The organism is Kribbella sp. NPDC055071 (assembly GCF_053608045.1).
This window is the reverse complement of record NZ_JBSGUS010000034.1, coordinates 1-56,273: the sequence shown is the minus strand read 5'-3', so window position 1 is coordinate 56,273 and position 56,273 is coordinate 1. Positions and strand designations below refer to the sequence as shown.

Genomic DNA, 56,273 nt, shown 5'->3' with positions numbered 1-56,273 from the left:
GTACCTGTACGGCGACACGATCGCGGAGCTCGACCAGGACACGAACGGCGTCGACGTGACCTTCGCGAGCGGGACCCGGCGACGCTTCGACCTCGTGGTCGGGGCGGACGGCGTGCACTCACGGACCCGGCGGCTCGCCTTCGGTCCGGAGGAGCAGTTCGTCCAGCACCTCGGCGGTTACACGTCGTACTTCACCGTCGGTACGCCGGAGCCGTTGGACGACTGGATGAAGGTCTACACCGCGCCCGGCGGTCGTTGGGTCGGCCTGCGACCCGACCACGATGCCCGGTCGGCGAAGGCCCTGCTGAGCTTCCGTTCGCCGGTCATCGACTACGACCGGCGCGACGTCGAAGCGCAGAAGGCCTTGGTCAGCGAGCGATTCAGAGGCCTCGGCTGGCACACCGAGCACATCCTCGCCCAACTACCCGACGCGGACGACTTCTATCTCGACAGCACCAGTCGGGTCGTCGTACCCGAGTGGTCCCGTGGCCGGGTCGTGCTCGCGGGCGACGCCGGATACTGCGGCTCACCGATGGCAGGACACGGTACGGCGCTCGCCCTCGTCGGCGCGTACGTCCTGGCCGGCGAGCTGGCCGCCGCGGACGGCGATCACGTCCGGGCGTTCCCGGCGTACCAGGCCCGTCTGCAGGCGTACGTCGAACAGCGGATGGAGCTTCCACCTGGCGGCCTCAAGATGGCGATGCCGATGACGACCCTGGGCATCCGCTACCGCGACAGTGTCATCCGCCTGATGACCTCACGCCTGTTCGCCGGGCTCCTCGCCAAGATGACGCTGGCCAAACCGGACGCGATCGACCTGCCCGACTACCCGATCAAGCAGGTCAGTTCTTAACGGCGAGGACCGAGGCGATCAGGCGCTGGTAGTCGGTGAGGTCGTCGGGGGCCTCCGGGTTGCGCCACTCGGCGGAGGCGACCAGGCCGGGCTCGAGGATGGTGAAGCCGTCACCGTACAGAGCGAGGATCTGCTCGTCGGTGCGCCAGCGGCCGCGGCCGAGGGAGCTCTGCAGGACCTGCTGCAGCTCGTCGCTGCGCGGATCGTTCTCGCTGCGGAAGTGGCTGATGAAGACGTGGCTGCCGGGCACGATCCGGTCGTACCAGAACCGGACCAGCCCGGCCGGGTCCTCGTCGTCGTTCACGTGGTGCAGCGTCGCGCTGAAGATCACGCCGACCGGCTGGTCGAAGTCGATCAGCCGCTGGGTCTCGGGGTGGTCGACGATCGCCTTCGGGTCGCGCAGGTCGGCCTGGACGACGGCAGTGTTGGCGTTCTCGGCCAGCAGCGCCCGGCCGTGGGCCAGCACGATCGGGTCGTTGTCGACGTACACGACCTTCGCGTCGGGCGCGTACCGCTGGGCGACCTGGTGGACGTTGTCCGCGGTCGGCAGGCCGCTGCCGAGGTCGATGAACTGGCGGACCGGGGTGTTCGTGACCAGCTCGCGGATGGCCCGGATCAGCACCTCGCGGTTGTCGTACGGGATCTGCCGGGACCCGGGGAGGTCGTTGATGAACTTGTCCCCGAACGCGCGGTCGACCGCGAAGTTGTCCTTGCCGCCCAGCAGATAGTCGTACGTGCGCGCGATGCTCGGCTTGTTCACGTCGAACCCTGGGTACGGCGTCGTCTCCGCCTGCTTGTCTGCGTCGGCCATCGCGGCAGTCCTTCCGATCCGGTGTGCCCCAGTGACTCTATGCGACGCCGAAACTACCGCGCTCGCCACCCCGGCCAGTCGTGATCAAGCAACCGCTACTGACCGGTTCCCGGACATCAGTCCAGCGGGGAAACCCAGTCGGGATGGCGGCCGAGGAGACCCAGCAGTTGGTCGAAATCGGAGGCGTCACCTGCGACCTTCACGCTCCGCTCGAAGGCCGCACCCGGACCGCGAGAGGTCTCCGTGTCGGGGATCCGGCGGGCCAGGTCGAGGGCCATCGCAACCATGTCCGGCGGCGGGTCGTACGGGATGTCGACAGCGCGGGCCAGATCCCAGGCGTGCACCACGCAGTCGAGCTGGTGGAAGGTCAGCGCGATCCGGCGCGGGTACGAGCCGAACTCGCGGACCTCCATCAGCCGGTCCAGCGCGCCGCCGTCGGCGAACGCGTCCGCGACCCGCACGTTGGATCGCCGGTACGCCCCTGCCGGGTTGTCGCCCAGGCGACCGCCGTTCCAGGCCGGCGCCGGGGCCGAGCCGTTCAGCGCGGCGGCCGCGAAGCCCTCGTTCTCACTGACGATGTGCCGCAGCAGCCCACGGACGGTCCAGTCCGGGCAGGGGGTGGGAAACCACAGGTGCTCAGGCCTGACTTGCATCACGACTTCCCCGAGCACGGCGCCGGCCCTACGATCCAGATCCCGGATGTCCATCCGCGTCCCTCCCGTCAGCGGCCCCCAGCGAGCATAAGCCTGGGAGGCCGGTTTCGGCAGGAATACAAGGGACAACCCGCACGGGCCGGACCAGGGGTCAGGCGTTGGCGGCAGCCTTGGCGGCCTTCTTGAAGGAGCGGACCTGGCCGAGGGACTCGGCGTCGGTGACGTCCGCGATCGAACGGCGGGAGCCGCGGTCGCCGTACGCACCGGCCACCTCGCGCCACCCCTTCGGCTGGACGCCACGCTGCTTGCCGAGCAAGGCGAGGAAGATCTTGGCCTTCTGCTCGCCGAACCCCGGGAGGGCCTTCAGGCGCTTCAGGACCTCGGCGCCGTCGGGCTTGGGCTTGCCCGCGGTCCAGATGCCGGCGGTGTCGCCGTCGTACGTCTCGATGATGTGCTGCGCGAGCGCGTGCACCCGCCGCGCCATCGATCCGCCGTAGCGGTGGATGGCCGGTGGCGTGACGCTGAGCTCGACGAAGGTGTCCAGGTCGGTCGCGGCGATCTTGCGCAGGTCGAACCCGTCCATCCGGTTCGCGAGCTTCCACGGACCCGAGAACGCGTGCTCCATCGGGTACTGCTGGTCCAGCAACATCCCGACCAGCAGGGCGAACGGGTCGTCGTTCAGCAACTTGTCGGCGTCCGGATTGCCGGTGAGGTGCAGTTCGCGCAGCATGCCCATCATCTTGACACAGCAGCTTGACCCGAATCACCGCTTGGGGACTCGGGTCCGCCAGAGCAGGTAGACGAAGTACGGCGCACCGATCAGCGCGGTGAGCAGGCCGGCCGGGATCTGCGCCGGAGCCAGGACCGTGCGGCCGAGGCTGTCGGCGACGCTGACCAGGATCGCCCCGAGCAGCGCCGCGACCGGCAGGATCCGTCCGTGCCGTCCGCCGACGAGCGCGCGGGCGGCGTGCGGTGCGACCAGGCCGACGAAACCGACCACGCCGATCGCGGAGACCGCCGCGGCCGTGAGCAAGGCGGCGCAGGCGAGTGCGGCCAGGCGAGTCCGTTCCAGGCGTACGCCGAGGATCCGCGGTACGTCGTCATCGAGCGCGAGCAGATCGTGTTCACGCCGGAGGTGGACGAGCAGCGGGGTGAAGACCACCAGCGCGATCGCGACCGGGATGACCTGCGGCAGCGTTCGTCCGTACGTGCTCCCGGAGAGCCAGGTCATCGCGAGGCTGAGGTTCCACGGGTCGGTCGCGACGATCAGCAGCGTGATGATCGCCGACGCCGCGGACGACACCCCGACCCCGATCAGGACCAGTCGATCCGAACTCAGCCCACCCCGCCACGAGACCAGGTAGACGATCGCGAAGGTGGCCAGGGCGGCGATCGCGGCGACGCCGGACAGCAGCCAGATGCTTGCTGATGGCAACAGGATGAGCGTGGCGATCGCGCCGACGCCGGCGCCGCCGGTGATGCCCAGGATGCCGGGCTCGGCGAGCGGATTGCGGCACACGGCCTGCACCGTCGTACCCGCGATGGCCAGGGCGGCGCCGCAGAGTACGGCGGACACGACCCGCGGGAATCGTTGGTCGAGGACGTAGGTGATCGCGCGGCCGGAGCGTCCGTTGATCCAGTTGACGACGTCGCCCGTTCGCAGCAGGGCGTCGCCGGCGAGCATCGCGCCGACGGCGGCGACCGCTAAGCCGAGGACGAGTGCGACCGTGACGATCCACAACGTCCGGCGACTGCGCAAGCCTGAGCCGGCTCCGCCGGGGGTGCGGCTCGGGCCGGTGTCGCGGAAGCGACGTGCCAGCCAGATCAGGACGACGGCGCCGACGACCATGGTCATGATGCCGGTTGGGATTTCCACACCGGCCTGGCCGCCGAAGGCTGCCCGTAGGACGACGTCGGACGCGAGTACGACGAGAACGCCGGCCAGGCCGGAGAGCGGTAGAAGGACTCGGTGGCGCATCAGGCCTGGGACCAGCGGGGCGATCAGACGCACGAGGACGGGGGCGACCAGGCCGACGAAGCCGACCGGGCCGGCGACTGTGACGGCGGCGGCGGACAGGAGGACGGTGGTGAGGGTGATGAGTACGCGCACCCGTCGTACGCTTACTCCGAGCACCGAGGCGGTGTCGTCGCCGAGGGCGAGGATGTCCAGCTTTGATGCCAGGAGCAATGACGCGATGATGCCGAGGGCAACTACCGGCGCCATCTGAGTGACGGCGTGCAGGTCGGTCTGGACCAGCGTGCCTGCGCCCCAGGCGAACGTGCCGATCGTTTCTTCCTTGTACAGCAGGAGCAACAAGGTGGTTACGCCGGCCAGCGCCATCGCGACCGCGGACCCGGCCAGGATCAGCCGGGTCGGACCGGACGATCCGCCGGCGGACAACGCCAGTACGAGAACAGCAGCCGCCAGCCCGCCGAGGAAAGCAACTCCTCCGGCCGGGAGTACGGGCAACGACACCCCGAACGCCGCGACCACCACGACCGCCAGGTACGCCCCTGCATTGACCCCCAACGTGTCGGGCGAGGCGAGCGGGTTACGAGCCAGCGACTGCAGACCAGCACCGGCCACCCCGAGCGCCACGCCAACCAGCACGCCCGCCAACAACCGAGGCAACCGCGAAGCAACCAACACGTTGGCCGCGTTGTCAGACCCCCGCCCAACCACCAACCGCACCAGGTCTCCGGCATCAACCGAAGAAGTCCCCTGCGTCAGATGAACGGCCGAGAGCACCACAATCACGATGCTGGCAACGGCGAATACCCCAGCAACCCGAATTCTTCGTACTGGCTGTTGCTGGAGGGGGACCGCTGACGTGGCGAGCTGGGTCAAGAGGTTACTGCTTGGACTGTGGCGGTGATGAATTGTTCGGTGGACTTGGGGCCTCCGAACATCCAGATGCCGTCGGGGAGGCGGTGGACGTTGTTGTTCTTGACGAAGGGGAGGTTCTTCCAGATCGCGTTGCCGGCCAGGTCGCCGCCGAAGACGTCGCCGCCGTCGTTCTTGTTGACTATGTAGAGGAAGTTGCCGTCCTTGAGTTTGGTGAGGCCTTCGAGGTCGGTCTGCGCGAGGCCGTAGTCCTTGTCACCCGCACCGGTCCAGCCGTTCTTCAGCCCGAGCTCGGCCGTGACCGCGCCGAGCAGCGACCCGGTGGTGTACATCCGGATCGAGATCGTGCTGCCCTGCTTGTACCCGTCGGCCATCGTGAAACCCTCACCGGCCTTGCCCGCGTCCGCGATCTTCTGCTTGCCGTCGGCAACGGCCTGGTCGAAGTCGGCGTTGATCTGCTTGGCCTGGTCGGCCTTGCCGATCGCGGCCCCGATCAACTCGAGGTTCGTCTTCATCTGCGGGATCGCGTTCGCCGCATCCGCCCCGCGAATCACCAGCACCGGCGCAGCCTTCTCGATCTGCGCAACGGTGTTCGCGGCCTCGTCGGTCGTCGTGATCACCAGATCCGGATTCAGCGCCACGATCGCGTCGACGCTCGCTTCGCCGCGGGTCCCGACGTCCTTGACCGACGGATCGAGTTTCGCCGCCGAAACCCAGTTCGTATACCCCTTGGTGTCCGCGACCCCGACCGGCATGACGCCGAGCGTGACGAGGTTCTCGGCCGCACCCCACTCGAGCGCGACAACCTTGGTGGCCGGCGCCTTCAGGTCGACCTTCTTGTTGCGCGCGTCCGTCACCGAAACCGGCTGCGCGGCGGCGTCGACGGCGTCGTTGGATGCGGCGGGTTCGCTGGTACCGCAGGCCGTCAGGCCCAACAGGGCAGCAGCAACCAGAGCGATGGCGGTTCGTCTCATCAGAATGCCTTCAGATAGTCGTGACGCGGGACAGGTGCTTGCCGATCGGCCGAGTGGCGACGAAGCCGGTGACAGGGTCGGTGCCGACCTCGATGGTGATGCCGTAGGTCTCGGTCAGCGCGTCGGCCCGCAGGACCTCCTCCGGCGTCCCGGTCGCACGTACTCGCCCCTGATCGAGTAGTGCGATCCGGTCCGCCACCGCAGCGGCCTGGTTCAGGTCGTGCAGTACGACGCCGACGGCAACCCCGTGCTCGTCGGCGAGCTCACGGATCAGATCGAGGATCTCGATCTGGTACCGCAGGTCGAGGAAGGTGGTCGGCTCGTCGAGCAGCAGTACGCCGGTGTCCTGCGCGAGGCAGGTCGCGAGCCAGACCCGCTGGAGCTCACCACCGGAGAGCTCGTCGACGGCCCGCTCGGCCATCGACGTCACCCCGGTCACCGTCATCGCGTGGTCGATCGCCCGGAGTCCGTCCGGGTCGTCGTTGCGCCAACGGCTCCGATGCGGATGACGCCCGTACCCGACGACGTCACGCACACTCACGCCGTTCGGAGTGGGCCGCGACTGCGACAGGAGCGTGACCTTGCGGGCGAACTCCTTGGCGGACAGGTCGAGCGCGTTCGCACCGTCGGGAAAGGCGATCCGGCCGCCCTCCGCGTGATGCAGCCGCGCGAGCGCCCGCAGGACGGTCGACTTCCCACTACCGTTGGGACCCACCAGCGCGGTGACGCTCGCCGGCTCGATCCGCACCGAGGCGCCGTCCACCACGAGCCGGCCGTGATACCCCAGCCGCAGCTCGTCGCCCGAGAGCCCCACCATCTCCTGCATGGCAGGAGGATAGCCTTACCTAACCTGTCATGTCAGGTCGTACCTAGTGCGCGTACGTCGTATGTGCACTAGGTTGGAGGCGTGGACGAGGCGCCGTACCTGGTGATCGCGGGAGAGATCCGGCGGCGCATTTCCGTCGGCGAGCTGAAGCCGGGAGATCGAGTGCCGTCGACGCGCGCGTTGGTGCGGGACTTCGGGGTCGCGATGGCGACCGCCACGAAGGCGTTGCAGGTGCTGCAGCAGGAGCGCCTGGTGCACGCCAGTCCCGGAGTCGGGACCGTCGTCGGTCCGCCGCCTCGCGACAGCCGGTCGATCAGCACGGTGAAACGGGCGGTACGCGCGGCTCCCGCGGAGGCCGGTCTGGATCTCGACCTGGACGAGATTGTCCGGATGGGGATCGCGATCGCGGATGCCGAGGGGCTCGCGGCCCTGTCGATGCGACGGATCGCGGCCGAGCTCGGCGTCTCCACGATGGGCCTGTACCGCTATGTCGGCGGCAAGGATGCGCTGGTCCTGCAGATGGTCGGCACCGCGATGGGCGACTTCCCGTTGGGTGACCTGCCGGCCGGGTGGCGCGACGCGGTTGCCATGGTGGCCCGGACCGAGTGGGCGGCGTACCGGCAGCACCTCTGGCTGGGGAACGCGGTCACCCTCGGCCGCCCGCAGTTGGTCCCGCAACTCCTCCCGCACACCGACGCCATGTTGAGCGCGCTGCGCGGCCTCGGCCGGAACGACGCTCTGTACGCCGCGATCACCGTCTTCGGCTATGTCCGTGGGGTGGCGCAGGCGCTGGAGGCCGAGGTCCAGGCCGAGCAGGACACCGGGCTGACGAACGACGAATGGGCCGACCGGCAGGGTCCGCAACTCGCCGAGATGATCAGCTCGACGGACCTGGCCGGCTTCCACTGGTTCTTCGCGGAACGGTTCGAGTTCGATCTCGACCTGGACCAACTGTTCGAGTTCGGTCTCGAACTCCTCCTCGACGGCCTGGAAAAACGGCTCGCCCGGCTACGCTGAGTGCTGACCGTCTCGAGGAGGTGCCGTGGATCCCGTGTTCGCTCCGGACGTGCCGGTCGGCGTACGGCGGTTGTACGAGCGCCGGCCCGAGTTGTTCGTCCCCGCGAGTGCTGCCCGCCCGAAGCGATCGACCTCGTGGTCGGAGGCGCCGGGGAGTACGTTCGGCTCGCTGCTCGTGTGGCTCGCGGTCTGTGTCGGCGGATGGGTCCTCGCGCTGATCATCATGGCTGCGACGTTGCCGGCCGAAGTGGTCGCGTGGGTGGCGGTCGCGCTGGCCGGCGTCGCGGTGGTGGCGACCGGGGTGGTTGTGGTGAAGTCCATGATCGAGGATCGCGGGCACAAGGCGGTCCGGCTGCAGCACACGAAGTACCTGCTGGCGGAGGACTTCGACGACGACGCGGTCCGCTTGCTCGGCCGGGCGCAGCGCGCGGTGAAAACGGTGCTTGAGGCAACAGTCACCCGGCGTGGGTTGCTCGACGAGGTGAAGAACGACCTGGTCCTGCCGGAGCAGTTGTGGGATATCGCGCAGGTCCTGCGGGAGCAGACGGTGCTGCGCGCCCGGCAGCGCGAGGTGGCGCGGGGGATGGCGACCGCCGAGCTCGAGGCCGTGCTCGGACCGCAGCGGCGGGCGCTGACCCTGTCGGTGGACGCCATCAAGAACAAGGTCGCCCTGATCGAGCGGTACGCCGAGCGCGTCCGGTCCGCCGACGCCGCCCTCCGCGCCGAAGCCGCCCTGGACGACGGCGACCGCTACATCGAGCTGCTGGCCAAGACCGAACCCGTCGGCGACACCTCGGTCGTCCAGGATTTCACCGACGAGGCCGACGCCCTCCACAACACCCTCACGCGCACGATCAACGCAGCGCGCGACGCCGGCCGCACCCTCGCTCTCCCCGATTAGATCGAGGCCAGCAGGTCCGCTTCTTGCTCGGGGGTGAAGCCGAAGTCGAGCTCCGGAGTGCCGCGGTCCTGGTCCCACGCGAGCAGGTCGGCGACGGTCTGGCGGAAGGGCGTGACGGACATTCCCGCAGCCCGGGCCTTGGCCGGATCGCGGCGGCGCTCGCCCCACTCGGGCTCGGGCTCCATCAGCGGGAACCGCGCCGGCGCGGCATCCCTCGGCACCTGGACAAGCTCGACCGTCGTGCCGGACAGCTCGGCGGCTGTCTCGATCAGTTCGGCGATGGTGCTGAACGGCCCGACCGCGTTGTACGCACCGGACCGGTGATCCGCGATCAGTTGGACCACGAGCCGCCCGACGTCCCGGCTGTCGATGAACTGCAACGGTTGTTCCGGCTTCGTCGGCAGCACGACCCGGCCGCCGGCGGCGCCACGTCGTACCCAGTAGATGACCGTGCTCGCGCCGTCGCCAGGGCCCGTCACCCGGCCGGGACGAATGATCGTCGCGCGGTCGCCGTACCGCTCGAGGACGTCGTCCTCGCAGGCGACCTTGCACGGGCCGTAGGTCTCGTTGGTGAGTACGTCGGCCGCACGCAGCGGCTCCCGGCGCGGCGCGGTCTCGTCGGTCCCCGGCGGCAAGTTGCGCACGTAGACCGCGTGACTCGACACGAACACGTACCGCCCGACCCGGTCCCCGAGCACGTCCATCGCCTCGTCGACCTGCTTGGTCTGATACCCGCTCAGATCGACGACCGCGTCCCACTCGCCGTTCCGCAGCGCGTCGTAGTCGCCGGCATCGCGGTCGCCGACCAGTTGCGTCACCTCGGGCGGCAGATCGGTCCCGCTCTTACCCCGGCTGAACGACGCGACCTCCGCGCCCTGCGTCAGTGCGTCCGCCACGATGGCGCGCCCGACGAATCCGTTCCCACCCAGCATCAGAATCCGCACAACGACCGAACCTAGCCTGGCGCCGACCCGACCGCGACCCTATTAGGCTGACGACCATGACAACCACGGTGATTGTTGCCGGTGGCACCGGCGCGGTGGGGATGGCAGTGACCGCGGAGTTCCTGCGGTCCGGCTGGCGCGTCGTCGTACCGGGCCGGTCCGAGGAGTCCCTGGCCCGGCTCGGCACCGACCCTGCGCTCACCCCGATCATCGCCGACCCGTTCGACCCAGCCGGTACGGCGGATGTCGTTGCGCTCGCCACCTCCGACGAGACCGCGCCCCTGACCGCGCTGGTCAACCTCGTCGGTGGGTTCGCCGCCGGTGCGAGGGTCGACGAGACCCCGATCGAGGAGTTCGAGGACCAACTCCGGATCAACCTGCGTCCGACGTACCTGATGACTCAGGGCGTGCTCCCGCATCTGCTCGCCGCGGGTGGTGGCGCGATTGTCTGTACGTCGAGCGGGTCCGCGCTGCGACCGTTCTCCGGGGCGGCCGGGTACATCACCGCGAAGGCCGGCGTGCTCGCGTTCGCCGACGCGCTGCACGCCGAGTACGCGCGCGACGGCATCCGGGTGAACACGATCATCCCCGGCACCATCGACACCCCCGCCAACCGAGCGGCCCAGCCGAAGGCCGACACCAGCAAGTGGTCCCCGCCGGCCCGGATCGCCACTGTGGTCCGGACCCTGGTCGAGATCGACGGATTCGCGGGAACTCGTCTCGCTGTGTGACAACCGATGGGCCCTGTAACACGTCTGAAGAGGTAGTGGGGCGGGTACCTGACGCACACTGGTAGCTCGGGGAGACGGCGACAGGGGAGCCATGGGGAGAGGTGCGCGGGTCGCGGCCAAGCGACCACGATCGGTGCCGAAGCTGCTGGGGCTGACGCTTCTGGGCGCACTTCTGCCCGGACTCGGACTGATTCTCGGTGGTCGGCGGCGGATCGGTGCGTTCGTCCTCACTCTGTGGCTCGGGTTGGTCGCCCTCGGCGTGTACGTCGGTCTCACCCGGCGTGACCAGGTCCTCGCGGCCGCCGTCGTACCGAGCCGGTTGCTGACGACCTCGGTCGTGATCGGCGCGATGGCGTTCTTCTGGATCGTGGTGATCGTCGCCTCGCACCGGTCGTTGCGTCCGGCAACAGGTGGGGCCGGTGGCCGCGCGGTCGGCGCGGTCCTCGTCGGCGTCCTCTGCTTCTCGATCGCGGCGCCGGCGGCGATCGGCGTACAGAGCGTCCTCGCGCAGCGCACCCTCGTCCAGGACGTGTTCCAGGCCCAGGGTGAGAGCAAGAGCGCGACCCGGCCGACGACGGTCAACGTCAAGGACCCGTGGGAGGACAGGCCGCGGCTCAACCTGCTGCTGCTCGGTGGCGACGACGCGCCCAGCCGGATCGGGGTGCGGACCGACACGGTGATCGTGGCGAGCATCGACACCAAGACCGGTAACACCGCGCTGATCTCGATGCCGCGGCAGCTGACCTTCATGCCCTTCCCGAAGGACTCACCGCTGCACAAGTTCTACCCGAACGGCTTCGGCGAGGAGGGCCTCAGCCTCGAGGGCCGGCTGGAGTGGATGCTGACCGCGATGTACCAGAACATCCCGGACGCGCACCCCGGCATCCTCGGCCCGTCCGACAACGAGGGCGCCGACGTCGTCAAGCAGTCCGTCGGTGAGGCGACCGGGCTGAAGATCGACTACTACCTGCAGGTCAACCTGACCGGCTTCCCGGAGCTGGTCGACGCGCTCGGCGGGCTCACCGTCAACGTCAACGAGCGGGTCGCGATGGGCGGCATCAGCAGCGCACACATCCCGCCGAAGGAGTGGATCGAGCCGGGTCCGGACCAGCACTTGGACGGGCGGCACGCGCTCTGGTTCGCCCGCGGCCGGTACGGCGCCGACGACGACCAGCGCCAGATCCGGCAGCGCTGCGTGATCAAGAGCATGGTCGACGCGGCGGATCCGCAGACGCTGGTGACGAAGTACAAGGCGATCGCGAAGGCCGGGCAGCACCTGCTCCGCACCGACATCCCGCAGGAGCTGCTGCCGGCTTTGGTCCAGCTCGCGCTCAAGGTGAAGTCGGGGACGGTCTCCAACGTCACGCTCGATGTGTCGAAGCTACGGCTGAAGTACCTGCACCCGGACTACGAAGGTCTGGCGGAGACCGTCAAGAAGGCCCTCGAGGCCCCGGCGACTCCGGCGACTCCGAGCACTCCGGTTTCGCCGAAGCCGACCCGGCGGCCGACGACCTCGTCGACGTCCACCACGCCGCCGGCGGGTCCGACCCAGAACCTCGCCGACGCCTGCGCCTACCACCCGGCCGGCGACCAGCCCAACTGACCCGGGCGGCGGGGAAACAGTTTGTCCGAGGGTGTCGATCTGGTGCTTGCTTGCTCGACGTGAGAGTAAGTGATGGACCGAGACGACGAGGAGTCACCGCGATGCGCTTCATGATCATCAACAAGGCGGATGCCGACAGCGAGGCCGGGAAGTTTCCGCCGCCGGAGGTGGGCGAGGGGGTCGGCCAGGTCGTCGAGGACCTGTCCAAGGCCGGCGTACTGCTCTTCGCGGAGGGCGTGCACCGGAGCTCGCTCGGTGCCCGGGTGAGCGTCCAGGACGGTCGGCGTACCGTCACCGATGGTCCGTTCGCCGAGACCAAGGAGCTGGTCGGCGGCATCATCGTCGTCGAGGTCCGCAACCGCGACGAGGCCGTCGAATGGGCCGCCCGCCTGGCCGAGGCCCTCCGCGCCGAGGTCGAGGTCCGCCGAGTCGTCGAGGAAGCCGACTTCAACCCCGACTCCGACCTCTTCAAGAACTAGCCACACACAACCCAGCCGGGACAGTCCCATGGGACATCCGTCTGACCGGTCACCGTCCCCGGCGCCTCACCGCTCCCCGACGGCTGATTGTTGCCGCCTTCGGCGGGGCGCGGATGGTGGATCCGCGGCTCAGGTGATTTGCGCAGAGTCAGTGTCGTGGGGTCGGTCCTCGCGGAGGAACTGTGGTTTGGTCGTGCCTTCGGAGTCACTGTGGTTCGCGGTCTCCGCTGCGTGATCGTGCTAGTCACGGCGGCGTGCGTCAAGGGCGCCTTCGGCGTCGCTGCGCGATCTTCGACCCTTGACCCACACCGCCGTGACCAGGGAAGGACGCAGCTACGCGGATCCCGCGGGGAGCTATGAGCCAGGTGATGTGATCCCGGTTGGTCGGTGTGGGATCGGGGTGGCCTGGTTCGGTTGGTTCGGTGTGGTTGGGTGCGGCAGCCGGTGCACTGGCTGATCCAGGCATGTGTCCGCGCGACCGGGGTTGGGGTGGATATCTTCCCACGTCGGGCACACCATCCTCCCGGGACTCTTCCCTGCAGGGCGAGTCCCGCCACCTGGACAATCCCGGCCACATCTCGAGATTCACCGGCGTCGTGCGTCGAGTCGTGGATCGGGGTCGGCGACACGCGCCAATTCTCGCCGAAATCCACGACTCGCCAAACCCGGCACCAACCACACGCCACACGGGCGAAGGTGTGCGTCGGGCTTCCGGTGAGATGGTTGGGAGGGATGAGGGTGGGTTGCTGTTGAGCTGTTCGTGTTGTTCTATCGGCGGGTGACGGTTGCTGAGGCGCATGGGACGGTTGACGCGGTCTGGCGGATCGAGTCGGCGCGGATCATCGCGGGGGTCGCGCGGATCGTGCGGGACGTCGGGCTGGCCGAGGAGCTGGCGCAGGACGCGTTGGTGGCGGCGCTCGAGCAGTGGCCGGAGTCCGGCGTACCGAAGAATCCTGGTGCCTGGTTGATGGCGATCGCCAAGCGGCGCGCGATCGACCTGATCCGGCGCAAGGACACGTACCAGCGCAAGCTCGCCGAGTTGGGCCACGAGCTCGAGATCGACGGCGAGAGTGTCGAGGACGACGTGGAAGCGATCCTGGAAGACCACATCGAGGACGACCTGCTGCGGCTGGTCTTCACGGCGTGTCATCCGGTGCTCACGATGGACGCCCGGGTCACGCTGACGCTTCGGCTGCTCGGCGGCCTGAAGACCGACGAGATCGCGCGCGCGTTTCTGGCGCCGGAGGCAACGATCGCCCAGCGGATCGTGCGGGCCAAACGCAACCTCGCCAAGGCCAACGTGCAGTTCGAGGTCCCGGCAGGTGACGACCTGCTCGACCGGCTGTCGTCAGTCCTGGAAGTCGTCTACCTGATCTATAACGAGGGGTACGCCGCGACCGCCGGCGACGACTGGATGCGCCCGACCCTCTGCAACGAGGCGATGCGCCTCGGGCGCCTGCTGGCCGAGCTGCTGCCCGACGAGCCCGAGGTGCACGGCCTGCTCGCGTTGATGGAGCTCCAGTCGTCGCGCGCCAACGCCCGCGTCGGCCCCGACGGCGAGCCCGTCCTCCTGCTCGAGCAGGACCGCCGCCGGTGGGACCGCCTGCTGATCCGCCGCGGCCTCGAAGGCCTCGACCGCGCGTGGGCGCTGGAGAAACCACCCGGCCCGTACCTGCTGCAGGCCGCGATCGCCGCCTGCCACGCGCGCGCCGCGGACCCCGACGACACCGACTGGACCCGCATCGCCGGCCTGTACGCCGTCCTCGCCCAGGTCACCCCGTCACCGGTCGTCGAGCTCAACCAGGCCGTCGCGATCTCGATGGCCTTCGGTCCTGAGCGAGGCCTGGAAGCCGTCGACGAACTGGTCGACGACCCGTCGCTCAAGGACTACCACCTCCTCCCGAGCGTCCGCGGAGACCTCCTGTTCAAACTCGGCCGCCTCGACGAAGCCCGCCACGAATTCGAGAAAGCCGCAGCCCTCACCCGCAACGAACGCGAACGAACCCTCCTCCTCGAACGCGCCGCCGCCTGCTAGCAGCAGCACCCGGCTCACTCGGCGGCGATCTCGCGGTTGGTGCGGCCCTGCGCGACCGCGGTCGCGATGGCTCGTTCGCGGTCGGTCACTGTGAGCTGTGGAGGAGGCTTGCCTAGGTCGGTAGGCCGAACCAGCGCTCCAGGGCTTCGGTGAGGCCTTCGTCGTTGCCTGCAGGGGAGGCCCAGGCGACGTAACCGTCGGGACGAATGAGCATCGGGGTTTTGCCGTCGACCTGGCGGAGGCGCTTGTCGTAGCCGGGGCGTCGTACGTTGACCAGGAGGCCTCGGCCGTCCGGGAGTTTGGTTGCCGCAGGCACGAATTTGCCGACGTACGGGTCGCCGGTGCCGGCGTAGTCGATCTCGGTGCCGTTGGACATCCCCAGGAAGTACGCGAGCGCGTCGGGGAGAGCCATCACCTCGCGCATCACGTCGCGGAGAGCCTCCACCTGCGGACCCGGGCGCATCAGCGCGACCTGCGCCCGGGTGTTCCGCAGCACCCACGCCGCGATCGGATGCCGTTCGGAGTGGTACGTGTCCAGCAGTTCGTCGCCGACCAGGCCGCGGGCGACCAGGCCGAGCTTCCAGCCCAGGTTGGCCGCGTCCTGCAGGCCGAGGTTGAGGCCCTGCCCGCCGATCGGCGAGTGCACGTGCGCCGCGTCCCCGGCCAGCAACACTCGGCCGCGGCGATACGTGGTCGCCTGACGGGTGTTGTCGCTGAACCGGAGCCCGCCGTCGAAGCGGGTCACGGTCACGTCCGGGACTCCCGACGTACGGCGGATGCTCGCCTGCATCTCCGCCGCGGTCAGCGGCGCGTGCCGGTCATCCGGACCGCCGGCGAACTCGATCGTCGCGATCTCGCCCGGCAGCATCGAGACCTCCAGCAGACCACCCGGAGCGCGCGGGCTCGACCGCAACGCCGAAGGATCCGCGACCGCGACCGAGGCGACCCGGCCGGTCATGGTCGCGTCGGTGCCGGCGAACTCGATTCCCACGGCTGTCCGTACGACGCTTCGGCCGCCATCGCACCCGACGAGGTAGCGTCCCCGGACCGACGAGCCGTCCGCGAGCGTGGCAACCACGGCCGTGCCCTCGTCGACCACATCGACGACAGCGGTTCCGTCGCGTACGACGACGCCGAGCGAGGTGATCCACTCCGTCAGCACCCGGTCCATCTGGTGGGGTTGGAGCATCGCCCAACGCTGGTCGCTCGGGTCGCCGAGCAGGGGCATGAGGCCGAAGTGCCCGCGGGACCGGCCCTCCTCCAGCAACTTCATCAACGAGTCGACTCGAGCGGCAGCACCCTCGCCACCCTTGGCGGCGATCAGCTCGAACATCTCCCGCTGCGCGGCGAAGATGTCGTCGTCCAGACCGCGTAAGGCGAGTGTCTGCAGGCTCCGCACGTTCATCCCGCGCAGGTGAATGCTCCGCGCTCGCCGTTCGGACGCTGTCGTTGCCTCTAGCACCAATGGCTCGATGCCCGCAAGCTTCAACTCACCGGCCAGCAGCAGCCCTGTCGGCCCACCGCCAACCACGACCACGTCCACGACCGGCTCATCCACGAGCGCAACTTAACCTGACGACGGATCACCCGACCGAAAAGGCCCGGCAGACAGGATCCGCCGGGGGTTTCGTCGGGCTAGCTACTGACTACTCGGAGCAGCCCTTCTACTTCGAACAGGTGTAGATCGTTGCGTTGTCGAGCCACCAGTTGGCTGGGAGGAGGTCGGCGAAGTCCTTGCCGTGCTCCGTCCAGCGGAACTTGAGTTGTTTGCCGGTGAAGTCGGACAGATCGAGCCGGCTGGTTTCCCAGCCGACTTGGCCGCCTTCGCGCTGACCGAGGCGGGCGCCTTCAACGGGGTCGTCGGGCGGATCGAGTGCGCGCGGCCGATCGCGTCGCGCTTCGTGACGACGCCGGCGCCGCCGGCCTTCGGGGTGTCGATGGTGCGGACCTCGGGGCCCCTCACCAGCGGGACCGGCACCGCCGGGTCCGGTGGGGCGCCGTTCGCGGACCCCGGCGCCGCCAGGGTCAGTGCGACTGCACCGGCGGCAAGGCCGGCCAGCCAGGTACGAGCATTCACAGGCTTCCTCCCAGTTCCGTCAGATGCCGGGAACGCAACGAGCCCCCAAGCTCGCTCCCGGCCGGAACGTGCGCCACGCTGCGGCAAACCCGCTGCGGAACACCTTGTGCGGGACACCTGATCCGGCAACCCTGGTGCAGCAAGCGGGGGCGGACGCTTGTGCTGGCTGCACACACTGTCATCCGACGACTGCGGCCCGCGATCTATCTCACAGCCAGGGTCGGAAAACCCCGGAACGACACGGGTTTTCCTCCTCGGCCCGCGACCCTGGTGTCGATTTCCGGAGTCGTCGCTCGACGCAGTGACGAGGCCGCTTGGCCCGCTGAACGAGGAGATCGAGATGAGCAGCACAGTGGCTTCCCAGCACGCAGTGGTTTCCAAGGACGATACGACGATCACGTACGACCGTCGCGGCGATGGACCGGCGCTGGTCCTCGTCGACGGGGCGTTGTGCAGCCGGGCGCAGGGCCCGATGCCCGACCTGGCCGAAGGGCTGGCCGATCGGTTCACGGTCTACAACTACGACCGGCGAGGTCGGGGCGATTCCGGCAACGCGGAGACGTATCAGGTCGAGCGGGAGATCGAGGACCTGGCGGCGGTGATCGAGGCCGCGGGTGGTTCGGCGTACGTCTACGGCTCGTCGTCCGGCGCGGCGCTGGCGCTGCGGGCCGCGGCGGCAGGCGTGGCGATCGAGAAGCTGGTCGCGTTCGAGCCGCCGTACGTCGTCGACGGCAGCCGCAAGCCGATCCCGCGCACGTGGGTCGCGGACCTGGCGGCGCTCGAGCCGGCCGGCGCGGTGAAGTACTTCATGACCAAGGGGATCGGGCTGCCAGGGATCGTGGTGACGATGATGAAGCTCATGCCCGGCTGGAAGGGGATGATCGCCGTCGCCCCCACCCTGTCGTACGACGCGGAGATCGTCGGCGACAACTGCTTCGGTACCCCGATGGATTCGGCGCAGTGGGCCGGTATCGCCTGTCCGGTCCTCGTCGTGAACGGCGGGAAGAGCCCGGGCTGGATGAAGACGTCGACCCGGGTGCTCGCGGACGCGGTGCCGGCCGCCGACCACACCGAGGTGCCAGGCCAGAACCACATGATCAAGACGGCCGCGATCGCTCCGGTCATTGCCGGGTTCTGCCGGTGACGGATCTCCAGGCCATCACAATCGCGCTCGCCCGGCCCCGCTGAGCGGGAACCGGGCGGGCGCGACAGATTGTGATGGTGTGGAGAACCGCTGGGATCAGGCGCCGGCGATCAGGCCGGCCCCGCCCGCGCGGGCAGCGTCGAAGCGCGCCTGGGCGTCGGCCCAGTTGACGACGTTCCACCACGCCTTCACGTAGTCGGGCTTCACGTTCTTGTACTGCAGGTAGAACGCGTGCTCCCACATGTCCAGCATGGCGATCGGGGTCTGTCCGGCCGGCAGGTTGCCCTGCTGGTCGTACAGCTGGTGGATCAGCAACTGCTCGCCGAGCCCGTCCCAGCCCAGGATGGCCCAGCCGGAGCCCTGGATCGTGGTGGCGCTGGCGGTGAAGTTGGCCTGGAAGGCGTCGAACGAACCGAAGGACTCGTCGATCGCGGCGCCGAGCTCGCCGTCCGGCTTGTCGCCGCCGTCCGGGGACAGGTTCTTCCAGAAGATCGAGTGGTTGACGTGGCCGCCCAGGTTGAAGGCGAGCGTCTTCTCCAGCCCGACGATCGAGCCGAAGTCGCCCTTCTCGCGCGCCTCGGCCAGCTTGTCGAGGGTGTCGTTCAGGGCCTTCACGTAGGTCGCGTGGTGCTTGTCGTGGTGCAGCTCCATGATCTCGCCAGCGATGCTCGGCGCAAGGGCGCTGTAGTCGTAGGGGAGGTCGGGAAGCGTGTACGTGGTCAACTCTGCTCCTTCGTCGGGGCCCCGCGGGGGCCGGTATCACCGATGTCCTGGTTCAGCCACCAGCTTGAAACTTCAACCAGGGTTGAGGTCAAGGCGCCACGCGGGACAGCCGCCCCGCCCGGCACCTCCGGCCAGTGCCCGCTTCGACCGCCGCTCACACGGCGTACCGACCGGACCCCTCCAGCTTCACATACTGTCCCGCGGAACCCACGGCGGAGTCTCACTTGACCGCAAGTACCAGCTTCCCGCGGGTCCGGCCGCTCTCCAGCCGACGGTGCGCGGCGGCCGCGTCGGCGAGCGCAAAGACCTCCTCGACCTCGACCCGGACCGCTCCGCTCTCGATCAGTGCGGCGATCTCGGCGAGCGCGTGGCCGTCGGGCTCAACCAGGTACGACGCCACCCGCACGCCGGACTCCTTGGCCTTGGCGAGCAGTTCCGGCGAGGTCCCGGACGGTACGGCGACAATCAGGCCGCCCGGCCTGGTGACGGCCACAGACTGCGCCAGCGTGGTCTCGCTGCCGATCAGCTCCACGACGACGTCAATGTCCTTGGCCACCTCGGCAATGTCCGCGGAGTGGTAGTCGATCACCTCGTCCGCGCCGAGTCCGCGCAGCCAGTCGTGCTTACCGGCACTCGCCGTACCGATGACGTATGCGCCGAGCTGCTTGGCGAACTGGACGGCCAGGTGCCCGACCCCGCCCGCGGCCGCGTGGACGAGCACTCGCTGGCCCTCCTGCACGTCGGCCAGCACGGTCAGGATCTGGTACGCCGTGAGCCCGGCCAGCGGGACGGCCGCAGCCTCGGTGTGGCTGAGGTTGGATGGCTTGCGGGCGAAGTGACGCGAAGGCGCGGTGACGTACTCCGCGTACGCCGACGCGGCGCGCGGGAACCACGGCATCCCGTAGACCTCGTCGCCGACCGCGAGCGTGTGCACGCCGTGCCCGACCTCCTCGACGACGCCGGAGACGTCCCAGCCGAGGATGAACGGCGGCCCGCCGAGGATGCCGGCCATACCGGAGCCGGCTCGCGTCTTCGCGTCGACCGGGTTGATCCCGGCCGCGTGAACTCGGACCAGGACCTCGGTCGGGAGTGGCGTGGGACGGTCGGCCTCGATCAGGTGCAGGACCTCGGGGCCGCCGTAGCTGTCTTGACTGATGGCTCTCATGGCTCGGAAGCTATCGCAGGGGAGGTAGTATCCCGCAAGGACCACTACTACCTAATGGGAAGTACGGACGATGGCGACCACCTGTTTGACCGGCATGCACGACAAGCACGACGTGTACGCCTCGCAATGCCCGTGCCGGGATGTCCTCGACCTGCTCGCGAACAAGTGGGCCGCCCTCGCGATCGGTGCGCTGGAGGACGGCCCGTTGCGGTTCGGCGAGCTGCAGCGGCGGCTGCAAGGGGTCAGCCCGAAGGTGCTGACCCAGACGTTGCGCCGGCTCGAGGACAACGGCTTCCTGCATCGGGAGATCTACCCGGCCGTGCCGTTGCACGTCGAATACTCGCTGACCGAGCTCGGCCACAGCGTCTCCCAGCCGCTCGCAGCCCTACGCACCTGGGTCGAGACCCACCTCGACGAGCTCAGCGCCTAGCGCCTTCGCGAACTCCGCCGGCTGCTCGGGCCTACTCCATAAGCGGCTCCTGGTCCGATGGACACTCGGCGAGGAAATTCATGGTTCGTTCTTGCTCGGCGGCTGTGCCGATCGGCGCGAGCATCAGGTCGGTGATGCCGGTGTCGCGCAACTGGTCGAACCGCTTGGCGATCGCGTCTTCGGCACCGACGAGCAGTACGTCGGCCGGTCCGGTCGCGCCCTCGCGATCGAGCATTGCGCGGTACTCCGGCACCTGGCCGGCCATCGCGAAGTCGGTCGCGAACCGCCCGCGTACGGCGTCCTCCTCGGCGGTCACGCACACCGCGAACCCGGCCACGATCCGCGGGGGAGTGTCCGCCGCCTTCGTGATGGCAGGGACGACGTGATCAGCCAGAGTGCGAGGGCCGGTCATCCAGGTGATAGTTCCGTCGGCGAGCTCGCCCGCCACCCGCAGCATCGCGGGCCCGAGCGCGGCGACCAGGACCGGCGGCGCCGCAGCGCCTTCGACGCTGACTGATCCAACCGCGGTCAGCGTGTCGCCGTGATGGTCGACGGACTCTCCGCGCAGCAAGGGCCGCAGCACTTCCAGGTACTCGCGGAGCCGTCGGGCCGGCCGGTCCGTGGGCAGCCCGTACATCGTGTCGACCATCCGCGCGATCCCCGCCCCGATCCCCAGAATCAAACGATTGCCAGTCGCTGCCTGGACGGTCAAGGCCTGACTGGCGAGCACCAACGGATGCCGTTGCGGGAACGGCACTACCGCCGTGCCGAGCTCGGAAGATCCCGGGCCCGCTACAGCGAGCGTGGTGAGGGCGTCGACGTTCGGTCCCTGCGAGATCCAGGCCGTGCGCTCTGTCGCCCGGAGCTGCTCGGCGATCACACCGAGGGTGCGTTGTCCGCGCACGTCGCCGTACGCGAGTCCGATCTGCATCCAAGCCTCCAGTGGTAAACGGGGTGGTCCCCCAGTTATGCCTTGCTACGATATGGGGGACCACCCCAGTTAGCAAGAGAGTTGATCATGCGAGCCGACGCGCAGCGGAACTACGACCGCTTGGTCGCGGTCGCCGCGGAGGTCGTCGGTGAGCAGGGCGCCGACGCCTCGCTGGAGGAGATCTCGCGCCGGGCCGGCGTCGGTTCGGCCACGCTGCACCGCCACTTCGGCGGCCGGGGTGCGTTGCTCGAGGCGGTGTTCCGGAACAGCATCGACACCGTCTGCCGTCAGGCCGAAGAGCTGCAGGCTCATCCAGAACCCCTGCAGGCGTTGACGATCTGGCTGCACGGCATGGTTGCCCACATCACCAGCACCCGCGGTCTGGGGCCGGCTCTGGTGATGAGTGCCGAGCGAGGCTCGGAGTGTCACGAGCGCATCCTCGCCGCCGGCGGCAGCCTCCTCGACCGGGCTCAGGTCCGCGACGACATCACGATCGACGAGCTGCTGAAACTCGTCAACGGCATCTCACTGGCCAGCGGCCAGGACACCACCCAGGCCGACCGTCTCCTCGACCTGGCAATCCAGGGGATAGCACCCGGTCCTAGCTAATAGACTTCGTGGTCTAAACCCTCCGAACGATGGCTTGAGGTTTGTTGTGCTCACCATGCAGGACGCGCTGATCGCGCTGACGAAGTACTGGACCGATCGGGGCTGCATGATCGTGCAGCCGTTCAACACCGAGGTCGGTGCCGGGACGCTGAACCCCGCGACGATCCTGCGCGTGCTCGGTCCCGAGCCGTGGCGGGTCGCGTACGTCGAGCCGAGTGTGCGGCCCGACGACAGCCGCTACGGCGAGAACCCGAACCGCCTGCAGACCCACACCCAGTTCCAGGTGGTGCTCAAGCCGGACCCGGGCAACCCGCAGGAGCTGTTCCTGTCCAGCCTCGAGGCGCTCGGCGTCGACATCCACGCCCATGACGTCCGGTTCGTCGAGGACAACTGGGCGAACCCGGCGACCGGTTCCTGGGGTCTGGGCTGGGAGGTGTGGCTGGACGGTCTGGAGATCACCCAGTTCACGTACTTCCAGCAAGCCGGCGGCATGACGGTGGACCCGGTGTCGGTCGAGATCACCTACGGCATCGAGCGGATCATGATGGCGCTGCAGGGCGTCTCGCACTTCAAGGACATCGCTTACGCGCCAGGGATCTCGTACGGCGAAGCATTCGGCCAGGCCGAGTACGAAATGAGCCGCTACTACCTGGACGATGCCGATGTCGAGTCGCAGAAGCGCCTGTTCGAGGAGTACGCGAACGAGGCCCGCCGGATGATCGACGACCGCCTCCCGGTGCCCGCGCACATCCAGGTGCTGCGCTGCTCGCACACGTTCAATGTGCTCGACGCCCGCGGTGCCGTGAGTACGACGGAACGCGCCAAGGCCTTCGGCCGGATGAGGACCCTGGCCCGCGAGGTCTCGCGGCTGTGGGCCGAACGGCGCGAAGAGCTGAAGTACCCACTCGGGATGGCAGAGCTGCCGCCGGCCGCGCCCCAGCCGACCGAGTTCCCGGCGATCAGCGGGACCCGGCAGCTGACCTTCGAGATCGGTACCGAAGAGATGCCGCCGTCCGAGGTCACCAAGACGGCCGAGGCCGTTCGCGCGGCCCTGACGGAGAAACTCGCCGCGACCAGGCTGGGCCATGGCGACATCACGACGTACGCAACACCTCGTCGCGTGGTCGCGTTCGTCGCCGGCGTCCAGGCCGGCGAGCCGGACGCGGAGCGAGTGGTGCGTGGCCCGCGCAAGGCGGCCGCGTACGACGGCGACGGCAACCTCACCAAGGCCGCCGCCGGGTTCGCGCGTGGTCAGGGTGTCGAGGGCGGTGAGCTGCACACGCTCGAGGTCGACGGCGTCGAGTACGTCGCGGTCACCAAGCCGGACCCGGGTCGTGGTGCGGCCGAGGTCCTGAGCGGCGTCCTGAGCGAGATCGTCAGCGGCCTGCGGTCGGACAAGAACATGCGCTGGAACGACGCCAAGCTGTCGTTCACCCGGCCGGTTCGCTGGCTGGTCGCACTGCTCGGCGACGAGATCGTCCCGGTCTCGGTGTCGTCGCTCGCCGCCGGCCGGACCACGCGGGTCCACCGGACGGCCGCGCCGCCGCAGGTCGAGGTCGCCTCCGCCGAGGGGTACCTGGATCTGCTCCGGATCCACGGCATCGAGGCCGATCCGGCGCGTCGCCGCGACGCCATCGTCACGACGTCGCGGCAGCTCGCGACCGATGCCGGCGGCACCATCGACTTCGAGGGCGAGGCCGCTCTGGTCGACCAGATCGTCAACCTGGTCGAGGAACCGACCGCGATCCTCGGTCACTTCTCGGCCGACTACCTCGACCTGCCGAGCGAGATCCTCACCACGGTGATGCGCAAGCACCAGCGGTACCTGCCGGTCCGCGATGCCGCGGGCAAGTTGCTTCCACACTTTGTTGCCGTCGCCAACGGTTCGGTCGAGGAAGACGTCGTCCGCAGTGGAAACGAGGCGGTCCTGCGGGCGCGCTACGAGGACGCCGCGTTCTTCTGGCGGGCCGACCTGGAGACCTCGCTCGAGGACATGAAGGGCGAGCTGGACAAGCTCGCCTTCGAGGAGAAGCTCGGGTCGATGGCGGACCGCGCGGGCCGGATCGGGCGGATCGCGCTTGCGCTGGCTCCGGTCGTCGAGCTGGGCGAGGACGACCTGACCACGCTGCGTCGGGCTGCGGAGCTGGCGAAGTTCGACCTCGGTTCGCAGATGGTGGTCGAGCTGACCAGCCTGGCGGGCACGATGGCCCGTGAGTACGCGCGTCGGGCCGGTGAGACCGAGGCCGTCGCGCAGGCCTTGTACGACATGGAGTTGCCGCGTTCGGCCGGTGATCCGGTGCCGTCGACGACGCCGGGTGCCCTGCTGGCGTTGGCGGATCGCTTCGACTTGCTGGCCGGTCTCTTCGGCATCGGCGCGAAGCCGACCGGTAGCTCGGACCCGTTCGCGCTGCGTCGCGCGGCCGCCGGTGTGGTGGCGATTCTGCGCGAACACCCGGAGCTACGGGCGATCACGCTGCCCGTCGGTCTGCAGGCCGCCGCCGCGGAGATCGGTGCCCAGGGCATCGACGTACCGGCTGAGTCTCTGGACGAGGTCGCCGAGTTCACCGTACGGCGGTACGAGCAGCAGCTGCTCGACCGTGGTGACGACCACCTGCAGGTCGCCGCAGTGTTGCCGTTGGCAACAGCCCCCGCGGTCGCCGATGAGACTCTGAAAACCTTGCAGGGCTTGGTGGGCAACCCCGACTTCGCCGAGCTGGTCGCCGTTCTCCAACGCGTCCGCCGGATCGTCCCCGAGGGCACTGATCCGTCGTACGACCCGAGCAAGCTCACTGAGCCCGCCGAGGTGGTCCTGCACGAAGCCGTCCAGAAGGTGGGCCAAGCTCCCGCCGACCTGGCCGACTTCGTCAGCGCCGCGACAGTCCTGGTCGAGCCGGTCACCACGTTCTTCGACGAGATCCTGGTGATGGCCAAGGAGCCGGAGGTCCGGGCCGCTCGCTTGGGGCTGCTGGCCACCATCAGCCAACTGGCTGCTCCGGTCCTGGACTGGCAGGCGCTCGGGTCCAGCCTGTCGGCCTGATGCTGACGCCTACGGAGGTTGCCGAGCGGTCGGAGGAGTTTGCGCCGCGGTTGCGAGCGCATCTGCCGCCGACGCCGCTCGTGCGGTACGGCGCGCTGAGCGACGAGGTCGGCGCGGCGGTGCTCGTGAAGAGCGAGCACCTCCAGCGGACCGGATCGTTCAAGGCGCGCGGGGCGATGGCGAAGGTTCTGACGCTTACGGACGAGCAGCGGCAGGCCGGGGTCGTCACGGCCTCGACCGGGAACCACGGCCTCGGCGTCGGCAACGCGCTCGCGACGCTGGGTGGGCACGGGATCGTCTACCTGCCCGAGAACGCGTCGCCGAGCAAGGTCGCCGCGTTGCGCCGGCTCGGGCTGGAGATACGGGCTGAGGGCAACGATTCCGGCGTCCTCGAACCGAAGGCGCGGGCCTATGCGGCCGAGCACGGCCTGACGTTCGTGTCGCCGTACAACGACGCGGATGTCGTTGCAGGACAGGGCACCACGGCCGTGGAGATCCTCGAGCAGCTGGGCGGTTCGCCGCTCGACGCGGTGGTGGTTGCCGTTGGCGGCGGCGAACTGATCAGCGGTGTCGCCGCCGTGCTCAAGAAGCACCTGCCCGGGATCACGGTGTACGGCGCCCAGCCCGCCGTCGACGACGCGATGGCCGCGTCGGTCCGCGCGGGGGCGATCGTCCAGATCAATGCATCGACGACACTCTCCGACGGCACGGCGGGAAGTGTCGAGCCAGGGAGTATCACCTTCGACCTGTGCAGCGAGCTGGTCGACGAGTGGGTGCTGGTCAGTGAGGACTCGATCCGGTCCGCGCTCCGGCTGGTGATCGACACCGAACACCAGTTGATCGAGGGTTCGGCCGCCCTCGCGTTCGCGGCCGCGCGTGATCGTCGTACCGAGCTGGCCGGCCGGCGGGTCGCCGTCGTGTCGTGCGGCGGCAACATCTCCTCGAGCACGCTGGTGGCGGCGCTTGCGTGAGTTAGTTGTTCTGGGCACCGGAAGTCAGGTGCCGTCCAGGGAACGCACGCAGAACGGGTACTTCCTGCGCTGGGACGACGAGGGCTTCCTCTTCGACCCGGGCGAGGGCACCCAACGGCAGATGCTGTACGCCGGGATCGCGGCCGGTGCGATCACCCGGCTGTGCGTGACCCACTTCCACGGCGACCACTGTCTCGGCGTACCGGGGATTGTGCAGCGGATGTCGCTGGACGACGTACCGCATCCTGTTCGTGCGCACTATCCGGCGTCCGGGCAGACCTACTTCACCCGCTTGCGATACGCCGCGTCCTTCTTCGAACGGGCCGAGCTCCTCGAAGAGCCGGTCGAGGACGACGGTCTGCTCTCGGTGGGCTCGTTCGGACAGCTGTGGGCTCGGCGGCTCGAACACTCGGTGGAGTCCTTCGGATACCAGTTGATCGAGCCCGACGGTCGCCGCATGCTCCCGGCCGAGCTCGCGGCGTACGGCGTCAGTGGGCCGGACGTCGGCCGGTTGCAGCACGCGGGATCGCTGGTCGTGGACGGTCGTACGGTCCGGATCGAGGACGTCAGCGAACCGCGGCCGGGTCAGCGGTTCGCGTTCATCATGGACACCCGACTCTGCGACAACGTCCTGCGTCTGGCCGCTGACGCGGACCTTCTGGTGATCGAGTCGACGTACCTGTCGTCGGAGACCGAGCTGGCCCGCCGGTTCGGGCACCTGACCGCTCGCCAGGCCGCGCGGGTCGCGGCCGAGTGTGGGGTGCGGAAGCTCGTGCTGACCCACTTCTCGCAGCGCTACCTGGAGCCTGAGCGGTTCCACGAGGAGGCCGCCGCCGAGTTCTCCGGCGAGATCGTGGTCGCCTCGGATCTGAGCCGTACACCTGTCCCGTCCCGCCGCTAGCCGGATTTCCGCAGCAGTCCGGGGAAATTCGGCCCTGGCGCCGATGTCGGCCGACCGAGGGCTGGGTGAACAGTGAATGACCAGCGGCTCATGAGTGCTCAACTACCGCGACGGCGGATTAGCATTCTCGGCGAATGGAAATTGCCGATCATCAGGAGCAACCTCTCGTGCGCACTCCCCGTCGCCTGCCGGCGGCCATCGCACTGGTTGGTGTCGGCGCGGTGGTGGCGGTAGCCGTCTGGCGGCCCTGGGAGGGTTCGGCCAGCGCGGCCGGTAGTCCGTCCGAGATCACCGTGTCGCGCAGCCAATGCGGTCAGGGCTGGACCGACGCGAAGACCGGTCGGCAGACGCTCACCCTGCACAACACCGGTGATGCGGCCTCCGAGGTCGACCTCGTCGAGGTCGGCAGCAACAAGGTGTACGGCGAGGTCGAGGGTCTGGGCCCGAACACGAGCGCACCGATGGACGTGCAACTCGGCGCCGGCCGCTACGCGATCCGTTGCCTGATCGAAGACACCGACGCGATCACGGGTCCGACAGTCACCGTGGCGGGCGACGCGAAGGGTGGTCCGGCCGCGGTTGTAGTGACCAAGAACGAGATGCTCCCGCTGGTCAAGCAGTACGAGGCCGCGGTCGCCGGCGGGGTCGCCGACCTCGCAACCAAGACGGACAAGCTGCGCGCGGACGTGGACACGGGTGACCTGAAGGCGGCGAGGACGGACTGGTTGGCCGCGCACCTGGCGTACAACTCGCTCGGCGCGGCCTACGACGCGTTCGGCGACTTCGCCGACAAGATCGACGGATCCGCCGGCTTCCACCCGCTCGAAAAGGGCCTGTGGCACAACGCTTCCGCTGCCGGCCTGAAGCCGATCGCCGACCAGTTGGCCGCCGACGTCCACGGCCTGCAGAAGGATCTGCCGAACGAGCAGGTGGATCCCAACGACCTCGGGCTGCGCGCCCACGAAATCATGGAGAACGCGCTCCAGTTCGAGCTCACCGGCGAGAACGACCAGGGCAGCGGCACATCGCTGAACACCACGCTGGCGAACCTGAACGGTACGGCGAAGGTGCTGGCCATCCTGAATCCCGTGCTCAAGCCGCGGTACCCGGAGTTGCCCCAGGTGCAGAAGTCGGAAGACCGGGTCCGCGCGCTGCTGACCGCGCACCTGAACACCCCGGTCGGCCAGCTCGACCAGGCCACCCGTGAACACCTGAACGGCGCGGTCGGCGAGTTGCTGGAGCAGCTCGCCCCTGTCGCCGCAATCTGCGAAGTTCGGAGAAGCTGATGACCGACGTAGGACGCCGGTCCTTCTTGCGGGGCGCGATCGTCGGCGCCGGCGCGGCGGCCGTGACCGGTCTCTCGGTGTCCGCCGAGGCCGATGCGTCGACCACCACGTCGGTGGAGTTCCACGGCGTACACCAGGCCGGAATCGAGAACGATCCACAGAAGCAGGCGATCTTCGCGTCGTTCGATGTGATCGCGGCCGACAAGGCCGAGCTCACCGAGCTGCTGAAGACCCTGACCGACCGGGCTCGGCTGCTGACCGCGGGGGGCGCGCTCCCGCCACTCGGGATCACGGCCCCGCCCGCGGACTCCGGCGTACTCGGTCCGGACATGCCGGGCGACGACCTCACGGTCACCGTTGGGGTGGGGGCCTCGCTGTTCGACGGGCGTTACGGCCTGAAGGACAAGAAGCCCGCCAAGCTGACGCCGATGAAGGAGTTCCCCAACGACAGCCTGGACGAGAGCCAGTGCCACGGGGATCTGAGCCTGCAGTTATGTGCGACGGAGCCGGACACCGTGCTGCACGCGCTGCGCGACATCGCCCGGCACACGCGCGGCGCCATGCAGCTGCGGTGGCGCGTCGACGGTTTCCAGAGTCCGCCGCGGCCGTCCGGCACGCAGCGCAACCTGATGGGGTTCAAGGACGGCACCGTCAAACCGGCCACCTCCGATCACGACAAGCTCGTGTGGGTGGTCAAGGGCAACGGCGAGCCGGCCTGGACCGAGGGCGGCAGCTACCAGGTGCTGCGCCAGATCCGGATGCTGGTCGAGTTCTGGGACCGGGTGTCGGTCGGTGAGCAGGAGAACATGTTCGGCCGGCGGCGGGACTCCGGTGCGCCGCTGGACGGCAACCACGAGACCGATCTGCCGGACTATCCGGCCGATCCGACCGGCAACGCGGTCCCGTTGACCAGCCACATCCGGATGGCCAACCCCCGAACGGCGCAGACGGCGTCCAGCCAGTTCCTGCGCCGCGGTTACAACTACGACAAGGGGACCGACTCGGTCGGGAACCTGGACATGGGCCTGGTGTTCTGCGCGTACCAGCAGGACATCGCCCGGCAGTTCGAAGCCGTACAGACCAGGCTGATCGACGAGCCTCTCGTCGACTACATCCGGCCGGTCGGTGGCGGTTACTTCTTCGTGCTTCCCGGTGTACGGGACGGCAACGACCACTTCGGGCGGTCGTTGCTCGCATGAGTTACTCAGGAGGGAAAGGCATGCGTGCAAGAGTCCGTGTCATGACCACCGTCACGGTGGCCGTGGCAGCGACGAGCTTGTTGCTGGCTGGCTGCAGCGGCGGCACCAACACCCATCAGGTGGCCGAGGTCGGGTATTCGTACCCGACGGTCCACCCGTCCACGCCGATCCAGCATGTGGTGGTCATCTTCGGCGAGAACATCTCGTTCGACCACTACTTCGGCACGTACCCGAACGCCACCAACGCGGACGGCACGCCGTTCAAGGCCGCCCGGCACACGCCCAAGGTGAACGGGCTGTCCAAGCAGCTGCTGACGAACAACCCGAACGCATACAACCCGAAGCGGCTGGCGCCGTCGCAGGCGCTGACCTGCGACCAGAACCACGGCTACGGTCCGGAGCAGAAGGCTGCCAACGGCGGCAAGAACGACAAGTTCGTCGAGAACACCGAGACGAACAAGTGCACCGGGCAGCCGGTCCTGTTCGGTGAGCCCGGCCTGGTGATGGACTACTACGACGGCAACACTGTCACCGCGATGTGGAACTACGCCCAGCACTACTCGTTGAACGACAACTCGTTCGACACGGTGTACGGCCCGTCCACCCCGGGCGCGCTGAACCTGATCTCCGGGCAGACCCACGGCGGCCAGGCCGTCAACCCGACGACCGGCCAGCCCACCACGGACGCGTACGCCGTTCAGTCGCCGGACAAGGACGGGATCGGCACTATCACCAACGACCCCGACCCGTACTACGACGACTGCTCGAACAACAACGGCAAGGCGACCAACAACCTGGCCGTCATGCACGGGCAGAACATCGGTGACCTGCTGAACGAGCGCCACGTCACCTGGGGCTGGTTCCAGGGTGGCTTCAAGCCGACCAGCACCGCCAACGGCAAGGCCGTCTGCGGCGCAACGCACACCAACATCGGCGGCATCGCGGCAACGGACTACAGCCCGCACCACTCGCCGTTCCAGTACTACAAGTCGACCTCGAACCCGAAGCACCTGCCGCCGAGCTCGGTGAAGGCGATCGGGTACACCGACCAGGCCAACCACCAGTACGACACCTCGGACTTCGACGCGGCCGTCGCGGCGAACAACCTGCCGTCGGTCAGCTTCCTGAAGGCCGGCGAGTACCAGGACGGTCACGCCGGTTACTCCGACCCGCTGGACGAGCAGGCCTTCATCGTCAAGGAGATCAACCAGCTGCAGAAGTCGAAGGAGTGGTCCTCGACGGCGGTCGTCCTGGCCTACGACGACTCCGACGGCTGGTACGACCACGCGAAGTCGCCGATGATCAACGGCTCCCAGGACCCGGCGCTCGACCAGGCCGCGGCCTGCGGCAAGGCTCCGGTCTCCGGTGGCTACGCGGACCGCTGTGGCTTCGGTCCGCGCCTGCCGCTGCTGGTGGTCTCGCCGTACGCGAAGACCAACCACGTCGACCACGCTCTGACCGACCAGTCCTCGGTGCTGAAGTTCATCGAGGACAACTGGCGGACCGGGCGGATCGGTGACCACTCGTTCGACGCACGCGCCGGCAGTCTGAACAGCATGTTCAACTTCTGGCAGCGGCCGAGCAAGAGCAAGCTGATCCTGGACCCGAAGACCGGGGCCGTCGTCAGCCATTCCTGACCAGTAAGAGTTAGCCGACGCCCTGGTCGACGAGAAAATCGTCGATCAGGGCGTTGACTTCTTTCGGGGACTCGAGCGCCGCGAGATGGGCCGACTGCTCGAGTACGACGAAGCGCGCGCCGGGGATCGAGTCCGCCATCTCCTCGGTTTCGGCCACCGGGAACGTCCGGTCCTCCGCGCCGGCGACCACGAGCACCGGCGTACGGATCTGTCCGAACAGCTCTCGTTGGTCGGGCCGGCGGGGGACCACGCTGGTGACCGCGTGGCGGCCGGAGCCGATGTTCACACGACCGGCCAGGTCGTTGACGATGGCAACGACATCGGGCCGCTCGCGGGTGCTGGTCGGGCCGAGGAAGGCATCGCGGACGGGATTCCGGAGCGGTCCGCGGATCCCGCCGAGTAGTTGAGCCGTCCGGGTGAGTACGCCGTACTCGAGCTTCTGGCGCAGGCCTGCCGGTGATGCGGTCGCATTCATCAGTACGGCGATGCCGGTCCGGTCGGGGTGGAGGGCGGCGAACGTGCCGCCGATCATGCCGCCCCAACTGTTGCCGATGACATGGACCTGCTCGACGCCGAGCTCGTCGATGATCGCTCGGATCACCTCGGCGCATTGCTCGAAGGTGAACGGCCCCTCGAGTGCCGAGCTGCCGCCGTGCCCGGGCGGATCCACGAGCACGACCTGGAACCGGTCGACGAAATGCGCGGCCTGTCCGGCCCACAACGTGCCGTCCATCAGCAGACTCGGCCAGAACAACATCGCCGGCCCGTCACCCCCGACACGCAGCCGGATCCGGCCCAGCACGGTCTCGACGTACCGATCCTTCACCCCGGTCAGCGGCATGACAGAACGCTACCGCTCACCCCGACGGAACCGAGTCAGCCAGGCGCGTCGCCAACTCCTGCACGTGCGCGATCAGCTCGGGCGGGGACTGGATCTCGAAGGGGCGGCCGATCAGCCCGATATAGAGGGCGAGCTGGTCGAGAGTGTTGCCGCCGGTCTCGACCAGCGTCGTCGATGCGTCGACCGGAGTCACCGTCGCGACGTTGGAGCCGAACTTGTCCGTGACCTCCTCGAGCGACGCGTGGACCAGCACCCGTGCCTGGTAGCGGTACGCGCCGGACGCGATGCCGCGCTCGGTCCGGTCCAGCTCGGGTACGTCGCGGGGAGTGAAGCGTGGCCCGGTCGGGATGCGCGGCTCCAGCCGGTCGAGACGGAACGTGCGCCAGTCGGCGCGGTCGAGATCCCAGGCGACCAGGTACCAGCGGCGGCCCATGTGGACCAGGCGATGCGGCTCCGTCGTACGGGTCGTCGCCGTACCGTCGTGGTTGCGATAGTCAAAGCGCAGGCGTTGGTGGTCGCGCGACGCCGCGGCGACTGCGAGGAGCACATCCGGTTGCACCGACGGTCCGCCGCCAGGGGTGACGGCGACGTCCTGGAGGAGCTTCACCCGGTATCGCAGCCGGGACGGCAGGATCTGTTCGAGTTTGGTCAGCGCGCGGACCGACGATTCCTCGATCCCGGCCACACTCCCGGTCGCAGCCGCGCGCAGTCCGACGGCGACGGCGATCGCCTCTTCGTCGTCGAGCAGCAAGGGCGGAAGCGCGGCTCCGGCGCCGAGGCGGTAACCGGAGACACCCGGTACGGCGTCGACCGGGTAGCCGAGGGTGCGGAGCTTCTCGACGTCGCGACGGACCGTACGCACCCCGACGCCGAGCTCGGTGGCGAGCGCGGCGCCGCTCCAGTCCCTCGGCGACTGCAGGAGCGACAGGAGTTTGAGGAGACGCGCGGAGGTTTCCAGCATGAATCTCAGTGTGGCATCCAGTTAGGACTGAAGGTGTCCTAACCGGATGACATCGTGGATTCCATGATCAAGCCTTTCAGGATCGAGATTCCGCAGAGCACCCTCGACGACCTGGCCGCCAAGCTGGCCGCGACCCGACTCCCGGCGCCGTTGCCGGGTGACGACTGGGACACCGGCGTACCGGTCTCTTGGTTTTCCTCGTTGGTCGACTACTGGCGGACGTCGTACGACTGGCGTGCGGCGGAGGCCGAACTCAACGCGTATCCGCAGTTCACGACCGAGATCGACGGACAGCGGATCCACTTCCTGCATGTCCGCTCGGCCGAGCCTGACGCGCTGCCTTTGCTGTTGACGCATGGATGGCCGGGGTCGATCGTCGAGTTCCTGGATCTGATCGGGCCGCTCACCGATCCGGTCGCGCATGGTGGTCAGGCTTCGGACGCCTTTCACGTGGTCATCCCTTCGCTGCCTGGGTTCGGGTTCTCGGGGCCGGTGTCGAAGAGCGGCTGGTCGAGGACCCGGGTGGGTGAGGTTTGGGCTTCGCTGATGGAGGAGCTCGGGTACGAGCGGTACGGCGTACAGGGTGGTGACATCGGTGGGGCTGTGTCGCCGGCGGTGGCGCGGGCGGCGTCGGACCGGGTTGTCGGCGTACACACGAACGGCGGGCCGTCGTTGCCGCCGTACCCGGTGCCGGAGGAGGAGTTGAAGACGCTGACTCCGCTCGAGCAGGACCGGATCGCGCGAATCGGTGAGTTCTTGCAGAAGGAGATCGGTTACATCGCGATCCAGTCGACCCGGCCGCAGACCGTCGCCTATGGGCTGGTCGACTCGCCGGTCGGGCAGCTGGCCTGGATCATGGACAAGTTCATGGCGTGGACGTATCCGGCCTCGAAGTTGCCCGATGCGGTCATCGATCGGGACCGGCTGCTGACCAACGTGATGATCTACTGGCTGACCGGGACCGCGGGCTCCGCGGCGTACGTCGGGTATGCTCAGCAGGAGCCGTGGGGTACGAAGCTGGAGAACTCCGGGGTCCCGACCGCGGTCCTCGCCTTCGCCCACGACGTCCCGGTCCGTCGGTACGCCGAACGCGACAACACCATCACCCGCTGGACCGACGTCGACCACGGCGGCCACTTCGCCGCCTTGGAGGAGCCGGAGCTCCTGCTGGCAGACGTCCGGGAGTTCTTCAGCGACCTGCGCTGAAGCCGTCCAGGAGCGCGTGCAGTCCTGGTTCGAAGTGATCGCCTGGGGTGGCGCCGTCGGCCGCCGCGGCGAGGAGGTTGTAGGCGGGGTCTTCGGGCGCCGGTTTACGGCTGCGGCTGGTGCCGTTGCTGTGGTCGGCGCCCAGGGCCATGGTGAGGACGGCCAGGGTGAGAGCGTGGCCGATGGTGAACTCGCGCAGGCAGCGGGTGAGCCGCAGCGCGTCGGCCGGCTCGAACCGGCTCGCCTGCAGCAGCTCGATCATCCGGTTGCCGGTGGCAATGGCAGCGGGGGAGCGGACCGGGCGGGATGCGAACAGAACAACGGCGTTCGGGTGGGCGAGCAGGGTGTCGCGAAGGCGTTCGCAGTACGCCGCTGACACCTCTCGCCAGTCATTTGCCCAGGGCAACGAGTCGCTGTCCAGCCGGTCGAACAGGAGCTCGGCGATCCCGTCGTACAAATCCTCCTGGTCGGTGTAGTGGCGGTATGCGGCCATCGGGTCGGCGCCGAGCTCGGCACCGAGTTTGCGCATCGAGAACTTCGCCAACCCGATCTCATCGATCAGCTCGAGCGCCACGGTCGCGATGTACTCGCGGTTGAGCACGGTCCGCGTCGGTGGAGTCCGCGTCGGCGGGGTGCGGTCAGCCATCGATGAACTCTTCCAGTCGGCGGGCGAACTCCTCGGGGTACCGCTGATAACCGAGATGACCGCCCGGGAACTCCAGACACGGCACGCCGAGCTCCGCGCTCAACAGCTGCGCCGGGCGACCGTAGTACCGGCCTTCGCTCTTCACGCCGACGCCGAACGCCCACCGGACGGGCGCCTCGCGCAATGCCGCGAGGTCCGGCTCGTAGCGAACGAATGCCGGCATTTCGAACCGCATCAACTGGTCCGCGTTGCCGAACAGCCGGTTCATCTCGTTCTTGGGTGCGAGGCGCTTCGACAGCCAGACACCGGCCGCACCGATCATCCGACCGACTCGTGCGTCGAAGATCCTGGTCGGCCGGTCCATCGTGCTGGTCGCGAACTTGAGCATCGCGGGTACCGATCCCTCGCGGTCGACGATCCGTCCGAGGTCGTCGAAGTACGCCGTCCACTGTGCCGCATCGGGCAGCACGCCGAGCACCGGCGCCTCGTGCACGACCGCACCACTGACTCGCTCGGGATGCGACTCGAGCAGGCTGAGCGTGATGAGTCCACCGGCGCTGTTCCCGAACACGAACGCCTGCTCGAGGCCGGCCTGATCCAGAATCGCCACCACATCGGCGGCGTGCGCCGCCGGCCCGACCTCACTCTCGCTTCGCGCTGTGGAGGGGCTGCGGGAGTTGCCGCGGCGATCGAGGGTGATCACGGTGAACCGCTGCGACAACTCCCGAACCAGATCGCGGTACATCGCGACATCGCCACCCCCACCCGGAACCAGCACCACCGCCGGCCCATCCCCACCCCGCTCGACATACAACGAACCGGTCCCTGTATCTACGCTGTAGATCATATCTACAGTGTAGACATATTCCGTCCCGCCCGGCCACCGGTCCCGGCCGTTCCACCCGGTTCACCCGGATTCGGCGTGGTCAGTCGAAGTCGGTGGAGGTGGTGAGGTGAGCCCAGGCGATGGCTTCTTGGGCTCGGGAGGTGGAGGCGCGCTCGGCGTGTTCGAGGGCGTCTTTGCCCAGGAGGAGGCGGAGGGGCGGGTTGTCGATCGCGACGATCTCGAGGATGGCTCGGGCTGCCTTGGCCGGGTCGCCGGCTTGGTTGCCGTCGGCTTCGAGGCGGTAGCGGTTCAACGCGCCGACGGTCTCCTCGTAGTCGGCCCCCACCGGAGCGATCGTCATCGACGAACCACCCCAGTCGGTCCGGAACGCGCCCGGCTCGACGATCGTCACCTTGACACCGAACGGCTTCACCTCGTTGTTCAGCACCTCGGAGAACCCTTCGACGGCGAACTTCGCGGTCTGGTACGCGCCCATGCCCGGCGTGCCACCGACTCGTCCACCGATCGACGAGAACTGCAGGAAGTGCCCACTCCGCTGCTCCCGGAACACCGGCAGTGCCGCCTTCGTCACGTTGACGACCCCGAACAGATTCGTCTCGAGCTGCGCCCGGAAGTCGTCGTCGGGCGTCTCCTCGATCGGTGCACTGTTGGCATACCCGGCGTTGTTCGCCACCACGTCGAGCCCGCCGAACGCATCCAACGCTGTCTGTACGGCGGACTTCGCGGCCTCCGCGTCCGTGACATCGAGCGGAGTCGCCCGGATCTGCTCGCCGTACTTGGCGACCAGGTCGTCGAGCTGCTCGGGCTTGCGCGCGGTGGCGACTACCCGGTCGCCGGCGGCCAGTACTGCCTCGGTGAGCGCGCGGCCGAGGCCGCGGGAGCTGCCGGTGATCAACCAGATCTTGCTCATTCTGAATCCTAACTAACCGAACGGTTGGATACATCACCAGCTAACCAACCAGTTGGTTGGAAATCAACTAATCGGTTGGTTGGTACTCTGGGTGGCATGCAGCAACGGAACGCGGATCGGACCAGGACGCGGATCCTCGCCGCCGCCACGGAGGAGTTCTCGGCGCGGGGGATCGCGGGTGCTCGGGTGAGCCGGATCGCGGACGTGGCCGACTGCAACAAGGCGATGCTCTATGCGTACTTCGGCAACAAGGACGGGCTGTTCGATGCGGTGTTCACCGCGTTCGTGGAGGCTTATCTGGATGAGGTGGGGTTCGACGTCGCGGACCTGCCGGCGTATGCGGGCCGGGTGTTCGACTACTTCGAAGCGCATCCCGATCACCTGCGGCTCTCAACCTGGTATCGGCTGGAGCGGCCGCAGGGTGAGCCGTTGGAGGCGATCCTGGCGGTGAACGCGAGCCGGCTGGAGGAGTTGCGGCGTGGTCAGCGGCGACGGGAGGTGCCGCGGGACTTCTCGGCGGTGAGTCTGCTGTCGCTGATCCAGGCGATCGCGACCAGCTGGTCGTCGATGAATCCGGAGTTCGGTCCGCAGGGCCTGCCGGAGGCGTCGCGACGGCGCGCGGTGGTGATGGCGGTGCGGAAGCTGCTGAGCTGATTTCGGGTCCGGGAGATTCTCAGCTGATTCATTGGTTGACTCGATGGAGTTCTCAGCCTTGCGAGCTCTACTCGTAGCAGAGGGAACTTGGCTGAGGAGGGCAATCACCATGAACGACGGCACTGGACGGCAGGACGCTGGACAAGAGCCTGCGCAGCACCCGGGCTACTGGCAGCAGCCGACCGGACCCCAAGAGTCCGGCCCGCACCACGCCGGCCAACAGCCGACGCAACCCATCGAAAACCAGTCACCCCCGCAGCACCCCACAGCCCAGCAGCCTGCAATGCAGCAGCCTGCCGGGCAGCAGCCTGTGGGGCAGCAGCCTGCGGGGCAGCAGCCGTCAGGGCAGCAGCCTGTGGGTCCTGGGTTTGTGGGGGAGCAGGTTGGTGCGGGGCAGCATGCGCAGCAGGTGGCTGGGGGGCAGTATGGCGGGCACTACCTGGGTGGGCAGCCGCCGTACGGTGGGTATCCGCCGTATCCGTTCGGGGTGCAGCAACAGCCGGCCCCGAAGAAGCGTGGGCGGCGGTTGTTCGGGGCGGGTGTGCTCGGGCTGGCCGCGGTTCTGGTTGCTGGATCGGTTGCTTGGGGCATCGATCAGCACAGCTCCGGCGGCACCTCACAGCTCTCGCAGCAGCAGATGGACCCGGCCGCGGTCGCCGCGAAGGTCTCGCCTGGTCTGGTCGACGTGAACACCGTGCTCGGATACGAGGGTGCACGAGCGGCGGGGACGGGAATTGTTCTCACCTCCGACGGTGAGATCCTGACGAACCACCACGTGGTCGAGGGCGCGACGTCGATCAGCGTGACGGACATCGGCAACGGCAAGACGTACACCGCGAGTGTCGTCGGGTACGACGAGACGCACGACATCGCCGTACTGAAACTGAACGACGCGTCCGGGCTGGAGACCGCGAAGACCGGTGACTCGGACAAGGTCGCGCTCGGGGACGACGTGGTCGGTGTGGGTAACGCGGGTGGCGTCGGCGGTGCGCCGAGCTACGCGGCCGGCGACGTGACCGGGCTGAACCAGTCGATCACCGCGACCGACGAGAACGGACAGGACCCGGAGAATCTGACCGGCCTGATCCAGACCGACGCGAACATCCAGGCCGGCGACTCCGGCGGCCCGCTGGTCAACTCGGCCGGTGAGGTGATCGGCATCGACACCGCTGGAGGCAGCGGCAACAACGGCGGCCAGGGACGTCCTGGTCAGACCGCTGCGACCACTGGTTCGAGTACGGCGAACGCGGTGCTGACGGCGTTCGGCGACGGATCCGGTAACGGCAACGGCTTCCCAGGATTCGGCAACGGCAACGGCTCGGGTGACGGATCTGGCAACGGGACGGGTAACGGGAGCGGTACGACGACGCAGGGATACGCGATCCCGATCAACGACGCGCTGGCGGTCGCGCAGCAGATCGAGAACGGTAAGGCGTCGGCCACCGTGCACATCGGAGCGTCGGCGATGCTCGGGATCTCGGTCGTCACGGCCCCCGGTGTCACCGGTGCCGCGGTGGGCGACGTGCTCGCCAACGGCAAGGCCGACGAGGCCGGTATCACCGCCGGCGACGTGATCACCTCGTTCGCCGGACACGCGGTCGACTCCCCGGACACCCTGTCCAGCCTGCTCAACAACCAGCACCCCGGCGACAAGGTCGACGTCGGCTGGGTGGACCAGTCAGGTCAGTCCCACAAGGCCACGATCGAGCTGATCACCGGCCCGGTCCGCTGACCAACGAAGAACTGACCAACGAAGAACTGATCACCGGCTCGCGTTGGTGATCGCCGAGCAACACAACTGAACCCGGTCCGCTGCTACCAGCGCCACCCCCCTCGCTGACAGCGGACCGAACGATCGGGCCCGACGCCTCCACCCCCTGAGGCGCTCCGGGCCCGATCGGTCTGTCCAGCCAGGAGTCCCGTTCGGAGTCAGGGGAGTAGTGCCTGTTCGAAGGGCTTGCGGTTGGTTGTGGTGAAGTCGTGTTCGCGCTGGGACCAAGCGATTCGGTCGGAGATCTGTTGTGGGGTCGCGTCGATCGAGTCGGGCCGGATCTCGGCCCAGAACCGGGCGTTGCGGGCTTGGCGTTCCAGCATCGCGTCGATGACAACGCGCCGCTGCGAGGTCGTGGTGCCGTAGGCGTCCACCAAAATCTTCAGCTGTGTCGCCTGAGCCTCAACCGGTGGTGCGTCGCCCTTCGACGACACGCACCAGAGCCAGGCCGTGTACCCGAGGTCCTCCAGTGGGCTGCCCGGGGCGGCGGTGTCGAAGTCGATGAACGCGACCGGCCGACCGGTTCGGAACACGACGTTGGTCGGGCCGGGATCGTGGTGGCAAACGACTTCGTGGTGACCTGCTAGTTCGCTGCCTCGCGTCGCGTCGTGGAAGGCCCGCAACAGCGTTCCGACTCCAGCTACTTGGTCGTCGGTCCAGCGCTGGAACTTCGCTGGGACCCAGCCGTCGATGAAGCTCAGAATGTCTCGCCCGGCGTCGTCCTGGCCTAGGTACCGTGGCGCCCCGCCGAACCCTTGGTCCTCGAGCAACCGAAGAAGTCTCCCCGAGAACGCAGAAGAAGCCGCCGAGACCGGCCGTCGAACCGTCTCCCCGACGCGGACGATGCCCTTGGTGATGCGTCCGCCGGTCAAGGGAATGCCGGCCTCAGCTGGATCGACCACCTGCGGAGTCTCCCACAGCCGGGGTGAGGGAACGATGCGGTCCATTTCTGCCTGCGGTGAACGCTCGTTTATGCTGTGGTGACAAGTAAACAGTTGTTCACCACTGTGAGGATCTCCGCTTGATCGTCCGTCCGTCCGCTCATCCGCGCCTGATTCTGGGAGTACTCGCGTTCTGCGGTGTACTCGTCGCGATCAGTCAGACCATCGTCGTACCGCTCCTGCCCGCGCTCCCCGGGATCACGCACAGCTCCATCTCCGACGTGAGCTGGCTGATCACGGTGACACTGCTGACCGGGGCCGTGTTCACGCCGCTGCTCGGCCGGGCCGGCGACATGTACGGCAAACGCCGCGTGCTGTTGATCGCGCTCGGCTCGATGGTGATCGGGTCGTTGCTCTGTGCAAGCAGTTCGAACCTGATCGTGCTGATCACCGGCCGGGCGTTCCAGGGCGCCGCGATCGCCGTCGTACCGCTCGGCATCAGCATCCTGCGCGACGAACTCCCGGCCCGCCGGGTGATCCCGTCGATCGCGATCATGAGCTCGACCCTCGGCGTCGGCGCCGCCTTCGGGATCCCGGCCGCGACGCTGGTGGTGGAGTACGCGAACTGGCACACGATGTTCTGGATCAACCTCGGTATCGGCCTGCTCGACATCGTCCTCGTCCTGCTGATCGTGCCCGAGTCCGCGGTCCGCACCAGCGGCCGCTTCGACGTGCTCGGCGGTCTCGGCCTCAGCGCCTTCCTCGTCTGCCTGCTCCTCGCGGTCTCCAAGAGCAGCACCTGGAGTACGCCGACCATCACCAGCCTGTACGTCGTTGCCGCGGCGATCGTCCCGTTGTGGGGCTGGTACGAGCTCAGGACCGCGAGTCCGCTCGTCGATCTCCGGGTGTCGGCGCGTCCCGCCGTACTCTTCACGAACCTCGGCGCGCTGCTGATCGGTTTCTCGTTCTACGCCAACTCGCTCTCGACCGCGCAGCTTGTCCAGGAGCCGAAGTGGACCGGATACGGGCTGGGGGCATCGATCGTCGTGAGCGGCCTGTGCCTGCTGCCCGGTGGTGTCGCGATGGTCCTGCTGTCACCGGTCTCGGCCCGGATCTCCTCCGCGCGCGGCCCGCGGTTCACGCTCGCGATCGCGTCGGTCCTGATGGCCGCCGGGTACGTCGTCAGGCTCTTCACGAGCAGCAATATCGCCGGGATCGTGGTCGGGGCGACCGTGGTCTCGGCCGGAACCGCGGTGGCGTACTCGGCGCTTCCGGCGCTCATCATGCATGCTGTCCCGGTGACCGAAACCGCCGCGGCGAACGGCCTCAACACCCTGATGCGCACGATCGGGTCCGCGATCTGCAGCACGATCGTGGCGACGGTGCTGGCCGGAGTGACGATCACGCGGGACAGCCAGGTCGCGCCCGCGTTGTCGGCGTACCTGATCGTCTTCGCGATCGCCGGCGTCGCGGCCGTGATCGCGGCGGGGCTGGTGCTGCTGATCCCGGCCCGGCGGCGCGAGCCGGTCGCCGCGATATGACGGATCAAGAGGGCCGGGCCGCGATCCTGCGGGCGGCACGGAAGGCGTTCGCGCGGCACCCGTACACCGTGGTCACACTGCGCGGGATCGCCGCCGACGCGGGCGTGAGCGCGGCCCTGATCGTGAAGCATTTCGGCAGCAAGGAATCGCTGTTCGAACAGGTCGCGGACTTCAGCGAGGCGGCCGAACTGCTGCTGGCCGGACCTGACGACGAGCTCGGCCGGCACGCGGTCCTGACCCTGGTGAACTACCGCCGCGAGAACAACCAGGACCTGCTCCTCCGGGTCGTCTTCGCCGCCGGCAGCGGCGACGAACGCGCACTGATTCGCGAACATTTCCGCGATCAGGTGACCCGCGCGTTCGCCGCGCGCCTGACCGGTGCCGACGCGGGCCTCCGAGCCGAGCTGATCACCGCCCAGCTGCTCGGACTCGGGGCCACCCTGGCTGTCGACAAGACCGGTCCCGTGGCGACCGCCTCCCCTGAAACGATCGCCGACGTCTACGCACCCAGCCTGCAGGCCCTGATCTCTTAGGGCCGAGTACTAGGGCTGGACGAACATCGTTCCCATCATTCCGGCGTCGGCGTGGCCGAGCAGGTGGCAGTGGTACAGGTACCGGCCGGGGAAATCGCCGAACCGCATGATGATCCGGACCTTCGCACCCGGCATCACCGTGACACTGTCCTTCCAGCCCGCTTCGAACGGCGCCGGCGGTACGCCGTCCCGGTCGAGGATCTGGAACCGGACCAGATGCGTGTGGAAGACGTGCGGGATGGGCAGATCCGGGGTCTCGCCGTTCACGATCGTCCACACCTCGGTCGCGCCGAGCTTCGGCTTGATGTCGATCCGCTTCTCGTCGAACGGCAGCCCGTTGATCACCATCTCGCCTTTGGCCTTGTCCAGGTTGAGCTGGAAGGTCCGCCGTACCTTCGCCTGCGACTCGCGCAGCCGCTCGATCGGCACGAGCATCGACGGCAGCGCGTGACTGTGACCGGTGGCCTTGACCACATCGAAGCGCATGATCTGCAGCGGAGCACCGAAGATCGAGGAGTTCAGCACGATCTGCGATCCGACCGGGTACTTGCGGAAGTCGATCACGACCTCGGCCCGCTCGGAAGGTGCCAACGGCAACTTTGTCACCGGAGTCGGTGCCGTCAGCAACCCTCCGTCGGTGCCGATCACGTGGAAGGTGTCACCGGCACCCAGTTGCAGCTCGTGCAGGGTGTCCACCGACGACCCGTTCAGCAACCGGAACCGGTAGCGCCGCTGCTCCACCTGCAGGAACGGATGCGGCTTCCCGTTCACCACTGCGACCTCGCCGAAGAACTCGCCGGCGGCAGGGTCGGGCAGCCGGAACGTCCCGTCGGCGTTGAACGACCGGTCCTGGATCATCAGCGGTACGTCGTACTTCCCACTGGGCAGCCCGAGTTTGTCCTCGTGCGGATCGGTGATCAGGTAGAGCCCGGTCAGGCCCTGGTAGGTGTTGAAGCTCTCGTGGTGATGGACGTGGTCGTGGTACCACAGCGTGGTCGCCGGCTGGCGGTTCGGATACAGGTAGAAGCGGTCCCTTTCCGGTGCGATCTCGTCACCCGGCAGCCCGTCCGAGTTCGAGGGCACGTTGCCGCCGTGCAGGTGGACGGCAGCCTCGCCGGGGAGCTTGTTGCGCTGCCGTACGACGATCGGCCGGTTGCGACGGGTCTTGATCGTGGGGCCCGGGAAGATTCCGTCGTACCCCCAGATCGGCGTGCCCACGCCGGGCAGGATCTCCTGCACCGCCGGCTTGATCGTGACGTCGTAGTAGTCCGTGCCCGCCACGCTGAACTTCGGCTTGAGCACCGGCGGTACCACCAGCGGCGTGTCGAACAGCTTGACGGGCGGTCCGGCGGCAACTGCTCGCTGCGCGAACGCACCGGTCAGCCGCTCGGCCGGCACGGCCGCTGCGGCACCGGCCAACAGACCCAGCTTCAGGACATCTCTTCTCTTCATGCGGTCTCTCCCGTAGTGCGGGCTCGCCAGGGCACGCCGAAGACGACGGCGGCGACCAGGACGAGCGCGAAGGTGTAGCGAAGGGTGACCAGCGCGACGCCGGTCAGATGCGAGGTCAGGTCGCCGGTGATCTGCTCGTCGAACAACCAGCCGTGTGCAAGCACCTCGGGTGCGCTGAACACGGCCGCGACGATCGCGGCGCCGACAGCGAACGCAAGCCGCTCCGGTACGCCGTCCCGGAGCCCGAGGCGGCTGGCTGCGACCGCGACCAGCATCAGTACGGCGATGCTGACCGGCAACGCCAGCGTGGAATCCCGCAGAAAGTGCAGGAACGGACTGACCTCATGACCGGCCGCGCCGTGATGCCCGGCGTGAGCCGCCGGCGCGTGATCCGGCAGGTAGACGTAGTGCAGCACCCAGCCGACGGCGTAGTTCTGGATCAGGCCGAGAACGGCCACCTTTCCGAGCATGCCGTCCAGCCTCCGGCCAGACCCGCGCCGCCCACATCGGTGACAATTGCCCATCCCGAACGAATCCAGGTACCTAATTTTCCGCCGCGTATCTTTCACGGGTTGAACAGGCGTCTTAGAATGTGGGCGAGGGGTCTTGGCGCCGGGTGTGACGCCGTTAACATGGTTGACCCAGGCCGAGAGGCGCTGCGACGGGCCCAGGTCCGCCACGCTCGACCTGGAGCACCGACTGCGAAGGGCGCCTCCGGGACTCGTTCTGGAGGGGACGGCAGATGAGTGAAACCGCGCTAAGGGAGCTGCTGGATCAGCGCGTCGCTGTGCTCGACGGCGCGTGGGGCACGATGCTCCAGGGTGCGAAGCTGACGCCCGCGGACTACCAGGGCGATCGGTTCGGTGACCACACCCACGACGTCACCGGTGACCCCGATCTGCTCAACCTGACCCGGCCGGACGTGATCCTCGACGTTCACCGCCAGTACCTGGCCGCGGGCGCGGACATCACGACGACCAACACCTTCACCGCGACGAGCATCGGCCAGGCCGACTACGGCCTGCAGTCTTACGTGCGCGAGATGAACATTGCCGGTGCCCGGATCGCCCGCCAGGCCGCGGACGAGTTCGGTGGCCGGTTCGTCGCCGGTTCGATCGGCCCGCTCAACGTGACGTTGTCGCTGTCCCCGCGGGTCGAGGATCCGTCGTACCGGGCGGTGACCTTCGAGCAGGTGCGCGACGCGTACGCCGAGCAGATCTCCGCGCTGGTCGAGGGTGGCGTGGACCTACTCCTGATCGAGACGATCTTCGACACCCTGAACGCCAAGGCCGCCGTCGCCGCGGCGCGCGAGGTCGCGCCGGACCTGCCGCTGTGGATCTCGGTGACGATCGTCGACCTGAGCGGACGGACGCTGTCGGGCCAGACGGTCGAGGCGTTCTGGAGTTCGATCGAGCACGCCAAGCCGCTCGTCGTCGGCGTCAACTGTTCGCTCGGCGCGGCCGAGATGCGTCCGCACGTGGCCGACCTGGCGCGCTTCGCCGACACGTACGTCGCCTCCCACCCGAACGCCGGTCTGCCGAACGCCTTCGGCGGGTACGACGAGACCCCCGAGCAGACCTCGGGCATGCTGCACGAGTTCGCCGAGTCGGGCCTGGTCAACATCGTCGGCGGCTGTTGCGGTACGACGCCCGCCCACATCAAGCAGATCGCCGAGACGGTCCGCGGGTTGCCGCCGCGCTCCGTCGTACCGGCCGACGAGACCACGAGGTTCTCCGGGCTGGAGCCGTTCAAGATCGGGCCGGACACCGGGTTCGTGATGATCGGTGAGCGGACCAACGTGACCGGGTCGGCGCGGTTCCGCCGGCTGATCGAGGGTGACAACCACCAGGCCGCGGTCGACGTGGCGCTGGAGCAGGTCCGCGGTGGCGCGAACCTGCTGGACGTGAACATGGACGCCGACCTGCTCGACAGCGAGCAGGCGATGACGACCTTCCTGAACCTGATCGCGACCGAGCCCGAGGTGGCCCGGATCCCGATCATGATCGACAGCTCGAAGTGGTCGGTGCTCGAGGCCGGGCTGAAATGTGTGCAGGGCAAGGGCGTGGTCAACTCGATCAGCCTGAAGGAAGGCGAGGACGAGTTCCTCCAGCGGGCGCGCAAGATCATGGACTACGGCGCCGGCGCGGTGGTGATGGCCTTCGACGAGCAGGGCCAGGCCGACACGGTCGAGCGCAAGGTCGCGATCTGCGGGCGGGCGTACGACCTGCTGACAGGGATCGGCTTCCCGCCCGAAGACATCATCTTCGACCCGAACGTGCTCGCGGTCGCGACCGGTATGTCCGAGCACAACGGCTACGCGAAGAACTTCATCGACGCGCTGCCCCTGATCAAGCAGCGCTGTCCGGGCGTCCACATCAGCGGTGGCATCTCGAACCTGTCGTTCTCGTTCCGCGGCAACGACATCGTCCGTGAGGCGATGCACTCGTCGTTCCTGTACCACGCGGGCAAGGTCGGCCTGGACATGGGCATCGTGAACGCCGGTCAGCTGGCGGTCTACGAGGACATCCCGAAGGACCTGCTCGAGCTGGTCGAGGACGTCATCTTCGATCGGCGCGACGACGCGACCGACCGCCTGGTCGCGTTCGCCGAGAACGTGAAGGGCAAGGGCACCAAGCGCGAGGTCGACCTGACCTGGCGCGAGGGGACCGTGCAGGAGCGGCTGTCGCACGCCCTCGTGCACGGGATCGTCGACTACATCGAGGAAGACACCGAGGAGGCGCGCAAGCAGCTGCCGCGTCCGCTCGAGGTGATCGAGGGCCCGTTGATGGACGGGATGAAGATCGTCGGCGACCTGTTCGGTGCCGGCAAGATGTTCCTGCCGCAGGTGGTGAAGAGCGCCCGGGTGATGAAGCGCTCGGTCGCCTACCTGGAGCCGTTCATGGAGGCGGAGAAGGAGCAGGCCCGCCTGGAAGGACGCGCGGAAGCCGTGCGTGGGCAGGGAAAGATCGTGATGGCCACCGTCAAGGGCGACGTCCACGACATCGGCAAGAACATCGTCGGCGTCGTGCTCGGCTGCAACAACTACGAGGTGATCGACCTCGGTGTGATGGTGCCGGCGGCAAGGATTCTCGACACGGCCGTTGCCGAGGGCGCCGATGCGGTCGGCCTCTCCGGCCTGATCACCCCGTCGCTGGACGAGATGGTTGCCGTGGCCACCGAGATGCAGCGGCGTGGCCTGAAGCTCCCGCTGCTGATCGGCGGCGCGACGACCTCCAAGCAACACACGGCGGTCCGGATCGCTCCGGCGTACGACCGGACGACGGTGCACGTACTGGACGCGTCCCGGGTCGTGGGTGTGGTGTCCGATCTGCTGGACGAGGACCGCGCCGAAACGCTTGCTCAGAGCAACAGCCTTGAGCAGGAGCGGCTGCGGGAGCAGCACGCCAACAAGCAGCGGAGTCCGCTGCTGACGATCGATCAGGCGCGCGCGAACGCCGAGCCGGTCGAGTACGGCGAGCTGCCGGTGCCGGCGTTCACCGGGCTGAAGCGCGTGTCGCCGTCGATCGAGACGCTGCGGGCGATGATCGACTGGCAGTTCCTCTTCCTGGCCTGGGAAGTGAAGGGCAAGTACCCGGCGATCCTGGACAACCCGGTCGCCCGGGAGTTGTTCGACGACGCGAACACCCTGCTCGACGAGATCGTTGCCAACGGCTCCTTCACGGCCGAGGGCGCGTACGGGTTCTGGCCGGCGCACAGCGCGGGCGACGACATCCTGCTGGACGGGCAGGAGATCTCGTTCCCGATGCTGCGGCAACAGACCGAGAAGCCGCAGGGGCGGCACAACCGCTGCCTGGCCGACTACGTCGCGCCGGCCGGTGACCACCTCGGCGGCTTCGGCGTCGCGATCCACGGGGCCGAGAAGCTCGCGGCGTCGTACGAGGAACGCAACGACGACTACCGCGCGATCATGGTGAAGGCGCTGGCGGACCGGCTGGCGGAGGCATTCGCCGAATGGATCCACCTGGAGGCGCGGCGGGCCTGGTTCGAGCCCGGCGCTGAGCCGGTGCTGGCGGACCTGCACGCGGAGCGGTTCCGCGGGATCCGGCCGGCGCTCGGATACCCGGCGAGCCCGGACCACTCCGAGAAGAAGGAGCTGTTCGAGCTGCTGGAGGCCGACAAGCTCGGCCTCGGGCTCACCGAGTCGTTCGCGATGACACCGGCCGCGGCGGTCAGCGGCCTGATCTTCGCCAGCCCGTCGGCGCGCTACTTCAGCGTCGGCCGGATCGGACGCGACCAGGTCGAGGACTACGCCGTACGACGGAACCTCCCCGTCGACGAGATCGAACGCTGGCTCCGCCCCAACCTCGCCTACGACCCGGACTGAGACCACCCGCCGCCGGACGTGATGTCACACTCGCGGGGGCGGACGGCTCTTAGTGGGTGTGAATGAGATGAGTTCGGATGTAGACACCGAGGAGTTCATCAAACATCGGGAGCTGCTGTTCTCGATTGTTTACGCGATGCTCGGGAGCGTCGCGGACACCGAGGACGTGCTGCAGGAGACCTGGCTCGCGTGGTCGGGGCGCACCGGCGTGGAGTATCCGCGCGCCTACTTGGTTCGGATCGCGGTGAACGCGGGGCTGGCCCGGCGTACGGCGATCAACCGGCGCAAAGAGGAATACGTCGGGCCGTGGCTGCCCGAGCCTGTGGTCACACCGGTCGACCCGGTCGAACGCGTCGAGACGGTGTCGCTGGCGGTTCTCGTCGTACTCGAGACGTTGTCGCCGTTGGAACGCGCGGTGTTCGTGCTGCACGAGGTGTTCGGGTACGCGCACCCGGAGATCGCGGAGATCGTGGATCGGACGCCCGCCGCGGTACGGCAACTGGCCCATCGGGCCCGGGAGCACGTGCAGGCGCGGCGACCTCGGTTCCGCACCGACCCGAGGGTTCAGCTCGCGGTGACCCAGCGGTTCATCGATGCCGTCGTGGGCGGTGAACTGCAGGCGTTGATGGACGTGCTCGCGCCCGACGTCACCCTGTGGGCCGACGGTGGTGGGAAGGCTCGGGCGGCCGGACTTCGGCCGGTGCTGGGCAGCGACAAGATCGCGCGCATCATCATCGGCGACCGGTTGCGGCAGCCGATTCCGTCGCTCGGCGTGCGGTACCGGACCGTCAACGGAGATCCGTCCGCGCTGCTGCTCACCGGCGACACGCCGTTCGCAGTGATCGTGCTGGAGGTCGAGGACGACCTGGTCACCGGCATCTACGCGATCACGAACCCGGACAAGCTCGCGCGGCTGGAGGTGAACTGACATGACCACCGTCACGGTTGTCGTCGTCGCGATCACCGTTGCTGTGAACGCCTTCTCCGGCATCGCGGCCCTGGTGCACTGGAAACCGATCCTGCCGGGGATGGTGAAGGCGAACGTGCCCGAGTCCTGGCTGACGTTCCCCATCGGCACCGTCAAAACCACCGGCGCGGCAGGGCTTCTCGTGGGTCTGATCGCCGGGTCCCCGGCCCTGGTGTCGGCGGCCGCGATCGGCCTGGTGCTGTTCTTCGTCTGCGCGCTCTACACCCACATCCGGGCCGCCGACTACACCGCTCAATTCGGCCTGGCCATCGCCTTCCTGACGATGGCCACCGCCTCACTCGCCCTTACCGTGAGCCCGTGAACCGCCAGTGGGTCTCCACCAGCCTTTAGTCGCCGCACCCTGCGCCGGAGCACCGCTGTCAGGCATCGGTTGAGCAGGGTCGGACAACCCCGAGACTGCCTGCCGGACGGCTCCCTCTCTGAGCATGACGGCCAGTTCGCGCACAGCGTCGGCTGCCGGTGCGTTCGGAGTTCCGTGCTGCCGCTTGCTCGCCTCGACGGCGGGCAGGAACTTCGACTGCAGCTTCACGTCGGCAACGAGGTGCAGCACCTCGTCGAACTCCTCTGCGCCGGGCATCATCGCGGCGACCGCCGTCCAGCGCCGATCGGGCGGCACCAGTTTGAGCTCGTTGCAGAGCGAGACGTAGTTCTCCGACGAGACCTCTTTGCCCTGTTGCCGGAGGACCTCGGAGAGGAGATCCCGGGTAGCCGACGTCTCCGGGCCGCCCTGGTAGCGGAAGTGCGGATCCGGCACTCCGTCGGGTGACATCAGCTGAACGGCTTCCGGATGCCGAGCGATCGCAGCCAGTTGCTCCTCGGTCCACACGCCCGCGAGACCGGCGTCGAGGGCGAGGTCCTCGGGCATGACCTGGCCCTGAATGTCCGGGATCGGCCCGATCTTCTGGTACGCGGTTGCAGCCATGGAGCCGGTCGCAGCGACCACGGCATCCCAGTGCGACTGCAGCGTTGTCGCGGACGGCTGTCGAGCCGACGCAACGCCGTCGCGTCGATCGAACGCGTCCTTGACCGTCGTGAATACCCGTCGAGGCATGATCAGTGGGCTCTTGAAGGCATGCATCGCATCCGCGGTGTCTGCCGTGCTGATCGCGGCGTCGGCGTCGGCGACGGCAATGTCTCCGTCCCAGCGTTCTGGTGCGCGCTCGGCGACAGATCCGACGGCGTCGAGGATCGACCCCGCCCAGTCGGCCTCCTGGGCGAGTAGGGGCAGGATCCGCATGGCTCTCCCATCGCTCGACGAACCGGTCGGACGACCCACAGTAGGCAGCCGAGGGGGGCATTCCCCTGAGCTCCAAGGCGCGGGTAGCTTGCTGTCGCAGGCCACATCATTCTTGGAGGGGAAACTATGGGTATCGGATCGTTGATTCGGCGGCCGTCGCGGCGCGTGGTTCTGACCGGGGTGGCGGCGGTCGCGCTGGCTTCGGTCGTTGGTGGGGTCGCGTACTCGGCGGGCGTCGCGGCGCAGCAGCCGGCGATTCAGACGTCGACACCGCGCAGCGAGAAGCAGGTGACGAACATCGACGTCCTGCGGCAGCAGTTGCGCAACTACTACGGCGACCCGCTCGGGAGCGGCACGTTCGCGCCGGACAGCAACTACGCCAAGGAGGCCCGTTCGGTCGCGTCCGACGGCACGCGCTGGATCTCCGCACCACATCACACCCGGAAGACCAAGGCGATCCTGCTTGACGTCGACGACACCTCCCTGGTCACCTGGAACTACGAGATCGCCAGCAACTGGGCCTTCAACCCGACGACCAACGCGGACTTCGTGCTCGGGCAGAAATTCCCCGCCGTACCGGGCATGGTCGAGCTGGCGAAGACGGCCGAACGCGAGGGGTACGCGATCTTCTTCCTGACCGGCCGTGGGGCCGCGCAGGAGCCGGCGACGCTGGGCAACCTGACCGAGGACGGGATCGGCGTCGACGCCGGCTACCCGAAGCCCACAACCCTGAGCAACGGTGAGGACGGCCTGTTCACCAAGCCCGCCGTCGCCAACTACCCGGACTACCTGAAGACCGCCTGCGCGGCCGACCCCAACGGCGCCTGTACGACGATCCACTACAAGTCGGCCACCCGCGCACACATCGAGTCGCTCGGCTACGACATCGTCGCGAACTTCGGCGACCAGTTCTCCGACCTCAAGGGTGGCTTCGCCGACCGCACCTTCAAACTCCCCAACCCGAACTACTACCTGCCGTAACCCACGGGATCGTCACCCCTTGGCTCGGGGGAGGACGCCGTACAGCAGAAGTCTGAGGTTGTCGCGGAGGGTCGGCTCGAACTCCATCCGGAGGGCGCCGACCGCCGGGTCCGCCTCGTAGGCGGCGATGATGGCGGGAACGGGGTGGGCGTGCGTCCAGATCGCGCCGGCGAACATACTCGCCGCGGCGATGAAGTCGCGCGCTCTCCCCGGGCCCAGCTCCGGTAGCGCCCGGAGCACGACCTCGATCATCCGCTCGAGGCTGACCACGGCCGCCCGCTTGAACGTCAGCGCCGTCTCGGTCGAGATGTTGCGCTCCAGCACCGAAGCCTGCGCGCTGATCAGGTCGCAGAGCACTGGCCTGGCGACCAGTGTGTCGACGACGGTCTCCACCAGCTGCTCGGCCCGCACTTGGATCGGAGCCTCTGGATGAACCTGGTCGAGCGCGTCGGCGAGGTCATCGACCCAGCCGGTCAGCTCCAGGCCGGAGAGCTCCAGGAGGACAGCCTCGCGGGAGTCGAAGTAGTTCAGCACGTTCGACTTCGCCAGGCCCACGCGGCGGCTCAGCTCGTTCAGGCTGACGTCCGCGACCGGCATCTCGGTCAGCATCGCCGCCGCCGTCGCCAGGATCGCGTCCCGTCGGGCCGCTCGCTGCTCCGCGCTGCGCGCGCGTTGGAATGTCACCACCCTCACATTCTACAGACCATCGGTCTGTTGTTAACGGACCGATGGTCTGATAACTTCGGAGTCGTAACAGACCGCCAGTCTTTTAGGTAGTCTTTTAAGTAGCCCGCGCAGAGGGAGACAGACCATGTACGACGTTCCCGACCAGACCGGCAAGCTCGCCGTCGTCACCGGCGCGAACAGCGGCACCGGCAAGGAGGCCACCAAGCGGCTCGCCGCGGCGGGTGCCCGGGTGGTGATGGCGGTCCGGACACCGGCCAAGGGTGAAGCCGCCCGCGCCGAGATCCTCGCCGAACACCCGAACGCCCAGCTCGAGGTCCGCCGGGTCGACCTCGCCGACCTCGAGTCCGTCCGCGAGTTCGCCGAGAAGCTCACCGCCGACGAGCCGTACCTCGACCTGCTGGTCAACAACGCCGGTGTGATGACGCCGCCGCAGCGGATGACCACCAAGGACGGCTTCGAGCTGCAGTTCGGCTCGAACTTCCTCGGCCCGTTCGCGCTCACCGTTCGGCTGCTGCCGCTCGTCCTGGCGTCCCGCTCGCCCCGAATCGCGACGATGGCCAGCGGCGTCGTCCGCTGGGGCAAGATCCGGTACGACGACCTGCAGTGGGAGAACCGCTATCGGACCGCGCAGGCCTACTCGCAGTCGAAGTTGGCCGACCTGATGATGAGCAACCACCTGGCCAAGCTCTCCGCCGATCGCGGCTGGGGCCTGCTCGCGGCCGCCGCGGATCCCGGTTACACCCGCACCAACCTTCAGACCGCAGGCGTCTCGCTCGGTCGCGAGCGGCCGTCACTCCCGGTCCGGCTGTTCATGCGGTTCAACCCGATCCCGTCGCAGGAAGTCGAGACCGGCACCGAGCCCCTGCTCTTCGCGGCCACCGACCCCGAGGCCCGGTCCGGCGCGTACTACGGTCCGTCGCGCTACTTCGGTTTGGTCGGTCCGACCAAACTCTTCACGGCTCCGAAGACCGCGCTCGACCCCGAGGCCAACGCCCGCCTCTGGTCCGTCGCCGAAAAACTCACCGGCGTAGCCCTGCCCGCACAGGTCGCGTGATCTCCTACTTCTGGGATGCGCGGTAGGCCTTCAGCGCAGTTACCGCGCGTTCCCGGTAGGCGACGATCACGTCCGCGAGCGGATGCTGGTCCGACGGGTTCGCGATCAGCTTGTCGAGTGTCTCGTAGATCTGCTTCAGGAGCTGGTCGGCCGCGGCGGCGTCGGGCGCATTGATCACCGCCTTCAGCTTCGCGGTCACCTCGCGATCGGCGGCGACCGACAAGGCGTGCGCGAACTCGAACTTGATCGTCTTGAGGTTGCCGAAGGCATCGTCCTCGTGCCCGGGCTGGTCCTTCGCGAGCAGACCGTGGGCCTGCCGATCGCCGGCCTTCTCCTGCCTCCGCTGGGTGAACTCGTCGAGAAACTCCGACGCGGACCGCAGTGCCTGTACGCCGCGGCGGCTGCCGAGCAGGCTGGTCACCCCGCCAACGGCAGCACCCTTGGCCGCGCCAATGAGCGGATCCCACAGACCCCGCTGCTCGATCCCTCGCTCGAACCCGCGCTTGGCGCCGTCGTACATCGCGCCCGGCAAGGCCTTGGCGACCTCCCAGGCCTGGTCCTTGGCCCGGTCCCGATCGTCCTGGTCGTTCTCGTGCACCACCGGAGTCTCGTCGCCGAGCTGGACCTGATCCGGTGCCGGGTCGGTCTTGCTGCGCCCGGCCATCCGATCGATCAGCGGCATCTCGGCATCGATCTCGTCCGCCGCGCCGCGCAGCTTGTGCGCGATCGCGTGGGTGCTGTCGGTCGAGCCGAACGTCGCGGTGGTGAGGCCGTTCAGCTTGTACTCCACCTCGTCGATCGCGATCTCGACGAAGTTGGAGTGCGACCAGAAATCCTCCAGCGCGTGCGACGCCCGGCCGATCAGATCCAGCGCCTCGGGAGTCACGCCCGGGCCGGATCCCGGCTCGCCGCCGGTGGAACGGCGTACCTCGGCGGCCGTCTCGTCCGCGACCGCACCCGACGGCAGGGCGCCGATCTTGGCCTGGCCGGCACCCTGGTCGAGATACGCGCGGATCTTGTGCGAGCCCTCGGCGGCGGCCGCGGTTTGGCCGCGGGCGAGCTCGGGATGGTTCAGCTTCGCCGCGTTGAACAGCGTCTCCTTGATGTACTCGCGGGAGATGAAGATGTGCGGCGGCAGTCCACCGGTGTCCAGATCGCCCAGTGCGGCAGCGATTCCGTTGCCCAGATCGGTCCCGGCCGGGTTGTCCATGTGCTCGTAGAACTTGTACCCGCCGTACGCCTGACCCGAGGCCAGCCCGCCCGGATCCGAGATGGCCGCGTCGAGGACGGCCTGGCAGGCGTTGTGGAAGTTGGTGATCTCCTTGTCGGTGAGGTGACCGTCGTGGGCGGCGAGCTTGGTGGCCTTCCACTCCAGGATCACGTTGCCGAGGGCGGGGTGGGCCTGGGACAGGTCGCGCTCCCAGTTGGCGGCGTAGATCAGACCGATCTCGTCGGCGGTGAACTCCGAGCCGGCCAGGCCGTTGACGACCGACGTGCGGTGGTAGCGGGGATCGAAGTGCTGTACGGCGAGTTGCTTCGGCGCGGGCAATGCCTCAAGGGGTCCCGAGCCTCCCGAGCCCCTCGTATTGGCGACGGTCTCGGCGTCAGCCTCGAGGTCGCCTGATCGACCGGTGCTCTGCTGCACGACGTGACCGAGTTCGTGGGCGAGAACGTGGTCGCCGTACGGCGTGCCGGGGGAGACGCCGGGAGCGAGATGGACCTCGTGGCCCTCGGTCAGGCCGTGGACACCGCTGCTCGCGGCCCGCGTGCTGTCCCGGTGGACGGTCGCGGCCGAGAGGTCGAAGCCGGTCACTCCTTCGACCTCACCCCGCACGGTGGATTCCGCGCCGAACGCTCCGGACACGGCGGCGTTGCCGGCGAGTTGACCGAGCTCGCGCATGCGCGCCTGCGCGGGGTCGAGGTCCTCATGCTCGGGACGTGGGTCTGGGCCGAGGTCGGGTTCCGCGAACTCCTCCTCGGTTCTGCGCGTTCGCCGCATCCCGCCCCCGTCCGGTCTCTCGTCGTACTGACGCTACGGTCCGTGTCGCCGCCTCGGGGAGGGCCTAAGGGGCAGAATTGCGTGCATCCGCGGGCCTATCCTGCGCAGATGAGCGAGTGGTCGAGCGGAGATGTCTACGAGTCGTATGTGGGCCGGTGGAGTCGTCTGGTCGCGGCCGAATTCCTGAGCTGGCTAGATCGGCCGGTGCGGTTGCGTTGGCTCGATGTCGGCTGCGGTACGGGCGCTTTGACCAGCACCATCCTGCGTACGGCGGATCCCGCGACCGTGCTCGGGATCGACCCGTCGGCCGGCTTCATCTCCTACGCACAGCAGACGATCCGCGACGAGCGGGCAAGCTTCGAGGCCACCGCCGAACTCCCCGCCGGGCCGTACGACGTTGTCGTGGCGGGCCTTGTGCTCAACTTCATCCCCGATCGCGCGGACGCACTACGCCGGATGCGCGAGATTGGCTCGACGGTCGCGGTCTACGTGTGGGACTACGCGGATGGCATGCACTTGATGAAGTACTTCTGGGACGCGATGATCGCGCTGCGGCCCCAGGATCGCGAGCACGACGAGGGCATCCGGTTCCCGTTCTGTACGGCTGAGGGGCTCGACGGGCTGTTCACCGATGCCGGGTTCACCACGGTTCGTACGCGCGAGATCGTCGTACCGACCGAGTTTGCGTCGTTCGACGAGTACTGGCAGCCGTTCTTGGGTGGCCAGGGGGTCGCGCCGGCGTACCTGCGTTCGTTGGATGCGGCCGATCAGGAGGCGATGCGGGCCGAGGTGCGCTCGCGGTTGCCGATCGAGGCGGACGGGTCGATCCGGCTGACCGCGCGGGCGTGGGCCGCGCAGGCGGTCAGCTGAGGTAGTCGGTGCGGAGCAGGCCGAACAACACGTCGTCGGTCCACTCGCCCTTGAACCAGGTGTTGGACAGGCGCAGGCCCTCCTGCTTGAAGCCGACGCGCTCGAGCAGGCGGGACGAGGCGGTGTTGCGGAGGTCGGCTTCTGCGGAGACGCGGTGGAGTTTCCGCTCGACGAAGAGGTGTTCGAGCAATCCCCGGACCGCTTCGGTCGCGTACCCCTGGCCTTGAGAGGCGCGCGCGAACGTGAACCCGAGCTCCGCCTGCATCAGGTTCTCGTGCAGCTTGAGGCCGAGATCGCCGATGAGCAGGCCGTCGAGGTCGACGGCGTACTGGAACCAGCCCGGGGCGGCCGGGTCGTCCTGGCCGAACCGCTCGACCGTGCTGATCGCGTCGGCCAGCGGCACCGGGGCGTCCCACCCCTGGTACCGGGCGACCTCGGGATCGGAACGGTAGGCCGCGAACGCCTCGGCGTCGTCACGGGTGAAGTGGCGCAGGGTCAGCCGCTCGGTGCGCACGAACATCGGGCCATCATGTCAAAACCGCGGTTCCAGCTCCGTCGTATCAGTGAGAGGAGCGCGCCGATGAAATTCCTACTGATCCTGCAGGGGGACGACGATCCAGCCCTGCGCCGCGACGACTTCGAACGCGCGGCCCACGACGCCGGAGAACTGGTCGGCGGCGAGTTGCTCGCGCATCCACAACTCGCCGTCCACGTACCTGACCCTGCGTCCGAGCACAGTGCGATCACACCGATCGACGGCTTCTACTTGATCGACGTGGAGAGCGCCGACCGGGCGGTCGAACTCGCGCGCCTACTGCCGGACGCGCGAGCCAGCGGCCGCTCCGTCGAGGTCCGCGCAGTGATGAACTCAACCGCCACCGACCTCTAAGGCGCGGGTCGACCGGCCACCGCGTCACGGCGTCTGTCCTGTTGCCGCCTTCGGCGGGGGCGCGGGTGGTGGGTTCGCCGCTGGTGTGGTTTTGCGCGGAGGGGACTGTGGTGGCGCGGTCTCCGGGCTGCGTGATGGTGCTGGTCGCGGTGGTGTGCGTCAAGGGCGCCTTCGGCGTCGCTGCGCGATCTTCGACCC

Annotated in this window: 51 protein-coding genes (1 of these 51 running past the window's edge); 28 read left to right on the top strand and 23 right to left on the bottom strand. The window is 68.2% G+C overall.

Annotated elements, in window-relative coordinates; all coding sequences use genetic code 11:
• On the top strand, positions 1-853 hold the 3' portion of the coding sequence (locus ACWF4Z_RS35365; RefSeq protein WP_452247577.1) for an FAD-dependent monooxygenase. It extends 356 nt beyond the left edge of the window; only the last 853 of its 1,209 coding nucleotides appear in the window; its start codon lies beyond the left edge, outside the window; the stop codon is at positions 851-853.
• Here the strand turns inward: ACWF4Z_RS35365 and ACWF4Z_RS35360 are convergent.
• From ACWF4Z_RS35360 to ACWF4Z_RS35335, 6 genes are all read right to left on the bottom strand, one after another.
• Positions 843-1,664 carry an SAM-dependent methyltransferase gene (locus ACWF4Z_RS35360; protein ID WP_452247576.1) on the bottom strand — a complete coding sequence of 274 codons (822 nt, stop codon included), beginning with the start codon at positions 1,662-1,664 and terminating at the stop codon, positions 843-845. The genes ACWF4Z_RS35365 and ACWF4Z_RS35360 overlap by 11 nt on opposite strands.
• 116 nt (positions 1,665-1,780) lie before the next feature.
• On the bottom strand, positions 1,781-2,371 hold the full coding sequence (locus tag ACWF4Z_RS35355; RefSeq protein ID WP_452247575.1) for a TIGR03086 family metal-binding protein: 591 nt from the start codon (positions 2,369-2,371) through the stop codon (positions 1,781-1,783).
• A gap of 97 nt (positions 2,372-2,468) precedes the next feature.
• Complete coding sequence (locus tag ACWF4Z_RS35350; protein WP_452247574.1) at positions 2,469-3,047, bottom strand: HhH-GPD-type base excision DNA repair protein; 579 nt, start codon at positions 3,045-3,047, stop codon at positions 2,469-2,471.
• A 33-nt stretch (positions 3,048-3,080) separates the two neighbouring features.
• A complete protein-coding gene (locus ACWF4Z_RS35345; protein ID WP_452247573.1) occupies positions 3,081-5,165 on the bottom strand; it encodes an iron ABC transporter permease in 2,085 nt (694 codons plus the stop codon).
• Positions 5,162-6,136, bottom strand: a complete 975-nt coding sequence (locus ACWF4Z_RS35340) for an ABC transporter substrate-binding protein (RefSeq protein WP_452247572.1) — start codon at positions 6,134-6,136, stop codon at positions 5,162-5,164. Before ACWF4Z_RS35340 ends, ACWF4Z_RS35345 begins: the two co-directional genes overlap by 4 nt.
• Positions 6,137-6,146: 10 nt before the next feature.
• Entirely contained in the window at positions 6,147-6,962 is an 816-nt protein-coding gene (locus tag ACWF4Z_RS35335) for an ABC transporter ATP-binding protein (RefSeq protein WP_452247571.1), read from the bottom strand.
• 81 nt (positions 6,963-7,043) lie between these two features.
• On the opposite strand from ACWF4Z_RS35335, the gene ACWF4Z_RS35330 reads away from it, so the two are divergent.
• Positions 7,044-7,979 (top strand): GntR family transcriptional regulator, encoded by a 936-nt coding sequence (locus ACWF4Z_RS35330; protein ID WP_452247570.1) that lies wholly within the window; start codon positions 7,044-7,046, stop codon positions 7,977-7,979.
• Positions 7,980-8,004: 25 nt separating this feature from the next.
• Positions 8,005-8,880, top strand: coding sequence for a hypothetical protein (locus ACWF4Z_RS35325; protein WP_452247569.1), 876 nt, complete (start codon positions 8,005-8,007; stop codon positions 8,878-8,880).
• On the opposite strand, the gene ACWF4Z_RS35320 is transcribed toward ACWF4Z_RS35325, so the two are convergent.
• Complete coding sequence (locus tag ACWF4Z_RS35320) at positions 8,877-9,824, bottom strand: NAD-dependent epimerase/dehydratase family protein (protein WP_452247568.1); 948 nt, start codon at positions 9,822-9,824, stop codon at positions 8,877-8,879. The two genes, ACWF4Z_RS35325 and ACWF4Z_RS35320, sit on opposite strands and share 4 nt — an antisense overlap.
• A 56-nt stretch (positions 9,825-9,880) precedes the next feature.
• Here ACWF4Z_RS35320 and ACWF4Z_RS35315 point away from each other — a divergent pair, with 56 nt between their 5' ends.
• From ACWF4Z_RS35315 to ACWF4Z_RS35300, 4 genes are all read left to right on the top strand, one after another.
• Positions 9,881-10,555 carry an SDR family NAD(P)-dependent oxidoreductase gene (locus tag ACWF4Z_RS35315; protein ID WP_452247567.1) on the top strand — a complete coding sequence of 225 codons (675 nt, stop codon included), beginning with the start codon at positions 9,881-9,883 and terminating at the stop codon, positions 10,553-10,555.
• Between the two features lie 91 nt (positions 10,556-10,646).
• Positions 10,647-12,158 (top strand): LCP family protein, encoded by a 1,512-nt coding sequence (locus ACWF4Z_RS35310; protein ID WP_452247566.1) that lies wholly within the window; start codon positions 10,647-10,649, stop codon positions 12,156-12,158.
• A gap of 101 nt (positions 12,159-12,259) precedes the next feature.
• Positions 12,260-12,637, top strand: a complete 378-nt coding sequence (locus tag ACWF4Z_RS35305; protein WP_452247565.1) for a YciI family protein — start codon at positions 12,260-12,262, stop codon at positions 12,635-12,637.
• A gap of 778 nt (positions 12,638-13,415) precedes the next feature.
• Entirely contained in the window at positions 13,416-14,672 is a 1,257-nt protein-coding gene (locus tag ACWF4Z_RS35300; RefSeq protein ID WP_452247564.1) for an RNA polymerase sigma factor, read from the top strand.
• A 112-nt stretch (positions 14,673-14,784) separates the two neighbouring features.
• On the opposite strand, the gene ACWF4Z_RS35295 is transcribed toward ACWF4Z_RS35300, so the two are convergent.
• Positions 14,785-16,230, bottom strand: a complete 1,446-nt coding sequence (locus ACWF4Z_RS35295; protein ID WP_452247563.1) for an FAD-dependent monooxygenase — start codon at positions 16,228-16,230, stop codon at positions 14,785-14,787.
• Positions 16,231-17,089: 859 nt separating this feature from the next.
• Between ACWF4Z_RS35295 and ACWF4Z_RS35290 the strand changes: the two genes are divergently transcribed.
• On the top strand, positions 17,090-17,893 hold the full coding sequence (locus tag ACWF4Z_RS35290; RefSeq protein ID WP_452247562.1) for an alpha/beta fold hydrolase: 804 nt from the start codon (positions 17,090-17,092) through the stop codon (positions 17,891-17,893).
• A 96-nt stretch (positions 17,894-17,989) separates the two neighbouring features.
• Here the strand turns inward: ACWF4Z_RS35290 and ACWF4Z_RS35285 are convergent, their stop codons facing one another.
• Both ACWF4Z_RS35285 and ACWF4Z_RS35280 read right to left on the bottom strand, forming a co-directional pair.
• The gene (locus ACWF4Z_RS35285; RefSeq protein WP_452247561.1) at positions 17,990-18,616 is read right to left on the bottom strand and encodes a superoxide dismutase; all 627 of its coding nucleotides are present in this window, start codon (positions 18,614-18,616) and stop codon (positions 17,990-17,992) included.
• 220 nt (positions 18,617-18,836) lie between these two features.
• Positions 18,837-19,781, bottom strand: coding sequence for an NADP-dependent oxidoreductase (locus ACWF4Z_RS35280; RefSeq protein WP_452247560.1), 945 nt, complete (start codon positions 19,779-19,781; stop codon positions 18,837-18,839).
• A gap of 70 nt (positions 19,782-19,851) precedes the next feature.
• Here ACWF4Z_RS35280 and ACWF4Z_RS35275 point away from each other — a divergent pair, with 70 nt between their 5' ends.
• A complete protein-coding gene (locus ACWF4Z_RS35275) occupies positions 19,852-20,211 on the top strand; it encodes a winged helix-turn-helix transcriptional regulator (RefSeq protein WP_452247559.1) in 360 nt (119 codons plus the stop codon).
• A gap of 31 nt (positions 20,212-20,242) precedes the next feature.
• Here the strand turns inward: ACWF4Z_RS35275 and ACWF4Z_RS35270 are convergent, their stop codons facing one another.
• A complete protein-coding gene (locus tag ACWF4Z_RS35270; protein WP_452247558.1) occupies positions 20,243-21,142 on the bottom strand; it encodes a TIGR03564 family F420-dependent LLM class oxidoreductase in 900 nt (299 codons plus the stop codon).
• A gap of 87 nt (positions 21,143-21,229) precedes the next feature.
• Between ACWF4Z_RS35270 and ACWF4Z_RS35265 the strand changes: the two genes are divergently transcribed.
• The 7 genes from ACWF4Z_RS35265 (at position 21,230) to ACWF4Z_RS35235 (ending at position 30,782) form a co-directional block, all read left to right on the top strand.
• Positions 21,230-21,751, top strand: coding sequence for a TetR/AcrR family transcriptional regulator (locus ACWF4Z_RS35265; RefSeq protein ID WP_452247557.1), 522 nt, complete (start codon positions 21,230-21,232; stop codon positions 21,749-21,751).
• 55 nt (positions 21,752-21,806) lie between these two features.
• Positions 21,807-24,788, top strand: a complete 2,982-nt coding sequence (locus ACWF4Z_RS35260; protein WP_452247580.1) for a glycine--tRNA ligase — start codon at positions 21,807-21,809, stop codon at positions 24,786-24,788.
• Complete coding sequence (locus ACWF4Z_RS35255; protein WP_452247556.1) at positions 24,788-25,759, top strand: pyridoxal-phosphate dependent enzyme; 972 nt, start codon at positions 24,788-24,790, stop codon at positions 25,757-25,759. The genes ACWF4Z_RS35260 and ACWF4Z_RS35255 overlap by 1 nt, the downstream gene beginning before the upstream one ends.
• Complete coding sequence (locus tag ACWF4Z_RS35250) at positions 25,752-26,660, top strand: ribonuclease Z (RefSeq protein ID WP_452247555.1); 909 nt, start codon at positions 25,752-25,754, stop codon at positions 26,658-26,660. The genes ACWF4Z_RS35255 and ACWF4Z_RS35250 overlap by 8 nt, the downstream gene beginning before the upstream one ends.
• Before the next feature lie 134 nt (positions 26,661-26,794).
• Positions 26,795-27,946 (top strand): EfeM/EfeO family lipoprotein, encoded by a 1,152-nt coding sequence (locus ACWF4Z_RS35245; protein WP_452247554.1) that lies wholly within the window; start codon positions 26,795-26,797, stop codon positions 27,944-27,946.
• Positions 27,946-29,145, top strand: a complete 1,200-nt coding sequence (gene efeB / locus ACWF4Z_RS35240) for an iron uptake transporter deferrochelatase/peroxidase subunit (RefSeq protein ID WP_452247553.1) — start codon at positions 27,946-27,948, stop codon at positions 29,143-29,145. The genes ACWF4Z_RS35245 and efeB overlap by 1 nt, the downstream gene beginning before the upstream one ends.
• Before the next feature lie 41 nt (positions 29,146-29,186).
• Positions 29,187-30,782: a phospholipase C gene (locus tag ACWF4Z_RS35235; RefSeq protein ID WP_452247552.1), complete on the top strand. Its 1,596-nt coding sequence runs from the start codon at positions 29,187-29,189 to the stop codon at positions 30,780-30,782.
• A gap of 10 nt (positions 30,783-30,792) precedes the next feature.
• Here the strand turns inward: ACWF4Z_RS35235 and ACWF4Z_RS35230 are convergent, their stop codons facing one another.
• Entirely contained in the window at positions 30,793-31,623 is an 831-nt protein-coding gene (locus tag ACWF4Z_RS35230; protein ID WP_452247551.1) for an alpha/beta fold hydrolase, read from the bottom strand.
• 16 nt (positions 31,624-31,639) lie between these two features.
• Entirely contained in the window at positions 31,640-32,584 is a 945-nt protein-coding gene (locus ACWF4Z_RS35225) for a helix-turn-helix transcriptional regulator (protein ID WP_452247550.1), read from the bottom strand.
• 63 nt (positions 32,585-32,647) lie between these two features.
• Between ACWF4Z_RS35225 and ACWF4Z_RS35220 the strand changes: the two genes are divergently transcribed.
• Positions 32,648-33,790, top strand: a complete 1,143-nt coding sequence (locus ACWF4Z_RS35220) for an epoxide hydrolase family protein (protein ID WP_452247549.1) — start codon at positions 32,648-32,650, stop codon at positions 33,788-33,790.
• Here the strand turns inward: ACWF4Z_RS35220 and ACWF4Z_RS35215 are convergent.
• The 3 genes from ACWF4Z_RS35215 to ACWF4Z_RS35205 form a co-directional block, all read right to left on the bottom strand.
• Complete coding sequence (locus tag ACWF4Z_RS35215) at positions 33,774-34,436, bottom strand: TetR/AcrR family transcriptional regulator C-terminal domain-containing protein (RefSeq protein WP_452247548.1); 663 nt, start codon at positions 34,434-34,436, stop codon at positions 33,774-33,776. The genes ACWF4Z_RS35220 and ACWF4Z_RS35215 overlap by 17 nt on opposite strands.
• Positions 34,429-35,283, bottom strand: a complete 855-nt coding sequence (locus ACWF4Z_RS35210) for an alpha/beta fold hydrolase (protein ID WP_452247547.1) — start codon at positions 35,281-35,283, stop codon at positions 34,429-34,431. The genes ACWF4Z_RS35215 and ACWF4Z_RS35210 overlap by 8 nt, the downstream gene beginning before the upstream one ends.
• 79 nt (positions 35,284-35,362) lie before the next feature.
• A complete protein-coding gene (locus tag ACWF4Z_RS35205; protein WP_452247546.1) occupies positions 35,363-36,193 on the bottom strand; it encodes an oxidoreductase in 831 nt (276 codons plus the stop codon).
• 96 nt (positions 36,194-36,289) lie between these two features.
• Here ACWF4Z_RS35205 and ACWF4Z_RS35200 point away from each other — a divergent pair, with 96 nt between their 5' ends.
• Together ACWF4Z_RS35200 and ACWF4Z_RS35195 are read left to right on the top strand one after the other, a co-directional pair.
• On the top strand, positions 36,290-36,847 hold the full coding sequence (locus ACWF4Z_RS35200) for a TetR family transcriptional regulator (RefSeq protein WP_452247545.1): 558 nt from the start codon (positions 36,290-36,292) through the stop codon (positions 36,845-36,847).
• Positions 36,848-37,256: 409 nt separating this feature from the next.
• Positions 37,257-38,579 carry a S1C family serine protease gene (locus tag ACWF4Z_RS35195; protein WP_452247544.1) on the top strand — a complete coding sequence of 441 codons (1,323 nt, stop codon included), beginning with the start codon at positions 37,257-37,259 and terminating at the stop codon, positions 38,577-38,579.
• Positions 38,580-38,776: 197 nt separating this feature from the next.
• Here the strand turns inward: ACWF4Z_RS35195 and ACWF4Z_RS35190 are convergent, their stop codons facing one another.
• On the bottom strand, positions 38,777-39,520 hold the full coding sequence (locus ACWF4Z_RS35190; protein WP_452247543.1) for a phosphotransferase: 744 nt from the start codon (positions 39,518-39,520) through the stop codon (positions 38,777-38,779).
• 119 nt (positions 39,521-39,639) lie between these two features.
• On the opposite strand from ACWF4Z_RS35190, the gene ACWF4Z_RS35185 reads away from it, so the two are divergent.
• Positions 39,640-41,040, top strand: a complete 1,401-nt coding sequence (locus ACWF4Z_RS35185; protein WP_452247542.1) for an MFS transporter — start codon at positions 39,640-39,642, stop codon at positions 41,038-41,040.
• Positions 41,037-41,573, top strand: coding sequence for a TetR/AcrR family transcriptional regulator (locus tag ACWF4Z_RS35180; protein ID WP_452247541.1), 537 nt, complete (start codon positions 41,037-41,039; stop codon positions 41,571-41,573). The genes ACWF4Z_RS35185 and ACWF4Z_RS35180 overlap by 4 nt, the downstream gene beginning before the upstream one ends.
• Positions 41,574-41,582: 9 nt before the next feature.
• Here ACWF4Z_RS35180 and ACWF4Z_RS35175 read toward each other — a convergent pair whose 3' ends face one another.
• Positions 41,583-43,025, bottom strand: a complete 1,443-nt coding sequence (locus ACWF4Z_RS35175) for a multicopper oxidase family protein (protein WP_452247540.1) — start codon at positions 43,023-43,025, stop codon at positions 41,583-41,585.
• Positions 43,022-43,495, bottom strand: a complete 474-nt coding sequence (locus ACWF4Z_RS35170; RefSeq protein WP_452247539.1) for a hypothetical protein — start codon at positions 43,493-43,495, stop codon at positions 43,022-43,024. Before ACWF4Z_RS35170 ends, ACWF4Z_RS35175 begins: the two co-directional genes overlap by 4 nt.
• Before the next feature lie 272 nt (positions 43,496-43,767).
• Here ACWF4Z_RS35170 and metH point away from each other — a divergent pair, with 272 nt between their 5' ends.
• The 3 genes from metH (at position 43,768) to ACWF4Z_RS35155 (ending at position 48,659) form a co-directional block, all read left to right on the top strand.
• Positions 43,768-47,370 carry a methionine synthase gene (metH, locus tag ACWF4Z_RS35165; protein WP_452247538.1) on the top strand — a complete coding sequence of 1,201 codons (3,603 nt, stop codon included), beginning with the start codon at positions 43,768-43,770 and terminating at the stop codon, positions 47,368-47,370.
• Positions 47,371-47,437: 67 nt separating this feature from the next.
• A complete protein-coding gene (gene sigJ, locus ACWF4Z_RS35160; protein WP_452247537.1) occupies positions 47,438-48,298 on the top strand; it encodes an RNA polymerase sigma factor SigJ in 861 nt (286 codons plus the stop codon).
• A 1-nt stretch (position 48,299) separates the two neighbouring features.
• Positions 48,300-48,659, top strand: coding sequence for a DoxX family protein (locus tag ACWF4Z_RS35155; RefSeq protein WP_452247536.1), 360 nt, complete (start codon positions 48,300-48,302; stop codon positions 48,657-48,659).
• Here ACWF4Z_RS35155 and ACWF4Z_RS35150 read toward each other — a convergent pair.
• Positions 48,633-49,595 (bottom strand): hypothetical protein, encoded by a 963-nt coding sequence (locus tag ACWF4Z_RS35150; RefSeq protein ID WP_452247535.1) that lies wholly within the window; start codon positions 49,593-49,595, stop codon positions 48,633-48,635. The genes ACWF4Z_RS35155 and ACWF4Z_RS35150 overlap by 27 nt on opposite strands.
• A 126-nt stretch (positions 49,596-49,721) precedes the next feature.
• On the opposite strand from ACWF4Z_RS35150, the gene ACWF4Z_RS35145 reads away from it, so the two are divergent.
• The gene (locus tag ACWF4Z_RS35145; RefSeq protein WP_452247534.1) at positions 49,722-50,576 is read left to right on the top strand and encodes an HAD family acid phosphatase; all 855 of its coding nucleotides are present in this window, start codon (positions 49,722-49,724) and stop codon (positions 50,574-50,576) included.
• A 12-nt stretch (positions 50,577-50,588) separates the two neighbouring features.
• On the opposite strand, the gene ACWF4Z_RS35140 is transcribed toward ACWF4Z_RS35145, so the two are convergent.
• On the bottom strand, positions 50,589-51,263 hold the full coding sequence (locus tag ACWF4Z_RS35140) for a TetR family transcriptional regulator (RefSeq protein WP_452247533.1): 675 nt from the start codon (positions 51,261-51,263) through the stop codon (positions 50,589-50,591).
• A gap of 124 nt (positions 51,264-51,387) precedes the next feature.
• On the opposite strand from ACWF4Z_RS35140, the gene ACWF4Z_RS35135 reads away from it, so the two are divergent.
• Positions 51,388-52,317 (top strand): SDR family oxidoreductase, encoded by a 930-nt coding sequence (locus ACWF4Z_RS35135; RefSeq protein ID WP_452247532.1) that lies wholly within the window; start codon positions 51,388-51,390, stop codon positions 52,315-52,317.
• A 4-nt stretch (positions 52,318-52,321) separates the two neighbouring features.
• On the opposite strand, the gene ACWF4Z_RS35130 is transcribed toward ACWF4Z_RS35135, so the two are convergent.
• Positions 52,322-54,316, bottom strand: a complete 1,995-nt coding sequence (locus ACWF4Z_RS35130; RefSeq protein ID WP_452247531.1) for an eCIS core domain-containing protein — start codon at positions 54,314-54,316, stop codon at positions 52,322-52,324.
• A 108-nt stretch (positions 54,317-54,424) separates the two neighbouring features.
• Between ACWF4Z_RS35130 and ACWF4Z_RS35125 the strand changes: the two genes are divergently transcribed.
• Positions 54,425-55,186 (top strand): class I SAM-dependent methyltransferase, encoded by a 762-nt coding sequence (locus tag ACWF4Z_RS35125; protein WP_452247530.1) that lies wholly within the window; start codon positions 54,425-54,427, stop codon positions 55,184-55,186.
• On the opposite strand, the gene ACWF4Z_RS35120 is transcribed toward ACWF4Z_RS35125, so the two are convergent.
• The gene (locus tag ACWF4Z_RS35120) at positions 55,179-55,706 is read right to left on the bottom strand and encodes a GNAT family N-acetyltransferase (protein ID WP_452247529.1); all 528 of its coding nucleotides are present in this window, start codon (positions 55,704-55,706) and stop codon (positions 55,179-55,181) included. The genes ACWF4Z_RS35125 and ACWF4Z_RS35120 overlap by 8 nt on opposite strands.
• A 60-nt stretch (positions 55,707-55,766) precedes the next feature.
• Here ACWF4Z_RS35120 and ACWF4Z_RS35115 point away from each other — a divergent pair, with 60 nt between their 5' ends.
• Positions 55,767-56,075 carry a YciI family protein gene (locus ACWF4Z_RS35115; RefSeq protein ID WP_452247528.1) on the top strand — a complete coding sequence of 103 codons (309 nt, stop codon included), beginning with the start codon at positions 55,767-55,769 and terminating at the stop codon, positions 56,073-56,075.
• Positions 56,076-56,273 lie beyond the last annotated feature (198 nt).

Excerpts from the sequence above, each read along its gene's own strand:
- ACWF4Z_RS35360 (WP_452247576.1), bottom strand. The coding sequence starts at position 1,664 with ATGGCCGACGCAGACAAGCAGGCGGAGACGACGCCGTACCCAGGGTTC.
- ACWF4Z_RS35355 (WP_452247575.1), bottom strand. The coding sequence starts at position 2,371 with ATGGACATCCGGGATCTGGATCGTAGGGCCGGCGCCGTGCTCGGGGAA.
- ACWF4Z_RS35350 (WP_452247574.1), bottom strand. The coding sequence starts at position 3,047 with ATGCTGCGCGAACTGCACCTCACCGGCAATCCGGACGCCGACAAGTTG.
- ACWF4Z_RS35340 (WP_452247572.1), bottom strand. The coding sequence starts at position 6,136 with ATGAGACGAACCGCCATCGCTCTGGTTGCTGCTGCCCTGTTGGGCCTG.
- ACWF4Z_RS35335 (WP_452247571.1), bottom strand. The coding sequence starts at position 6,962 with ATGCAGGAGATGGTGGGGCTCTCGGGCGACGAGCTGCGGCTGGGGTAT.
- ACWF4Z_RS35315 (WP_452247567.1), top strand. The coding sequence starts at position 9,881 with ATGACAACCACGGTGATTGTTGCCGGTGGCACCGGCGCGGTGGGGATG.
- ACWF4Z_RS35310 (WP_452247566.1), top strand. The coding sequence starts at position 10,647 with ATGGGGAGAGGTGCGCGGGTCGCGGCCAAGCGACCACGATCGGTGCCG.
- ACWF4Z_RS35305 (WP_452247565.1), top strand. The coding sequence starts at position 12,260 with ATGCGCTTCATGATCATCAACAAGGCGGATGCCGACAGCGAGGCCGGG.
- ACWF4Z_RS35290 (WP_452247562.1), top strand. The coding sequence starts at position 17,090 with ATGAGCAGCACAGTGGCTTCCCAGCACGCAGTGGTTTCCAAGGACGAT.
- ACWF4Z_RS35280 (WP_452247560.1), bottom strand. The coding sequence starts at position 19,781 with ATGAGAGCCATCAGTCAAGACAGCTACGGCGGCCCCGAGGTCCTGCAC.
- ACWF4Z_RS35275 (WP_452247559.1), top strand. The coding sequence starts at position 19,852 with ATGGCGACCACCTGTTTGACCGGCATGCACGACAAGCACGACGTGTAC.
- ACWF4Z_RS35270 (WP_452247558.1), bottom strand. The coding sequence starts at position 21,142 with ATGCAGATCGGACTCGCGTACGGCGACGTGCGCGGACAACGCACCCTC.
- ACWF4Z_RS35265 (WP_452247557.1), top strand. The coding sequence starts at position 21,230 with ATGCGAGCCGACGCGCAGCGGAACTACGACCGCTTGGTCGCGGTCGCC.
- ACWF4Z_RS35260 (WP_452247580.1), top strand. The coding sequence starts at position 21,807 with ATGCAGGACGCGCTGATCGCGCTGACGAAGTACTGGACCGATCGGGGC.
- ACWF4Z_RS35255 (WP_452247556.1), top strand. The coding sequence starts at position 24,788 with ATGCTGACGCCTACGGAGGTTGCCGAGCGGTCGGAGGAGTTTGCGCCG.
- ACWF4Z_RS35245 (WP_452247554.1), top strand. The coding sequence starts at position 26,795 with ATGGAAATTGCCGATCATCAGGAGCAACCTCTCGTGCGCACTCCCCGT.
- efeB (WP_452247553.1), top strand. The coding sequence starts at position 27,946 with ATGACCGACGTAGGACGCCGGTCCTTCTTGCGGGGCGCGATCGTCGGC.
- ACWF4Z_RS35235 (WP_452247552.1), top strand. The coding sequence starts at position 29,187 with ATGACCACCGTCACGGTGGCCGTGGCAGCGACGAGCTTGTTGCTGGCT.
- ACWF4Z_RS35230 (WP_452247551.1), bottom strand. The coding sequence starts at position 31,623 with ATGCCGCTGACCGGGGTGAAGGATCGGTACGTCGAGACCGTGCTGGGC.
- ACWF4Z_RS35225 (WP_452247550.1), bottom strand. The coding sequence starts at position 32,584 with ATGCTGGAAACCTCCGCGCGTCTCCTCAAACTCCTGTCGCTCCTGCAG.
- ACWF4Z_RS35220 (WP_452247549.1), top strand. The coding sequence starts at position 32,648 with ATGATCAAGCCTTTCAGGATCGAGATTCCGCAGAGCACCCTCGACGAC.
- ACWF4Z_RS35215 (WP_452247548.1), bottom strand. The coding sequence starts at position 34,436 with ATGGCTGACCGCACCCCGCCGACGCGGACTCCACCGACGCGGACCGTG.
- ACWF4Z_RS35210 (WP_452247547.1), bottom strand. The coding sequence starts at position 35,283 with ATGATCTACAGCGTAGATACAGGGACCGGTTCGTTGTATGTCGAGCGG.
- ACWF4Z_RS35205 (WP_452247546.1), bottom strand. The coding sequence starts at position 36,193 with ATGAGCAAGATCTGGTTGATCACCGGCAGCTCCCGCGGCCTCGGCCGC.
- ACWF4Z_RS35200 (WP_452247545.1), top strand. The coding sequence starts at position 36,290 with ATGCAGCAACGGAACGCGGATCGGACCAGGACGCGGATCCTCGCCGCC.
- ACWF4Z_RS35180 (WP_452247541.1), top strand. The coding sequence starts at position 41,037 with ATGACGGATCAAGAGGGCCGGGCCGCGATCCTGCGGGCGGCACGGAAG.
- ACWF4Z_RS35175 (WP_452247540.1), bottom strand. The coding sequence starts at position 43,025 with ATGAAGAGAAGAGATGTCCTGAAGCTGGGTCTGTTGGCCGGTGCCGCA.
- ACWF4Z_RS35170 (WP_452247539.1), bottom strand. The coding sequence starts at position 43,495 with ATGCTCGGAAAGGTGGCCGTTCTCGGCCTGATCCAGAACTACGCCGTC.
- metH (WP_452247538.1), top strand. The coding sequence starts at position 43,768 with ATGAGTGAAACCGCGCTAAGGGAGCTGCTGGATCAGCGCGTCGCTGTG.
- sigJ (WP_452247537.1), top strand. The coding sequence starts at position 47,438 with ATGAGTTCGGATGTAGACACCGAGGAGTTCATCAAACATCGGGAGCTG.
- ACWF4Z_RS35155 (WP_452247536.1), top strand. The coding sequence starts at position 48,300 with ATGACCACCGTCACGGTTGTCGTCGTCGCGATCACCGTTGCTGTGAAC.
- ACWF4Z_RS35150 (WP_452247535.1), bottom strand. The coding sequence starts at position 49,595 with ATGCGGATCCTGCCCCTACTCGCCCAGGAGGCCGACTGGGCGGGGTCG.
- ACWF4Z_RS35145 (WP_452247534.1), top strand. The coding sequence starts at position 49,722 with ATGGGTATCGGATCGTTGATTCGGCGGCCGTCGCGGCGCGTGGTTCTG.
- ACWF4Z_RS35135 (WP_452247532.1), top strand. The coding sequence starts at position 51,388 with ATGTACGACGTTCCCGACCAGACCGGCAAGCTCGCCGTCGTCACCGGC.
- ACWF4Z_RS35130 (WP_452247531.1), bottom strand. The coding sequence starts at position 54,316 with ATGCGGCGAACGCGCAGAACCGAGGAGGAGTTCGCGGAACCCGACCTC.
- ACWF4Z_RS35125 (WP_452247530.1), top strand. The coding sequence starts at position 54,425 with ATGAGCGAGTGGTCGAGCGGAGATGTCTACGAGTCGTATGTGGGCCGG.
- ACWF4Z_RS35120 (WP_452247529.1), bottom strand. The coding sequence starts at position 55,706 with ATGTTCGTGCGCACCGAGCGGCTGACCCTGCGCCACTTCACCCGTGAC.
- ACWF4Z_RS35115 (WP_452247528.1), top strand. The coding sequence starts at position 55,767 with ATGAAATTCCTACTGATCCTGCAGGGGGACGACGATCCAGCCCTGCGC.